We start from the raw sequence: 57,671 nt of genomic DNA, 5'->3' as shown, positions 1-57,671 counted from the left end.
CGGCCGCGCCGTCAAACCCAAAACCGGAAGCGGCGGCCAGCGCAGCGCGTTTCTCGCCTGCTGCGGACATGGCGGCAGCGCCCACGCCTGAAGCACTCAAAACCGTCGCGCAGTTGCGCGAAGTCCTCGAAAAGTCACTTGAGCGGGCACCCGCGCGCATGCGTGCCGAGGTGATTCGCCGGTTCGATGCTCGCATGCAGGCGGGCACGGAGATCGAGGCCCGGATTGCACGCGGCGAACTGGGTCGTGACGCCGGCCCGGCCGAGATCGACAGGCGCGCGGCCGAGCTGCATGCGGCGTGGACGGCACCGAAGGCCGCGCCTGCCCAGGGCCCGTCGAACATCCCGCTGCCTGCGCAAGCGCAGACAGGCGGCATGGCACCGAAGATGATGTAAGTGGCGGCACTCCAAATATTGATAAGGATTGGAAAATGAGTATGGCTATCGTGAACTGCTCAGGCAACGTCGGCAAGACTACCGTGACCCGCGAACTGCTCGCGCCAAGGCTGCCGTCCATGTCGGTACGCCAGATTGAGTCAATCAATACGGATGACTCGGCCGGCCCGAAGGTCGAGGTGATGATTGCCGCGCGCTTTGACGAACTGCATGACGAGCTGATGCGCGGCCGTGATCTGCTGGTCGATATCGGTGCATCGAACGTCGAGGAGTATCTCAACCGCCTCAATGGTGCCAAAGGGGCACAGGAGGATTACGCGTGCTTCGTTGTGCCGGTCGAACCGGAGAGCAAGCAGATGAAGGACTCCATGAAGACGATCAACATGCTCGCGGATCTCGGCGTCGAGCCTGGGCGCATCCGTGTGCTGCTCAACAAGGTCGATCTGGTCAGGAGCGAGGACCGCGAGGTAACGCTGCGCCGGCACTTCGGGAAACTGTTCGAACTGCATGAGAGGGAGCGGACTTTCGAACTGAATCAGGATGCGCTGATCCCAAAGAACGACGTGTTTACGCTTGCGGCGGCCGCCGGTCGTACGATCCACGATATTGCGACAGACGGGGTGGACTACAAGGCGCAACTGATCGACGCTGCGAGCGCCTCTGAGAAGGACCGTCTCGTGAGGCTGGTTGGCCTCAAGCGCAAGGCGCTGTCGATCAAGCCGTTGATGGACCAGGCGTTTACCGCACTGATGGAAGGGGTCGATGCATGAACGAGCCGACGCCGCAGCCGGATCACGCCGGGCGAGCGTCTGAGCGCCTGGGCCGGGTGATCGCCACGATGCCGGCGTCGAACGAGCTGGCCGTGCTCGCGGAGATCCTGATCGAGCAGATGAAGGTCGTGGATGCGCAACACCATGTTGTCGCGCTGATGGAGTCCACTGACCAGAAACTGACCGCGACGGTGCAGGCGCTGCGCGAGGAGAACACGCAACTGACGAAGCTGCTCACGCAATCGCGCCAGGCGTTCATCGGCGAGGTAGCCGCGAAGGCGGCTGACCAGGCGCGACGTGCGGCAACAGCGGATGTCGTGGACGAACTGGCGCGGCTGCGGGCTGCCGTTGAATCGCGTGGTCGCGTCGTGCCCACGAATCCGGCAGTTGCAGCAACCGGATCGCTCGTCGCCTTCATGGGCATTGCGTTCTGCGCGGGCGCCGCGCTCATCTGGGTCGTTGCCCGTCTGGCACACACGCTCACCTAGCCGAAAACCACCGCATCTCATGGAGGGGAACCTTAGATCATGAACGCAATGAAACGACGGTCGATTGCGCCCGCGCTGTGCAGCGCGGCACTGGTCTGTGCGCTCGCCACGCCGTCGTCGCACGCCGATGATAACCAGGATGCGTGTGGCGCGGTGCTCTGTCTTGCCGGTTTGATCATGGGTGGCAATGGCGGCAAGACATGCGCCGAATACGAGGCGGGCTACTTTTCCATCGTCCGCTTTCACCACGGTCACTTCGATGAGGGCGGCACGGCCAACGCGCGAGGCGATTTCCTGAACCAGTGCCAGTCGGCCGGGAGTGACGTGAAGGGGCCAGTCAATTCGCAATACGGGCGAACCCAGTACGGCCCCTGACTCTTGCACGCCGGTGGCGGCAGTTCGCCGCCCGATGTCTCTCTGGTAACGGAAAACATGCGATGAGCGCAGACGATCTCAATGTTGTGGCGCAAGCCAGGCGCCGTGGTCGCAAAAAAGCGCAGAAGGCCCTTGGCAGGCCTGTCAGCACACGGCTCACCGACGACCAGTGGCAGGTCTTCAATGAAAAGGTCGCACGCTCCGGCATGAGTCCGTCTGTTTTTTTGCGCGAATGCATCCTGACGAACCGCACGCAGATCGTCGCGCGCCCACCCGCGACCATTGAGCGACAACGGATCATGTACGTGATCAACAAGACCGGCAACAACCTGAACCAGCTGGTCCACGTGGCGAATACGGCGCGCGTGGCTGGCCAGCTATCCGAATCCACGTTTGTCGCCCTGGTCGACGAGCTGGAGTTGATCACGCAACTGCTGAAGGCCCATCTCCATCGTGTTGATTAGAGTGGACGGCCGTCACGACGGCGTGAAGCAGTACCTCGAGGAAGGCCGCAAGGTTGGCCGCGACCTGGATCGCGATGACCTTGACGAACGTGTGGTGCTCGCCGGTGATCTCGACCTGACCGACGCAGTGATCCAGTCGATCAGTGCCGCACCCGGTGTCGAACGTTACCTGTCCATCACGCTCTCCTTCAAGGAGGATCACGTCACTCGGGAAACGATGTTTCAGATCGTGCGGGAGTTCGAGGCGTTCGCGCTGCACGCCTACCGCCCGGACGAATACAGCTTCTATGCCGAGGCACACCTGCCCCGGATCAAGAGCTATGTGGACCAGCGCACTGGCGAACTGGTTGAGCGCAAGCCACACATCCATATCGTCATTCCGCGCTGGAACCTGCTGGCTGAAAGGCACCTGGGACCGCTCGGCTACGTGCGCTCCAACCTGAGCTTCATCGATGCGTTCCAGGAGCATGTCAACGCGCGGTATGGCCTTGCGAGTCCGAAAGACAACCGGCGCACGCTGCTCACCGACGCATCGGAAATGATCAGCCGCTACCGTGGCGACCTGTTCCGTGCCAACAGTCGCGAGCTGAAGGAACAGATTCTTGACGCGGTGCTGGATCGCCAGATAGAGACCCATGCGGATTTCATGGCGCTGCTGCACGAGTACGGTGCCGTGCGCATGCGCAACACCGGTCTCGACAGCGCCTACCTGAATGTGAAGCCGGCTGGCGCCGACAAGGGCGTGAACCTCAAGGAATACGTATTCACGCCTGAATTCATCGCACTGCCGACCGCTGAGAAGCTGCAGGCGCTGTCGGCAGATGCAGCCGACCGTTATGAGGCTGGCGTTGCGCCCAGACGCACACCAGCGCACATAGCGGCCGTGCTAGATGAGTGGTACACCACCCGCGCGCGCGAAGTGAAGTATCTCAACAGCGGTAGCCGTCAGTACCAGCGTTACCAGGAATCCTCGCCTCACGACCGCGAACTGATGCTTGCGGATCTCGAACGCAGCTTTTATGCACAACATCTGAAGGCACATCATGAACGAGCAGACGACTCCCTACCCGGCTTCGCAGGACACCTTCAACGAAGCGGACGCGCATTTGAATTCGGCGCCCAGCCGCCCGATGTCGTCGACGGGCCAGGCGCGCGCGAATCAGAACTCGACACGTCCGAACCCTTCGACGATGGATACGGCGGGCTCGATGCCGAGTTTGACCTTATCCCAGGTGGGGCGTACCCGGCGCCCGAACCCTTCAACGCTGTGCGAAACGTGCCCGGCGGCCCTCTGGACGGCATCGGACATCGATCTGCAGTGCTATTGCCGCATCATGCGTTTCACCAGCTGGAGCCAGACGGCGCCGTATCCGCGCACGGCCTGCGACGGGCTACAGATCGCGATGGAGAGCCTGCAGCGCAACGAGTAGGGCACGCAGCTCCCCCAGTCGGGCTGGACGCGTACCACCGTGCGCTTGAGAGGCACTATGCGTTCGGCGATCCGTTCGACACCCTGCCAGTGATGCGGTCGCATCCGGCATGGACACCATCCGGCATGTCGCCGCCAGGCTGGTTTTCGGGCGACCGGCGAGACGCGTTTCCAGACCGGTTCGACTCGATCGACGCGTCGTTCGAGTTCGAGGCAGGCCGGCCAATCCTGCGGACGCCGCACGCATTGGCGGTTGATACTCCACCGTACCGGTCGCGCCGCTCTCACACCGACGACGCCACGTATGCCACACCGCGGCACACTGGCCGCGTCTCGGACAGCGTGGTCTCGCAACTCGCGCGCGAGCTGCGGCAGCGTGATGAGTCAGGTAGCCAGCACACCGAGTTTCGTGAGATTCGCCAGGGTCTCGATGCCAGTCGCCTGCTTGCCGAACTGTCGCACACCCACGGCGTGCGGCCCGCGAAATATGCGGTCACGACGGGCCGCGACGGCGCCGATCGTATCCGCGCGGGCTCGCGCAACCTCAACGTGTCGGACTTCCTGACTAAAGAACTGAATCTGTCGTGGCGTGAAGCCGCACCATTGCTACGCGCAGTGTATGAGCGACAGCAGGCCGGTGAGCCGGTTCCGGCTCCACGCGAGCTGCCACGCGCGGCGCTCTGGCGTGAATACTCGGTCGCGCGCGAAGCGCATGTCGTGGCCCGTAGCGACGCGTGGCTCAAGCAGCGCGCAAATGAACAGTGGCGCCGCGCTGAGATCCGCGCAGCGTTCGATACCAGGCGCGCTGAAATCCGGCAGGATGTGCGACTCACACCGGCTGGCCGACGCGCCGCTACGTCACTCGCACGCGCCGGGCAGTTGGGCCGCGACGACGCGCTGCGGGAGTCGATCGCACGCGAGCGGGCGGCACTCAAGGAAAAATTCGGAGCCGCAGGCGGCCCGAGCTTTTCCGGCTGGCTGCGCACGCGGGCGGACCAAGGCGACGAGCGCGCGCTCGAGGAGTTGCGACGCACTGCGGGCCCGGAGCGCGTATCGGGTGCGGTCAAGGTCGATGCCGAGATCGGCGGCGAGGCGTTAAACGTGATCCGGCCGAACACGCCACGGCAGCACGCGCAGGACGAATACAACGCGATCATTTTCCGTTCGCCGGGCCTATCCTGGTCCGTCAACGAACGTGGCGACGTTACCTACCGGCATGATGGCCGCGACATTGTTCGTGATCGTGGCACCAGTGTTCAGGTGCTTCAGGCGGAGCTGTCCGCGATCGAAACCGGGCTGCGGCTTGCGCAGAGCAAGTTCGGTCGCACGCTCGAACTGACTGGCGATGACACGCACCAGTTGGCGGCCGCGAGGGTGGCCGTGGATGCCGGGCTGCGCGTGCAGTTCAGCGACGAGCGACTGAACCGGGCGATGGATCAGTATCGCCACGCGCGCGTCGACCAGCAGGTGCAGGACGTGCTCGGCACGTCTGGTGCCTGTCCGCCCGCCGATCCACTGCCACAGGCGCAATCCGATCGACCGGCACAGGATTGGCCGAAGCCCTCCGAGGACGGTAAGCCGACCCTCTGATGCCCGATCGGCCCGGCAACTCCGCGTCGAGCGCCTCGTGTCCGCTCGTCACCGTGCGGCCGTGCGCCGAAGCCAGTTGCGAGGCTCGCCACACAGATCCGGGTGTATCGCCTCGACGTTCAGTAGCGGCAGCGCCATGGTGCCCCAAAGAATACCTGTATATATATACAGTAATCGTGTCGGGTCTGCTCGCAAAAGTCACGCGGTCAGTCGGTGCGTGACTGCTTTGTATTCAAATCATGCTGAACTGCGATCTTGCGCCAGGACGCACTTTCTGTAACTCCAGAAAGTCCTTGCGTGCTCCTATTTTTCGACACTACAATAAGTTGCATGCGAATCACATTTGACCTTGCGAAGGACGCGTCGAACCAGGAAAAGCACGGCGTATCACTCGCCGAGGCTGCGGGGCTCGACTGGGATGGGATGCTGGTGGTCCAGGACATTCGGCACGAGTACGGAGAGGATCGGTACAGGGGCATCGCCCTGTTAGGGGGCAGGCTGTATAGCGTGGTTTTCACGCCCCGCGACGAAACCATGCGCATCATCAGCCTGCGCAAGGCGAGTAACACGGAGATTGACGCTTATGAGCAAAGCTAAGCTGACACACAACACCGCCGCTGAGGAAGCGGCAATCCAGCGCGGAATCGAGTCCGATCCGGACAACCCGGAATGGACGGCTGCGGATTTCGCCAGGGCACGTCCATTCACTGAAGTCATGCAAAAGCGCATGGGCCGCCCGCCGAAGGAGAATCCGAAAGAGCAGGTCACGATGCGCTATGACGCAGAAGTTCTGGAGGCGTTTCGTGCGACCGGCGCAGGCTGGCAGACGCGCATGAATGACGCGCTAAAAACCTACCTGAAAGAGCACCCGCTCAAGGCAGCATAAGAAAGCTGTGGAGTGGCTTGTGGTTGAAACGGAGTTCGTCGCGCTCCCTCATATCCATCGTCCTGGTCGGCGTGCTGTTCGTCCCATTTCATGGTGGGAAGATTGTCGTACAACCCATCCATGTGCGCTGCGCCTCATATCGAAAGGCATCCTGAATATCTCGCGAGCGGCGTCCTGGCAATGGGGTCGTGGCCAGGCAGTAGACGGCACGCTTGAATGCCGATTACGCAGGCGGGGCGCTCGACCGGCACAGATCGGGATGGATTGCCTCGACGTCCAGTAGTGACAGCGCCATGGTGCCTCCATAAAATACTGTATAAATATACAGCTATCGTAGCTGCTCTATCCTGGAAAGTCACGCCGGAGGCGCCGGTCGGCTGTGCCGGGCTGCGGAGAGCGGATTTGCCGTAAGTCAGCGTTCGCCCGCGATCGGTGCCGCGCAGACTGCACAACAGGCAAGCTCAATCTGTGGCAAAATGCCCGTACTGATTGGGCATTTTGCTTGGAGGGTCCATGGCTACCATTGAATATCGTCCCACTGGAAGGGGCAACCCGCGGCATACCGAGTTTTCCCTGCTGGGAAACCTGCTCCAGGCACACATCCGGTCCGGGAATGACCTTGCTGCGCTCGCGACCGAGCGCGTCGGCGTGGAGGTGCTCGACCGCCTGGGCGAGCACGGCCTCAAGGCTGAAGAGCTGCTCTTCATCATTCCGCGTCGAACGCTCTCACATCGTCGCCAGAATGGTGAGCGGCTCTCGACTGACGAGTCGGACAAGGCTATCCGCCTTGCAAGGATCGTTGCACAGGCGGAGACGGTCTTTGGAAATCCGGAAAAAGCCATGAACTGGCTTCGCGGCAGCAAAGAGCGATTCGCCGGGAAAACGCCGCTCGAGATGGCCTCAACTGAACACGGTGCGCGGCTTGTCGAGGATGCACTGGTGCAGATCGACGAGGGATACTTCGCCTGATGGAATTCTGGAGGATCAGTAATTACGCGGACCTTCGCGGCATCGGCGGGTTGAGGGCGTCTGGCCGGTGGCATTACCGGGGGCAACCCGTCGTCTATCTGGCGGAAAATCCCGCACTTGCGCTGCTTGAGACCATGGTGCACCACGAATTCGGGTCCCCGCAGGCGTTGCCTGATAACTATCAACTGCTTTGCGTGGAAATTGCGGAGGGCGCTGCGATCGCGGAACTCACGGCGAACGTTATCCCGGATGACTGGCGTGAGAACGCGGACTGGACGCAGGCCGCTGGTAGCGAATGGCTGGCAGCCGGGCAGGAACTGCTCCTCAAGGTGCCAAGTGCCATCCTGCCTCATTCGTACAACTATCTGTTCAATCCTGCCCATGCCGGCGCTAGCTCGGCGATTGTCGCGGAAGTGCTGAAAGTGCCATACGATCCGAGAATTCGGGCTATCCTGGGTGATACGTAAGCGTGGCCGACTTACTGGAGCCCAGTCGCACAGTGGGCTCGATGATGTTCATCACCGGGGCAGGCAGCTGGATCACCCGATTTTCACTGCAGACTCATCTTCTTTGGCCTCGTCTCCAGAATTCGACGTTGCACGCAGCTTGTCCAGGACCTCCCGATAGCTGTCATGCAGTTCCGGCCAGTCCACGCTTGGCTCCAGTGCCGCCGGATCAAGTCGACCAGAGACCACTGCCAGGCGCACTGCGGGATGGTGGTGTCCGACTTTCGCTAGCCATCCTGCGCACGCGAACTCCTCTCCTTCCCTGGATTGATGGCACGCAAACATGCTGGCTCCAAAGTCGGGCCCCATGCCGCGGTCATCAGGGCACGTATCGGCCAGCTTCTCTGCCAGAGCGAGATCGAAGTTTGGAATATCTCCTGCACCCGCAGCGCGACGCCAGGGACACGATGTGCAAGGTTTTCCTGATGTTTTCATGATTCAATCGTTGCACTTAACTTGGATGGACTCCGGAATTCCAACTTCTTGAGTCCAGAAATGGGGCGCAGCCTTTCACCCTGTAACAGTATTTGCGCCCCTCATCTGCCAGGAATGAAATCGCGTAAACGTCCGAACCGATGGGGCAACGAGGGTGATTCCTGACGCTGGATTCTAGCTGGTTCCGGTCCAGCTCTCAGGCGCCAACGCCCTCTGTTTTGATTTTCGCCAGTCTGGTGCCGGCAAACGGGTCGTTGCGCCAGTCGGCACCGGCGCGTTTGCCAGGTTCTTGGGTCGATGCCGAATCAATTGCAAAATGCTCAAGAGACTGTCCGGCGCTGGTCGCCTGGACCACCCATTGTGGCGGAGCGCCTTTGCCGTCCCATGAATTGCCAGAGGCGTCGCGGAAACGCACTGCCCGCAACCGCTCCTGATCTGCCGCAATTGACGTGGCGATGTCTTCCGGTTTGATTCCAAATTCAGCCATCCGCCGCCGGAGATAGGCAACGATGCTTTCGCGCTTTCTTTCATCCATTCGGTGTACTCTCCGCGCAACAATCTGTTGTTGAGCAGGTAATTGCAAATCGCGTGCCGCCAGGATACGACGCGACCCAACGCTGCCCATGCTGCAGGCGCGAAGAGGGTGGAGCACTTTCAATCGTTTTGCTGGGAACGGCACACGGCAGGTGTCGCGACTGGCGACAGGTGTGAACCCAGTATAAATCAATCCGCAAGCGACGCCAGGTTTGCTTGCGCACCTTACGTCATCTTTTGTAGCGTGAACGATTCATCCTGTGGAAAGAAGAGGAGCTTCGCTCACAGGATCGATGATTCGTGCGTACATGTCTGGACAATTGAGAATTGAGTGTTTTGCTGCAAGGTAGCATTCGAACGGAAAAGGAGCGTTGTAGTACCCGCCGGCAACACCGGACGCAGCTCAATTTTAATCTCCAGTGACAATTTAAATCGCTGCGCACCGTGCGATAAATTTGCACGAGCGTACTGATGAAGTCATAATCACGACCGCGACGATGGCGTCAATTCTGACGGGCAGACCGAACTTCGAAGTGCCTGGGAAATAAGCCAGGGAAGTTCCAGGATCGCATGGACGGTAAACCCCACAGGGAGGAATAGACATGGTTACCTTGGACGCAATCAACTCGAAAATTGCAAAACTCCAGAAGCAGGCAGTAGCGATTGCCGAAAAGCAGTCGTCGGTGGGCCTGACCAAAATCCGTGAGCTGATGCAAAAGCACGGACTGACTGTTGCTGATATTGAAGGCTTCGTCGCTAAACGACGCGGTCGCAAGCCGGCTACGGGTGCGAAGGCAGCAGCAAAAGCTCCGCGCGCGGCAGTACATCACGTTGCGCCGAAATACGCGGATCCGAAAACGGGCGCGACCTGGTCGGGCCGCGGCCTGGCACCGCTCTGGATTCGCGACGTCAAGGATCGTTCGAAATTCCTGATCGAAGCCGGTGCAACGGCAAAGGTCGCCGGCGCCAAGGTGGCTCCGGCGAAGAAGGCTGCTCCTGCGAAGAAGGTTGCGGCGAAACGTGTCGTGGCTAAAAAGGCAGCGAAGACGGCGGTCGCGACGAAAAAGGCCGGCCGGGCAGCGGTGGTTCCGGCAAAGGGTGTGCGTGGTCGCAAGGCTGCAGCACCCGCGAAAAAGGCTTCGGCACCGCGCAAGGTTGCAGCCAAAAAGGCACCGGCCGCAGTTGAGGCTGCAGCGACGCCTGAAGTCGCAGCAGCGTAAGGGGTAACGGGCGATCCAGTCGTAGCTGGCGGAGCGGATGCTGGACGTAATGCATTGGCGGCCCGCTACGACTGATCAGTCAGGATCCTTTGCGCGTCGCCTTCGTCAGGGCGACGCCGCGTATGCACATGAGGAAACGCGGACACTGATCCGCGCGCCTTGAACCCCATGCCCCACCGTTTCGAGCTTGTTTCTCTGGCGTTGCCGGCTGATTGTCCACCGGAGTCGGTTCCTTCGGCGGTCAGTCGGCTGATTTCGCTCGCCTGGCCCGGTATGAGTCGTGCGCAGCTCGTGGACCGTGCCCGGCGGCTCGACATGCGCGCTTCCCTGCGGGTGCAGCCCGGCATTGGACCGGATGGGCTGATGCAGTTCAGGCTCACGCTCAGCTTCGCGGATGAGCATTTCGTTCTGGTTGCTCACGTACGTCGTCTCACTCGCCGACGCACAGGCGCACGACGCCAGAAACCGTCACTGCCTCCAGCGCGTGATATCAGGCAACAAAGCCTTTTCTGAGTTTTTTCAAAGCCGCGCAACAACGCCGTTCGTCAGGCAGGTGTCACCGCGGGATCACCATCTGCTAGAGAATCCTGAGATTGCGAATCTTTCCGATTGTCGGGGAGCGTTCGACGATCAGGCCGGTGATGAACTCCGGCAACAGCGCGCGCGGCACGTTCGCGGGAATATCGGTCACGAGCTGCGAGGGCACCTGAACGATGTATTCTTCCGGCGCGGACGCCAGGCTATGTTCGTAAGCGACGCGAATTTCCATGTGGTTTTTTCGTTCGGGGACGTGGTTGTCAGCCGCACAATTTATCGCGCGCAGGACTAAGCAGGGATGTGAACGCAGTGTAGCGCGGGATGCACCTGTCTTCGTTGCATTGAGCGTTACTGGATTGTCTGTTGTGAACGCTTGCGCGCTTTCCCGGACAATTGCAGGCTGTACCGCTGGCGATCCACTTTACTTCGCGACACACGCGCAGGGTTTGGTCTCCATCTATGGGGGCTGGTTACCATCGGGCTGGCGGGAGCCAACCGTATGACGTTTGCGCGTGACCTTCTCACGCACATACGTATCGTTCTCCGGCGAGCTTCAACGCACGTTGCGCTAACGGATCCGTGATTCCGGCACGCGATCCGACGTGAAGTTACCGTGCAACCTGGAGTTGACTGTCGTTGGTGCGCGTGTCGCGCGCGGCCAGATCAACAAGTTTCCCAAGATGATCGCTCGCCCGGACAACGATCTCCATCCGGGTCGCGCAAAGCTGGCGGTCGTACTCGTTAATCACTGTGGTGAGTCCCGCGATCAACGATTCGGGCACCTGCCACTCTCCGGTGTGATCGGCCTCGCTGAGTAACTCTCCGAGGTCACGCTCAACGTGTTCGATCTCCGCGATATCGAGCTGCCCATGTCCCGCCCGGGTAATGAAGCTCGTGATGATAACCACCTGTGAGACGAGATTGATGAGGGAGCGGTCTGCCTCACCATTGCGCAGTCGCTCCAGTGCGATCCGTGCACGCAGCGCGAGATCCGAGGCTTCGTGGCGGGGCATGGGGAGAAAGAGCGACTTTGCGTGCGTACCGGCAACTGGCCGACGCGTTGATCGAGAGTTCTTCTTGTTGGGCATGTCCGGTAGGCGGTTGATCTGGATTTGACACGTCATATTGAGATCGTCACCCCGGGATCAAGAGCGCCCACCCGATTTAATTTGCATGACCGGGTCAGCGAGTTCGGTGGCGGGTCCAGACGAAAGCGGCCGCCCAGTGTGATGGTTCCGGCGGTCCTCTATCACTCCGATGAGTTCGCCCGACTCTGCGCAGCGGACGAACTCATCGGAACGGTGCGTCCGCGCAAGACTGTGTGCCGCGCGGCGAAGCTTCCTGGTCAGGTGGGACTCCCGGGCAAACAGCACCAGGAATCATGAGTACCAGATGCAACTAACCGTCAATCGCCACTTCGAACCACGAACGCCTGTCGGCGGCAAAAATCGACGTGCAGCATGGGACTGACCTGTCAGACGTACGTCGAGGCCAGGTAAAGTCACGGCGCAAGTGAAAAAGCGCCCAGTTCGGAAGTAGAAATCAGCAGCGCCTGTTCGGGCGGGATGCCGGTAGCTCCAGGCAGATTCCACCAGCAGCTTACGTGCGTAGCTGTTGCCGGTCTTCGTAATGCTGCCTTGCCGTCGTTTCCCACTTGATGAATGTTCTGAAGGCGTCACGCCAATCCACGCCATCAACTGCCGCGGATGTTCGAAGCGCGCGAGGTCGCCCAGCTCCGAAACCAGTCCGATCGCCGACGTAAAGTTGATTCCGCGCATGGCCTGCAGGGCAAGTACGACTGGATAAAACCGCCAGTTAGTTACCGCTTCGCGCAATGCCAGTTCCAGCCGCTCGCATTGCGCGAGCCGGTCTTCAATCGTGCGCCGATGTTCGTTGAACGCCAGTTGCTGCCAGGCGCTGTCGCATGAGAACGTACTTAACCAGCGTCGGTGTGTCGGTCCCCAGTTGGGACGGCCGAGATAATGGACGCCGTGGGCAAGCAGAAACGATTTGAGCCTGCAGCGTGCTGCCTTCAGGTCTTCTCGAGCCGCCGACCAGGCGCGGGTCAGGTCGCGGAACGCTTCAACTGTTGGTACATGTACCGCCGACAAGTCGCCGGCGCGCAAGGAGCGCACCAACTTGATCGCTTCACGGTGGTCCGTCTTGACACGATCACCCGGCCTGCGTGGGGTGAGCGATGGTGCGCAGACCATGCAGTCGAAGCCTTTATCGACCAGCCTTCGATACAGGCCGTATCCGCATGGGCCCGCTTCATAGACAAAGCAGATGTGCCGTGCCTTCTGCTGCAGTCGCTTGCAGAGCCGGTCGACATCAATCTGCATGGCGCCCACCTTGCCGAACAGTTCGACGGTGCCCATGCCGATCGCATAGGCAACCGTGATCGAGTCCTTGTGGACATCAAGCCCCACATACAACGTGCTATCGTCTTCCATGCTGGCCTCCGCGGCGGAATACACCGTTGAGTGGCGGTTCCGTCGCCACTCAATGCGGCTCTGGCAGCCATGCTAACCCGCGCAAACTTCCCCACGGCGGCCAGCCTCGCCGAATGGGAGTCATACTGACTTGCTGAGGCTGCGCGTGAAGCATCTGGCTTTCCATGAATCTGCATACCGCGGTAGGCGGCACCGGCTTTGCTCCTCTCCATCGTGATTCACGACGCCCGAGCGTCCGCCATTGTGGATGGAGTCGCGAGGCACCTCTATCTGCAAAAAAATCCACCGACACCAGCCTGACGCAATGCCCGGCGACCGTCGTCCCAGTTCGGATCAGCGACGTACGAAAGTCACTATCATGACCCAATGATTTCCATATGCGGGAGACGCTTCGTGGCAACGTACAGCGAACTGAAAGCGCAGATCGCCGAGCTGGAGAATCAGGCAGCAGCAGTCCGTCAGGAAGAGTTCGACGCCGTCCTTGCCGATATCCGTGCGAAGGTGGGCTATTTCGGATATACACCTCAGGACATCTTTGGGCGTCGCCGCGGCAGGCCGAGAGGTTCAGGCGGTGCGCTGCCCGCGAAATACCGTGATCCGGCAAGCGGCGCCACCTGGTCCGGCAGAGGGCGCGCGCCGAACTGGATCAAGGACGTCAAGAACCGCGACCGGTTCCTGATTCACAACTAGATGGCGGATTCAAACCGGAGCCGGTCGCTGCGAGCGCTGTTCACCTGCGCCCGCGGCGAACCTGGTCAAAAGTAATGAACTGGGCCGACGACCACACCTTGCTGTCGTCACGCTGTCGCCCGAAGAAGTACACCGGACGAAAGCCAAACGGCGCGTTCTGCGCGGCAACCTCGACACTGCCCGCCAGATCGACCGGCAACGGCCTGTCGGTCAGTCGCTCGACCGCGACGAACAGTTCCGTGGCGCCGAGCGCATGTGTTGCGCTGCCCCGCGCAAGCAGTTCCGCGCCGCTGACCTCGAAGCGAAACGCCGGCACATGCGCGAACGGATTGCCCGCGAGCGGATCGCCGACCTTCACGAAGCCGTCGATGGTGCCTTCGATCACGATGGTGGCCGCGGCCAGATTGCTCACGTCGATCTCGATGCTGTCCGCGTCGCCGTACGTGTCGCTACTGAATTCGATGTCCGTTGCGCCTGTGCGCCACGCGGATTCCTCGACGTGTTCGAAGCCGTGAGAACCGAAGTTGTGAATCGTGCCGTTGAGAATTCGGATGCGGCCACGCCACGCCGCCCAGCGATACCGATCCCGAATGCGCGCACCACCCCAGCGCACGCGGATCAGACGCTCAGCATAGCCGAGTTCCTCATGCAGGTTCCGCTCCCATATCAGGCCATTGTGGTCATAGGCGGCGACGTATTCCCAGCCGGCGCGTCCGAGCAGGCGGTAATCGAGCGTGGCCGGACCGCGCTGCGTGAACGCGTCGCCTTGCCAGTGATCGCCGCTGCGCACGAGCAGCGCGCTGTGTTCGCCTGTTGTCGCCCACGTGCGGCGTGAGCGTAAGGCCTGGCCGACCGTATGCCGGTCGAGTGCATCGGCGAGCACGCCCGTCAGACCACCATGCACGCCGAATACCTGCACGCCGGGCGCGCCGCCGCCGGGACGTCCGCGATGTTCGTCGCCGCTCGCAGCCACGCCGAGCTGGTAGCCCCGTGCGATGACGTCCTGGTAGAGCCAGCCGAAGTGGCCCCACGTCGAAGCGATTTCGACGAGCCGCTCAAGCTTCGGATGGTGCCAGTCCGGAATGTAGCGCCGCCCGCCAACGTGCGGCATGACGAGGTGGTGTTCGGCGTCGTCGGCGTAGGCATCCCACAGTTCCTCGACGGGCCAGCGACCGAGTTCGACCGCGTTGCCTTTCATGTCCTCGTTCCACACAAGGGTGCGGTTGTGCTCACCGCGCGCGTTGTACGGAAAACCGGGACGTTCGTCGCCGAGAAATACGACGTTGTGGTCGCCACCCGCCGTCGAACTGCCACACCACTCCTGCACGGGATAGACGACGAAGCGGCCGGGTTCGTTAAACTGATCGACGGCCTCGACGCCCAGTTGCCAGTTCGCATCCGTGATCTGGAAGTCGTTCGCTGTATAACCCAGGATGTCGATTCCACCAATATCGCGCGCGTACTGCGCGTTGTATGCGGGACTGTTGGTGCCGACCGTGTCGTGCGCATGGACGTGAAGATCGGCATAGAGTGCGCGCGGGGAGGGCAGAGTGGCGTCGACCGTGAGCCAGGCAACGGCTGCGCGGATTTCCGGTCGCGTGGGCACGTCTGCGACGATGTGCAGCGTGCCCCGGTCCGTTGGGAGGTCGTCGAGCGCGAGCGTCGCGAATCCCTGCGTCGGGAATGCATGCTCCCGCTGATAGACCGTTGTGCCTTCTGCGTCGCGGGCGATCACGTTGGCGGTCAAACTGGCGATCGAATTGACGACTACCGGCCGTGCCTTCGCGTTCGCGCCCAGCTCGCGGCAGGCGTTGCCCCAACGGTCCTGCAACGCAAGGCGAAACGGCGCAGCCTCGCCAGGACGCACGAAGCGCGGCCCGTTGAGTAGTACGTCCGTTGGATCGCCCGGATGGATGTCGATGGCAATGTCGCCAGGCACTGCAACGAAGCGCGACGTGCCCAGCGGATCGACGTAGAGGCGGAAGCGGAAATCGTCTTCAGAAAAGGTCTGGATGCGCGTGCCGGGACCACGGCGGCGATCACCAAGACGGATCACGATGCGGTCGCCTGCGTTCAGATACCCGTCGACGACATCGACGATCACGGCCTTCTGGTACGGCCGCTCGTGGCCTTTCTGGTCGAAGCGCACATTGAGCGCCTGCACCGTGGCGGGACTCTGGCCCGGCACGAGCGGCGCCGCATGATACTCGGCGCTGATGTAGTTCGCCGCGGTGGGGTCGCTTGTCTGGAAGAGCGCCCAGTCCGAGTAAAACTTGAACGTGGCCTTCAGCCACCCGCCATCGGCAATGCCTGACGAGCCGACTTCGTAGTCGAGCACGACTTCGGCCCAGCTGCCCGCTTCTAGTCGCGAAACGCTGCAACGCACGCTGCCGGCGAAGGGACGCTGTTTCAGTTGCTCATAGAGGCCGGCCGGAGCGACATGATCGCCAAGGCGCTCGCGCAGGGCACGCGCGCGGGCGCGCAGACCGGTTTCGTTCGATTCGCTCATCTGGGGTGGGGGTCCATAAGGCGGGTAAGGGATCGCGCGCACGTGGCCATGCGAGTGCGCGCAAGTATCAATGCGCAAACGGCCATGCCGCGGACGCGTCCCAGACGGGCACGCCCATGAACGCATACCACGGAGCGATCACGCACAGCCCGTACAGGATCGCGATCAGCACCGAGACCACGCCGACGCGGGCGTAATCGGCGGTCGTGAACACGCCGCTGCTGTAGGCAATCACACCTGCCGTGATCTGCGTGGGCAGCAGGTAAGCAAAGCTGTCGGTGTCGCTGACCAGCATCGTGAACGCAACCGGATGCAGGCCAAGGCGCGGAGCGAGCGCAAGCGCGATCGGCGCGATCATGGTGACAGCAGCGACGTTGGACAGCATGCCATACGGATGATGTGCGTACCGGCCATGACGATGCCAATGGCGAGCCACCAGCCATGCCCGTGCGCGACGAGATAGATGTGATCGGCGGCCCATTGGGCGAGCCCCGACGAACTGATCGCAGAGGACAGCGATAGCGCACCGGCGAGCAGAAACAGTGTGCCCCAGATCGTGCGCTGTTCGACTTCGGCCCAGCCGAAGCGCAGCACGCCTGGCGCGAACAGGATGGCAAGCGCGATCAGCGCGACGATTTCCGACGACAGGTGATGCAGCGGCTCCGTTGCCCACAGGACCGCCACGCCCGCGAACAGGACCAGCACCAGCCAGTCATTGCGCGAGGCGGGCGGGAGTGCGCGACGCATCGTCGCGATGGCAGCGCGTCCGCCAGGAATCTGCACGGCGCGCGAGCGGAAATAATACTGGACCCAGCACTGCGTGATCGCGAACATGCCCAGGTACGGCCACTGAAGCTTGAACCACGTGAAGTATGAAATGTGGATGCCGAGCTGCTTTTCGAGCAGGCCTGACACGACCATGTTCGGCAGATGCGCCGTGAGAATGCACATGCCACTGATCATCGCTCCGTAGACGAGCGACTGGATCACGATGGCCTTTTTCGCTGCATGCTCGCGCGGCGAATCGCCGAACAGCTGGACCATGCCGTTGGTGACCGGCAGCAGTGCGGCCGAGCGCGCATTCGCGGCCGGCACGACTATCGACATCACGAAGTTGACGGCGAACATTGCCCAGATCACGCCGTTGGCGGTGCGCACCTTCAGGCGCTCGAGCAGCGCCAGCGCAATGCGGCGGTCGAGGCCGCTTGCCTGCATGATTGCCGAAAAGAGGAAGGCTGCGAGGCAGAGGAACACGACGGGCGCCGCAAAACCGCTTGCGGCCTTCGGAAAACCCGGACTCGCATGTGAAAGCACAAGCAGCATCGGTATCAAAATGCCGCTCACGCCGACGGGAATGGCCTCGGTCACCCAGACGATCGCGACCCACGCGACCACGGCGAGGGTTGCCTGGCCGTTCGCGTCGAGCCCGGCGGGCGTCGGCATGAGCCACGCGAGCGCGACGAAGGCGAACCACGCGGCCACGAAGCCAAGGCGGGCACGCAGGAGCGCGGAGCCGCTGCGAGGGCCAGCGCGGCCGGGGGCAATTGCCGGTGCGGCTTCGTTCGCATGGCGGACTTCTCCATCAAGCGGTGGGCGCTCGAGCGGCGGCGCGTCGAGGATCCTGTCGGTCACTGTCATGCTTTCCTGCGTTCGTTATTCGAGCCGATGCTGCTATCGTCGGCGGGTCAGGATGGCATAATACGTATTAATACAAGCTTGGCCATCCAATTGCTTTTCATATCGATATCGCGAATCTCGCTCAAGGCGAGGCGCGAGTGCAGCGAGGGACCTTAACCATGTTGGTGCGGGAAGACGTGACGTCGCTCTATGAGCAGATCGCGACGACGCTTGAGCAGGAAATCGGGCAGGGCATCTATGAGCCGTCGGGCAAGCTTCCGTCGGAAGCCGAACTGGGCGAGCGCTTTGACGTGAGTCGGGTGACGGTCCGGCTGGCGCTCGGCCGTCTGGTAGAGACGCACGTCGTGGAGCGCAAGCAGGGCAAGGGCACGTTCGTGAAGCCCCGGCGTCTGCAGCACCGGCTCGACGTGTTGCGCGGCTTTTACGACTCGCTGGCGGCGCAGGGCGCGCGGGCCAGCATGGAACTGCTGCGCATGCAAGCGTGTGCGGTACCGCCCGGCCTGCGCGAGACCTTCGCCGCCGATGTCACGGATTGTGTGTACCTTGAACGCCTGCACCGCGTCGATGGCGCGCCTGTCGCGCTTGCGCAGACCTGCCTGCTGCCCGAAGCAAGTGTCATTTCGCGCGAGGAGGCGCAAGCTCTCCCGTCGTACGAGATGCTCGAACGGCTGCCGGGCTGGCATATCGTCGATGCCGACATGACCATCACGGCGGTTGCCGCGGCGAGCGATATCGCCGCATATCTGGAAGTGTCTCCGCGTGCGCCGCTGCTCGTGCTGCGCCGGACCTCGCGACTTGCTGACGGGCGCGTGTGCGAGGCGACGGTGTTCCATATTCGCCCTGAGCGTTTCGATCTGGCGGTACGCAGCGGGCTTGAGGCGCGGGTGGTTGGATAACGACGCCAGGCGCGGGTCACCCTGCGGGGGCCTTCGTGCCTGGACCTTTGCCGATGTTATGGATTCCAAAAAATCTCGGCAACTGGCGTCGTGCGAACGCTCGCTACCAGGGAGGGGACGAGACTGGCGCGGTCGCGAACGCGCGGAATCTGGCCTGCGACGTAAGCGCCGTTGCCGTCGATCAGGATAGCTGTTTAATTTCCCGCGCGCCATGACTGTGCGCCGCTGAATCGGACAATGCTGACTGGCGCAGCGACCTTATACCGTTGCAAAAAAATTCGCGCGGCGAAAACGCATAATTTGTATGAAGAAATAAATGATGCCGCCGATAACCGAGTCAGGTACTGCGCTGTTCGCGTGCCCGGGCGTCAGGGCCAGACATCCATCGCACCATGAAACCTGACTTGCACGTGCTCGTTTAATCGATACAGGGTTGCCGGACTTTTCGGGATTGGTACTGCGTCGAACTGGGCGCGAACCCGCTTGTCCGTCTCGGTATCGGCATCTGGATGATGCGCAGCGTCACCCGGCAACTGGGTACCGAGCCTGCGACCGCCGCCGCCGTAGCCAGAAGCGTGTCCACACCCTGCCTGAACGCCAACTGGTTGTCCTGGAGACACTTGAGGGGACCATACGGCCTCGCGTTACGCGGGACGGCGATTCGCTCCTTCGTACCCTCGCTCGGCTGCACTGAAACGTTGATACCGTGGCGCGTGACTGGGCGGTGTGATGCCTGAGCCGTCGCGATCAGCTCCGGCCTGCATCTGCCCGAAGCTGCCTGCGGGCACTGAATGCATTCGACGTGTGAGGCGCGTGCGCTGTCACAACAGCTGCGTCGCCAGACTGACCGACTGCCAAAGAACATTTCTGCGCCGCGGGGATTCTCGAAGTCCAGAGTCACACTGCGTCCTGGGATCCGGCATTTCAACAGTTTCGCGTCGGCGAGCGGGCGAATGACTCGTCGCTAACCTACGCGGACGTTTCGACGGGCGCGCGACAGGCCAAAGTCCGGCACGTGCGCGTGCGTTTAGCGGAACAGGGAAGAAGAACTCACTGCATGTTGTGAAACCGGTGTGGACCGTCCATACTTCCCTGTAGCGGAATCCCGTAGGCCAGGACTCCCAAAGTCGACGCTGATATCCGACGCGCCGTTGCGCGACTTGCGCTGCCCGTCGTGTCCTGCTCCGCGGGTGGAACTGCGGTCGCAGGCGGGCAGGCTGGCGCGCTTCGCTCTAATGGGAACACGCGGTTGAGCCGGCCCGAACCGCAATGCTGATCCAGTATTGGACGATTATCTCCAGCATCGTTGCGCGACGCACCATGGCATCTACACTGCGCCGGACATCTTCGCGCTTCGGAGGGATGCATCCCTCTGTTCCGGACCGTGGACGCGCCGACTGGCGGGCCGCTTTGTCACCCAGGCTGCGGCGCCGCGCTGCGTGTGCCGGTCCTTGACGGAGACGGTCATGCCAGGGCCATCGAATAGCTGGCGCCGGGCAATGCAGCGCGTCACTTGCGCGGCGTCTTTTTTCCGCAGGCCTCGATCGTCAGGGCATTGAAAATTGTAAACAATTGACCGGGATTCCAGCCTGGCCATCTCGTGGACGGCGATTCGCTAGCGCTCACGTCAGTCGCGGGATGAATGGACAGCGCAATACGGAGCGGATGGTGCAGGACACGACTCTTCAGGAACGCGAACCTGCACGAATGGGCCTGTACGGCCAGCTCACGCGGCTGGAGCGCCGCTTCGCAGTAACCGTAAGCCGCAGGAGGGCAACGATGACGACGTTGATACGTAGATACTTCGTGTGCGTCAACGGACACGACGGCGAAGAGGTGGCGTGCGATGACGATGAACCGTACTCTTCTCAGTGGGACTCGATTCGCACGACCGGACTGGTGAACAACGGCAGGGACTCGCACGGATACGCCACTTATACATGCAAGACGTGCGGCGAGCTCATGTCGGAAACCGGGAAAAGGTGATTGATAGAAAGCCAGAATCGTGGCTCGACGTTCTGCATGGACGTGCGCGATCGACTGCCGCAACCGGAATTTGAAAAACGTAAGTTTGCGTCATTCTCTTCATCAATCGGCTAACAGGCTTCGAAGTCCTGCATCTGGTGAGGCCCGATGCCCGCGCGCAGGCATTGGGTGGCCCTCGGCGTGCTAAAGCACGCGGACGGGGCCACAGACGTTGGCCCAACGATGCGCCGGAACATGAATTCGAGACGTCGGCGATTCGTCAGCCGGTGCGTGGTGAGAAGTCCGACAATGAGGTCGCGGACCGGGCATGGCCCGAACAAATCCTGACCGATGCGCCCGGTACCGCAGGGTAACCTTGTACCGTTCGCCTGGGGTATCGGACAGGCGAGGGGTTGGTGGCCTGAGGGATTCCAAGTTGATTGCAGTAATTCCTATAAAATTACTGCGATCACGAACTCGCCTTTTGCAGTAAAATCAAAAAAATTACTGCAATTCTCTGGCATGCACGGACTTCCTCTTTACCAGCGACACGATCAGGCATTTTGCTCCCAGTACGCGAACGTCGAGCAGGCGGCCGCCAGCCAGGGGCGGGTTCTCGTGGGTGCGCCGGGCACGATCACCGAGCACCATCGCGGGAACGCTGTCTACTACTATCGGCAGTTCATGAACGCGGAGGGCAAGCGGCAGCAGGAGAGCCTTGGCGGACCCAAGGGCGATCCGGCGGCCGAGGAGCGCGTCGCTGTGGTGATGGCGCAGATCGAGCAGTCCAAAGACCTCATCAGCCGCATCCGGGAGCTCGCGAAGCTCGGCTTCCAGATTGCCGACAACAAGACCTACGCGACCATGGCGGTCCTCCACAATTACGGACTTTTCGAGGCCGGCGCGGTGCTCGTGGGCTCTCACGCATACGCGGTTCTGCTCAACAGCCTTGGCATCAAGGCGCTTGCCTACGAGACCGAGGACATCGATATCGCGCGCGCCCGCCAGCTCGCGCTACAGGGTGTGCCGTCGGGTGGCCTGCTCGAAATCCTGAAAGAAACCGGAATCGACTTCGTGCCGGTGCCGGGGTTCAACAGGGGCGATCCGTCCACGTCGTTCAAGCAGGCGGGGCGGACGCGTTTTCACGTCGATCTGCTTGTGCCTTCGAAGGGCAACACATTTCCGACCGTCGCTGTTCCAGAGCTCGGCGCGCATGCGAGCGGCATGCCTTATCTCGCCTACCTGCTCGGCCAGTCCCACATGGGCACGCTGCTTTCAAGGCACGGCGCGGTGCCGGTTCGTGTGCCGGACCCCGCACGCTTCGCGATCCACAAGATCCTCGTTTCACGCTTGCGCACCAACATGCTGGTCAAGTCGCAGAAAGATATCCAGCAGGCGTGCGTGATGCTCGCGATGCTCGGCGAGCACAGAAGCGGCGATATCGAGCTCGCCTGCTCGAATCTCCCGAGGTCTGCGCGCCCAATGGTTCGCCGTGCGCTGCCCGATATACGCACCATGCTCGAGGCTCACGAGGGAGCGCTATTCGAATTTGAGGAAAGCATTGTCGCCTGACAGGCCATGTCGTGCTCCGACTGGCCCGGAATGCGTATGATCAACCACCCGTGCTGTATGCCATCCCGTCACCGCGCGTTCCGTGTGTGGATGCCGTCGTTCCGGTTGTTCGCGCATCCCACAGGCACTGTCCTTCACGACAATGGCGTCGCGTCGGATCCTTAGCCAGCTACCGTGCACCGAATATGAGTACGGGCTGGACTACGGACGCGTTCAATAGATTACGCAAAACAGTCTGGGCGGCCGTTGAAATTGCAATCATTCGAGCTGTAATGTCGACTCTGGTGAAACTTCATCTTTGGTCACTGAGCGTCGTCACATCATATCAATTCGTATAGCGAATTAATTGTGCGACAGTCGGCGAGGAATGCCAGATAGTCCAGTCATTCGCTGGATGGCTGACACACGATTGGCGTGCTGCCCGACTCAAGGATGTGAATACGGATTCTTAAGCGGTGACGGGTGGATTGGATGGTGCCGATGGTGCTGCCGGTGCTTCGACTTCGATTTCGCCTTTGGTTGGGACTCTAACGTCGGCTTCGTGTGCGGATGAGGCTCACCCTGGGGCAGCGGCTCTGTAGTCTGGGCTGCGGGCAATGGCGGAGGAGAAGTGGTACGTCCAAGTTGCGGCGAGTCCTGGCCTTCGCCGAAGTGAAACGTCTGCGAGGCTTGCGCGTAAGCGGTGGTGGACAGCGGCACTGCCATCAGTAACAGGTATTTCGAAAGTTTCATGCGTGCTCCCTTTGAGCGGACGCTTCAGGATAACGCAATGCGCAGCCTGCACCGCCTTGTCCTGTTCATTGCTCGCGTGGTCGACCAGGTGTGCGCGGTGTTCACAACTGCACAATGCGCCGCTTCAAGGGTCCGTTGTGTCGGCCGATCCTCGTGAAAAGCGCTGGAACGAACTGGCCACGCGTCAGTCCATCCCTGCAAAAGAGTGTGAACGTTCGTCATGGAACGGCCGCCGAATATTGCCCGTGATTTGCGAATTCGCGGACACAGGCCCAAGGCCAGACTCGTCGCTCGGTCATCCCGATTCGGATCAATGCCGTGACAAAGTCACTATCATGACCGCAAGGAGTCCACATGGGGGAAGTCCGTGGCAACGTACAAGGAACTGAAAGCACAACTTGACGAACTCAAGAGTCAGGCGGCCGCTATGCGGCAGCAGGAGTTCGACACGGTGCTTGCCGATATACGTGCAAAGGTTGTGGAGTTCGGATATACCGAGCGGGATATCTTCGGGAGCCGACGCGGCAGACCAAGGGTCGCGCACGGGCCACTGCCTGGGATATATCGCGATCCTGCTACCGGTGCTACCTGGTCCGGGCGGGGACGCGCGCCAAACTAATGGAATGGACGCCCCCACCCGAAACGGCATCGGTGTGCCAAAGTGGAAGTGTCGAAGCTACCACTTAATCGAGGAGGGCGCCCAACATGAAGATTACGACGATTGGCAGAACCGGAAGGCCTCGCGACTCGTGCAGATCGTCCATCGACGTCGGCCGAAGCAATCTTGAGCCGTTAATCTCCCCGCCTTATTGTTCCTTTTTATCGTTCAAGGAATATTTTGTTATGCGAAATAATGATATTCGTCCCTCTCGCGCCAAGTGGAGACAGTGGTCCTCGGCTTTCGTGGCCGCGCTTGCGCTCACCGTTGGCGCATTGCCTCAGGTGCATGCGGCGGGTGAGGAGTATTTTCCGCTGCAAAGCTACCGGGTCGGCCCCTACGCAGCCGGTGGCAGCGGCTTCTTCGGTGGCTTCATCGACTATCTCCAGCTGATCAACGCGCATGACGGCGGCGTGAACGGCGTCAAGCTCGTATGGAAGGAGTGCGAGACCGAGTGCGTGGTGGAGAAGGGCGTCGAATGCTATGAGCGCCTGAAGAGCGGCGGCCCCGACGGTGCGCCGACCGCGGCCACGAACCCGTTGTCGGTCGGTATCGCTTACGCGACGCTCGACCGTTCGACGGCCGACAAGATCCCGCTCATCACGATCAACCATGGCCGCACCGACTCGACTGACGGCGCAGTGTTTCCCTATGTGTTCCCGCTGCAGCTGAATCCGTACAGCGAGGTCTCCGCGATCGTCAACTACATCGGGCAGCGCTCGGGCGGTCTCGCCGCGCTCAAGGGCAAGAAGATTGTCGTGCTATATCACGGTTCGCCGTACGGCCGCGAAACGATTCCGGTGGTCGATCTGCTCGCGAAGAAATATGGCTTCGACGTGACCCAGATCGAAGTGCCGCATCCTGGCAACGAACAAGGTTCGCAGTAGCTGAAGATTCACCAGATCAATCCCGACTGGGTGATCCTGCGCGGCTGGGGTGTGATGAATCCAGTAGCGATCAAGACCGCGCAGAAGGTCGGCTATCCGGTCGATCACATCATCGGCAACATCTGGAGCAACTCCGAGGAAGACGTGCGTCCCGCAGGTGATGCGGCAAAGGGCTTCATCTCGATCACGACGCACCCCTCGGGCACGGACTACCCGGTGCTGCAGGCGATCAATCAGTACGTGGTGAAGCCCGGCAACGGCAACCTCAAGGACCCGGCGCGCTTTGGCACCGTCTACTACAACCTGGGCGTGGTGAACGGTATTCTCAACGTCGAGGCGGTGCGCGTTGCGCAGCGCAAGTTCGGCAACAAGCCGCTCACGGGCGAGCAGGTGCGCTGGGGCTTCGAGCATCTGGATCTGGACGATGCGCGCCTCAAGCAACTCGGCGCACTCGGCCTCGTGCAGCCGCTCAAATTGACCTGCGCGGACCACGAAGGCGGCGGTGCCGTGCGCTTCCAGCAATGGGACGGCCGGAAATGGAACGTGATCAGCAACTGGGTGCAGGCGGACCGCGAGCTGCTACGTCCGATCATCGAGAAGTCTGCGCTGTCGTACGCGAAGGAAAAGGGCATTACGCCACGCGATTGCAGCAAGGACCTCTAACATGACGAGCACTCCGATCCTGCAGGTCGACGAGATCGCCGTGACCTATAGCCAGATCATCCCCGCCTTGCGCGGGGTGTCGCTGGCGGTGCCCGAGGGCGAGATCGTCGCGCTGCTCGGCGGCAACGGCGCGGGCAAGACGACCACGCTCAGGGCGATCTCGAACCTCGTACGCGCGGAGCGCGGCGAACTGACGGGCGGTCGCATCGTCTATCGCGGCGACGATGTCGCGCGCGTCGAGCCGTGGATACTGGTCGAGCGCGGGCTTGTCCAGGTGCTCGAAGGGCGGCGCTGCTTTGCTCATCTTTCGGTCGAGGAGAATCTGCGGATCGGATCGTTCGCCAGGCGGCCGCGACGGGCTGAGATCGAGGCGCGTCTCGAGCGGATCTACGGGATCTTTCCGCGTCTGAAGGTCAAGCGCCAGTCGCTGGCGGGATTGACGTCGGGTGGCGAGCAGCAGATGGTGGCGATCGGCCGTGCGCTGATGGCGCGTCCTTCGCTCGTGCTGCTCGACGAGACTTCAATGGGGCTCGCGCCGATGGTCGTCGAGGAAATTTTCGAGATTGTCGCGGCGCTCAACCGCGACGAGGGGGTCAGTTTTCTGCTCGCGGAGCGAAGGCGGTCGCGTGGTTGCACACGGCGCGGCGTGCGAACTCACCCAGCTTGAGGTCCTGCACGACGCATACCTTGGCGGCGCAGCCGTCGATTACACTGCGCGCCGCTCCGGGCGCGCGAGACAGGTTTTGACTGGCTGATATGTGATGTGTCGCTGAACGGACAGCTCGCTACAAAAAAACGCTGTCGTGAGCTGGCTCCAGTTTCGACGATGAAACCATCGCAAGTGAGCTAACCAGAGTACCGTCAGTCGCTCTCGGCCAGCGGAGGAGAAACCAAAAATTAGTTATAAATATATGTTGGAGTGCAGATTAACTGGGATGTTTGGCTGGCCGAATTCATTGAACTTACGCCTCTTTGTTGCTTAGGATAAGAAAGCGTAGTGTGTCACGAACGCAGGTGAGAGCCTGCGGTGCTGTACTAAAGATGGGAGTAGGCCTCCCGAAGTCGGCTTTCAGGAGCAGGCTTCAAACCGCCCGGTGCTGCTGCGTCCAAAAGGCGCGGTGGTGAGCGACCGTGGAAAAGTCACCCTGTGAGGGTGGCAGGTACGTGTTGAGTAGATGAGCGAAAGCAGACGGTCTATCGCGGCATCAAGCGCGTCGACCAGCACTTCAAGCTGACGATGGTTGCGAGCAATCTGACCCGCATGGCCCGAATGCCAGGGGTGGTGCCGCAAGGAGCGACGCGATGAGCCGACACGGCGCGAAGATTGCGCGCCACAAGGGCTGCATGCGTGCGCATGCCCCGCGCAGGATCGCGCGGCGAACCGGTAATTCAGCGGGAAATCACACGCGCAAGCCTCCTGAACATGGCTTCGGTCGTCATGACGGGGCGCTTTTCAACAGCCTGCTAAGCGGATTAGGGCTTCGCTCATAAGTTAGCAGGCTTATCGTCGGCAACCTGGGCCAGGCACCATCGTATTGCGGCAGTGCAATCAACCCAGTGGCCAATGCCGATTCGCATAGCACCGACACCCCGAGACCCTTGTTTAGGCAGGATTGAACACCGACTACGTTTCTGATAGGACGAGTTTGACTCGGTCCGCACTGAAGCAGCTTATGTCGATCCATACCGGATGACCGTTCGGATCGACCATTGTCAGCGTTGCCTCCACTATAGGTCGCGTTTTTGGCTGCTGCAGAAGATGCGCTTCATCGTCCGTCGGCAATCTCGAAACGAGTTCCGTTTTTGATCTGCGCTTTTCGTTCTGGCCATATTTGCGAAAGGTCTCATTGATGGAGCCGCACCGCTGATAGGTATCGGCGAAACCCGGGAACCGATCTTCCGATACGAAGTTCTCGGAAATGACAATCGGCCACCCGTCAGCCGAAGCGATGGTCTTGATGCAATCGACCCTTGCTGTTGGCGGAAGGCGCAGCGCCTCTGCGATTTCCGGGGAGGCACGTGCCACACCCACAGAAAGCACCCCCGTCTGGGCGTCAACGGACAGCGAGGTGAGAAAGTGACAAAACCTTGTTGCTCCCGATAGTTCGTATGGGAAAACAGGTCCCTGCACAAATGTTCCCCGCCCCGGCTCGATCCTGATTAGGCCACTGATCTGCAGGCTCGCGAGTGCTTTTCGGGCTGTCGCCCGGGTCACAGCGAATCGCTCCGAGATGTCTCCCTCCGGAGGCAGCTGTGCCCCTGGTTTCAACGCTCCGGACACGATCTCGCCCTTCAACGTGGCCTCGATCTGCCGCCACATGGGGACTCTGCTCGAGCGCTGCCGAACCCGTTCGCCAGGTAATTTCATCATTTACTGACGACTCCAGCGGAGACAATTGCCGCGACGCACGTCATCAGAATGACACAGCAAGATGCCAAAGTTGTATACGTTTGATTCGAAAAGAAAGGACTTGAAAATATGCGCATCGCCATCATCGGAGCCGGCATCGTTGGGTCAAGCCTAGCTTACCACCTCGCTACGCGTGGAGCAAACGTCTACATCTTTGATACCAGGCGTGCGGGTAGCGTGACGTCACTCGCGACCTTTTCATATTTGAACGCTGTCCGATTTGGCGGACAGTATGGCGAGCTTCGCGTAAAAGCGATCAGCTACTGGACGGAGCTGAGCACCCGGTTGAGTGCTGAGCAGCTCGTTCACCGGGACGGAAGCATCTACTACGTTGACAACGACGTGGATGCCGAAAAAATGGAGGCACACGTTGCCGCCTCCTCTGTCGCTGGTCTTGAATTTGAACGCATGAAGGCAGCAGATTTCGTTGCCAGGTTCGAGCCAAACCTTGTCCTTCCGGAAAGCCGTTTCCCCGTATACCGAATGCCGGGTGAAGGATGGCTTGAGTCGGTCCCGATGGTTGGCAGACTGTTGCGTGGCGCCGAGGACGCAGGTGCGACGCTTTACGCGAGCGAGCAGATCACGCGGATCGAACGTCGTGATGGCGGGTATCGTCTGCGCGGCACCCGGACGGATATCACTGTGGACAAGGTCGTTTCGTGCAGTGGCGCCGAGACTGCGAACGTCCTCGATATGTTTGGTGCGAAACTGCCCGTCACAACGCGCGCGGGGGTCACAATCGTGACCAAGCCGCTGCCCACTGGCCTGCGGCACGTCGTATACGCGGGCAAGGTCCATTTCAAGCCAGACGGTAGTGGGCGACTTGTCGCCGGTCGAACCGATTACCGAACCTCAGTGCCCACACACGATGACGCTCATGCGGCCGCTGAGGAAACGGCGGCACTTGTAAGGCCCTGGCTCCGCGGATTTGGAGATGGTGAGATCGAATCCGTGCGCATTGGAATTCGACCTATTCCCCCTGACGGCCTGCCCGTAGTCGGGGAGATCCCAGGTCACCCTGGCCTGTCTGTGGCGGTGATGCACAGCGGAATTTCGCTTTCCGGACTGGTAGGAAAGGAACACGCCAGCGAAATCCTGACTGACAACGAATCCGAGCTGCTTCGTTCATATCGTCCAGCGCGGCTCATCGACCATGTTGACAAGCACCGGGAGTTCGCACCCTGGGCTCCGGGCGATCTGGCAACGACTGAAACCGGCCACCCGGGGATCCTCAGCATCGGCGCCGCGCCCACGGACGGGGAGCCTGCAAAATGACGAGCTCAACGAATGCCATTCCGTCAGTCGTCGGACGGCGTGCGGGGTCCGCATCCATTGAACTTCGTGGTGTTGAGCACAGCTACACAAATGGCAAGAAGATTCTTCATGGTATGGACCTCTCACTCGACGGCAAGGGGCTAATTTCGCTGATCGGGCCGTCCGGCGCAGGGAAATCCACTGTACTCCGGTTGCTCAATGGGTTGTTAAGGCCGACGAGCGGAACCGTAGTCGTGAACGGGTCTGTCGTGTCGGCGGCGCGTGGCGCGGAACTACGGCACATCCGCCGCAATACCGGCATGATCTTCCAGACGTTCAATCTGGTGCGCAGGCTGACCGCGATCGAAAATGTATTGCTCGGTCGACTTGGCTACCAGTCAACGCTACGGACTGTGATTCGCATGTACAGGTCTGAAGACGTTGAACTCGCAATGAGCCTGCTGGAGCGCGTCGGTCTGAGCGACCATGCGCACCAGCGCGTCGATACCATGTCCGGTGGGCAGCAGCAACGCGTTGCAATAGCCAGGGCGCTTGCTCAACGCCCGACCCTGCTGCTTGCAGACGAGCCCATTTCTGCGCTCGATCCAAAGAGCGCAAACCGCGTTATGGAAATCCTCCAGTCGATTGCGGCGACTGACGGAATTTCAGTGATTGCAAGCCTTCACTCCGTGTCGGCGGTGCGCGACTTCGCCTCATTTGTCGTCGGAATGAAGTCCGGTCGTCTCCAGTTCAGTCTACCGGTTGGCAAACTCGGGACGTGTGAGATCTCCGGTCTCTACGAAACCATGGAATCGTAGGCATTTGACTCTTTTGGAGGAAAAGCAGAATGACTCTGTCAAGACGATCGGTTCTTGCGTTGATCGGTACAGGTCTGTTATCGGCAACAGTGCGGGCGGCACAGTCTGATGCCTGGCCCAAACAGCTACGCTACGCAATCGTGCCCAACGAAGGAGATGGTGCCCAGGCCGCGTATAGCCGGCTCCTCAGGCACATTGAAGCAAGGATGGGTATCCCCGTTGTTTCTTACCGCGTAAGCGACGTCACCTCCGTGATCGTTGCGTTGACCAACGGTCAAGTTGACGCGGCCCGCATTGGGGGGGAGTCTTACGTGATAGCGCGACGGCAGGGCGATGTGGACGCCGTCGCCATGGAAAAAACGCATGAGGGGACCGGATATCTCGGTGGCCTGTGGGTCCGTGCCGATTCCGGCATGTCTTCCATCGCCATGGCCAAAGGGAAACGGCTCGCGTTCAGCGAGCCAAATTCGACGAGCGGCTACCTTGCGCCCATGACCTACTTTCTCGATGATCTCAAGGTCGATCCCAAACGCTTCTTCTCTGAAATCACCTTTGCGGGCGGAGCCATTCCTGCCGTACTTGCCCTTAAGAACAGGCAAGTCGACGTTGCTGCCGTCTCCTTCCCCTATGCCGGCCTCGCGGTAACGCAAGGCATGATCAGGAAGGATGAACTGCTCCCCGTCTGGAAATCCCATCCTATTCCCAATCCGGCCTACGTCGTTCGGGGCGGTCTTCCTGCGGACTTCCGGAAAGCGTACCAGGATGCGTTGATCACCTTCCAGGATTCTGAGGGCCTAGCGGGCCTGCCGGGAGGCGTCGAGCGCATCGTCACGGCTTCAGACAGCGATTACGACTACGTCCGGCAACTTGAACATGTCAAGCAGCAGTTCGACCTCAAGGAAAGACAGTGACAAAGCATTCCTTCGATCTAATCGGGCTTTCCACATCTGACAAGCCCTCCCTGTCTGTAATGATCCCGCGTAAGTGGATCTTTACGATGGTGATTATTGCGGCACTTGTCTGGTCCTACCATGATGCCGGTGTGAACCCCGGACACCTGGCCGACGGCCTGGGCAGCGCCTGGCAATATGTTATCGGCTCTTCGGACCTGCCGCAATCAGGGTTCTTTCCGCCGAATACATCAAAACTCGGCATTTATATGGCCGAGATGATTCTCACCATCAAGATGGCGATCTGGGGAACTGTACTCTCCGTACCATTCGCGCTCGCTCTGGCCTTTCTGGGGGCGCGTACTGTCTCTGGATCTGGCGTTATTTACTGGTTATCGAGAAGGGCAATGGACGTTCTTCGATCCCTCAATGAGCTTGTCGTTGCCCTGGTATTCGTCGCGGCAGTAGGACTCGGACCTTTTAGCGGAGTAATGGCTCTTGCCGTGAGCGGAATCGGCTCACTCGGAAAGTTGTTGAGCGAAGCGATCGAAGGCATCGACATGGGGCAGGTAGAGGCAGTCAAATCCACGGGAGCAACGCCATTGGCCGTTATCCTGCGAGGATTCGTTCCACAGATCCTGCCCGGGTTCGTGTCTTTCGTGTTGTACCGTTTCGAGGCGAATGTTCGGGCAGCTACCGTACTGGGCGTGGTGGGCGCGGGTGGTATTGGCTACTCGCTTCAGGAGTCGATGAGAGTGTTTGACAATCGAAGCGTGTCCTCCATTCTTCTGCTCATCGTCTTCACCGTGGTGCTCATCGATAACCTGTCAGCGATCATCCGGCGTCGAATCGCTTAAAGCTTTCATCCCCGTGCTTTATTCAGGCAGTCTCACTGCCCCGCAGCTTCCCACTATCCAGCTCTCAGCGATAACCGTCTCTGCGTGAGTGCCGGCGTGAACTGCTGCTAGCGCTACTGCCCGTGTGCTGCGTTACACGATCAACCAGTTCGGAGCATTAACGCAATACATCTGAATATTTTTTCCCGATTTAATACGTAGTACTAATGCATGAGAATGGATATGGAAAATTCACTTCGCTACGCACTCTCGCTCGCACTGCTCGGTGTCGCCAGCTCCTCGAACGCGCAAAGTTCGGTTACGCTGTACGGGATGATCGACGCCGGCCTCGTCTACACCAATAACTCCGGCGGTCACAGCAATTATCAGCTGGGTAACGGTCTGCTGTCTGGCCCCCGTTGGGGGCTCCTCGGCTCGGAGGATCTTGGCGGCGGACTCAAGGCAATCTTCACCCTCGAAAATGGTTTCAATCCGTCGAACGGGAAGTTGGGCCAGAACGGTCGTGAATTTGGCCGTCAGGCGTTCGTCGGCTTGTCGGACAGCCACTTCGGCAAAGTCACTCTTGGACGTCAATACCAGAGTAACTTCTTTGCTCTTGATTCGCTGGTCCTGGGATCACTGGCGACGCACCCGTACGATAACGACAATCTCGGCGCATCGATCCGCCTTAACAATTCTGTGAAATATCAAAGCGCCAGCTACGCTGGTTTCCAGTTCGGCGGACTTTATGGTTTCTCGAACGCTGCGGGAAGCTTCGCTGACAGCCGCGCGTACGACCTCAGCGCCTCGTATACGAACGGAGGGCTAACCCTTGCGTCCAGCTATCTGCAAATAAATAACGTCGGCTCGACGACTAACCCAAACGGTTCAGTAGTAGCGGGTGATTCCCCGTTTTACGCAGCACGCCAGCGCACATATGGCGCAGGCGCCCGCTACGCGTTCGACGCGTCAACCGTAGGCATCGTCTTTACCCAGACACAGCTCAGCGACGCCACCGCTATCGGATCTGGCTATGCTGGCACTTCACACAACCTGCTTCTTGCAGGAAATGCACGCTTCACAAACTACGAGTTAAATGGCAGCTACAGGTTTACACCGGCATGGACTCTGTCGGGCGCGTACACCTTTACAGACTCGCACCTCAACGGCGAACGCCCGAGGTACCACCAGATTACCCTTCAGGCTGCCTACGCATTATCAAAACGCACCCTTTTGATCATGCAAGCAGGATACGAGCATGTCGGCAACGCAGGGAAGTCAGGCGTCACGGCTGATATCTCCGGCGTAAGCAGCTCTTCGACGAGTTCTCAGCTGGTTACCGAATTCGGTATACACCACTCCTTTTAACTGGTCCCTGTCCAGAACCGGGAGAGGGTTGTCGCGTTGGTACATACAGGTACCTATCAGCGCCGGTGCTGGCAGTGCAGCCAGATTGAACGCTTGGATTGACTTATTGGACGGAACGATCATGACCGACATCACAACCATTACATCGACAATTACCGCGTCCTTCCTCGCCTCGGCGGTCGAGGTGGTGGAAGCCTTCACCATCGTACTGGCCGTTGGCGTTACTCAAAGTTGGCGGTCGGCCTTCATCGGCACAGGCATCGCCTTTACCATGCTTGCCGCGCTCGTGTTTTTTATTGGCCCCCTGCTGACGCTGATCCCGTTGCAACTGCTTCAATATGTCATCGGTATCCTGCTGATGCTGTTTGGCATGCGCTGGCTGAGGAAGGCAGTGCTTCGGGCTTCAGGTCATCTCGCACTTCACGACGAGGAAAAAGCTTTCGCCAAAGAGACCGAAACGCTTGCCAGGCGGAGGAAAGACAAGCGTGCCAGCTATCTTGCCGGGATCGCAGCATTCAAGGCTGTGCTGCTCGAAGGCGTTGAGGTGGTCTTCATCGTGATTGCAGTGGGCGCAGCCCGTGGAGCGACACTCTACGCTGCGGTCGGTGCTGTAGCCGCGTTCGTCGCAGTGATACTGATCGGACTCATGGTTCATAAGCCGCTATCGCGAGTACCGGAAAACACCCTGAAATTTATTGTTGGTCTGATGCTGACCAGTTTCGGTGTTTTCTGGACCGGTGAGGGATTTGGGGCAGAGTGGCCGGGGGCTGATCTGATGTTGATCGGCATCTTCATTGTACTCGCCGTCTTTTCGTTGTCCGCCGTGCGCTGGCTGCGCGGCACCCACTATCTTGCCTAAGGAGCCATCGTAATGAACGCAATTCGCATCGGGCTTGCTGAACTTGTTGGGATGTTCGTCGACGACGGCATGCTGGCCTTTTTCACCATCCTTCTGATCGGCGCCGTTACTATTTTGGTAAAGTTCGTGGGCATTTCGGGGGTAGTTGGTGGTGCGCTGCTTTTTATCGGCACGATCGCCGTCCTTGCCGAGAGCGTGATGCGCGCTTCCAGGCGATGACCAGGGTCTTTGTCTGAAAGTAAGTATGACTTCCTTGGGCTGGCGAAGTGCTGGCCGCCAACGCCGGGGCTAGACGCATGCGAACGCTTTCGAGGCGAGTCCCGAAGATTGTCATGCGGTTTCCAGTCCCGGCATTTAAATAGAGACGCAAAAGGCTAATCCAGTGATCTGACGAAATGTTCGGTGAGTTATTTCGGCTCCGAATATTGCCGCCAATGAGCGTATTGATTGCACTGGAAAAAGGCAGCGTTGGAGTTCGCCTATGAATGAACGGTCGCCAGACACGAATATGCTGTCGGTAGTTGTGCCTCTTTCACTGGGGCAGGCTGCGCTCTGGGGAGCGTTGTACTACGCATTCGCAGTAATCCTGGAGCCGATGTGCAGTGAACTACGATGGAGTACCACGGCCGCAACAGCAGTATTTTCTGCTTCGCTGCTCATTTCGGGCTTATTTGCCGTACCGATCGGCCGCGTGGCCGATCGGTACGGGGCTCGATCATTTCTGATCTTGGGTGCGCTTCTATCGGCGCTAGCGCTAGCGCTATGGAGTCGAACCAGTAACTTCGTCGTTTTTTCAGCACTGTGGGGATGTCTGGGGATTACCTCGGCTGCAGCACTACAAACGTCAAATGTGGTATTTGCCCAGCACTTCCCCACGGAGATGAAAAGCGCAGTCGTCACATCGAGTCTGGTTACAGGCCTCTCCGCCGCGATCTTTGTCCCACTCTGCCAGTTTCTCGTGGGCCGCGAAGGATGGCGGTGTGCCGTTGACGTGCTTGCGTTGATCTGCATCGTATGTGCAGTCAGCTTTGCGGTCGTCGTGCCCAGAGGCAAGGGGACTCCTGAATCGACACTGACTCTGAAAGAGTCTTATCCGAAAGCCCTTCATAACCCGGACTCTCTTCGCAAGATCCTCTTCGGTATGCGGTTTTGGGGCGTTGCCATTAGTCTGGCTTGTAATGGTGCTATATCAACGTCCTTAGCGGTCCACATCGTTGGAATTCTGGACGGCAAGCGATACAGCTCAGCTCAGATTTCGCTCGTTGTGGCGCTGGTCGGGCCAGCCCAGGTCGCAGCACGTGCGTTGTTAGCAATGAAACGAAAAAATTTGACCACCGCCTTTTGGGGGCGAGTGGCTCTCGGCCTTCAGATAGTGGCGTTGACGGCGCTCTGGTTATGTCGCCCTGGGTCGCCAGCTACGGCTCTTGTGTATCTGTTCGCCATCTGCAATGGGGTGGTCGGCGGTCTCACCCTGGTCGTCGCAGCGCTGATCACATCGGAGTTGTTTGGAACGGCCAACTACGGGGCAGTGCAGGGCGTCCTGAAGATGGTTTCCACCGTTGCGCGCTCAGCGGGACCTGTTCTGTTCGCCTTCGCGGCACTCGCAATGAAGGTAGATGGTGCCGCGATATCGCTGCTTGTCGGACTAGCCGTTCTGTCGTTCGTCGCATTCTCGGCGGTGATCAGAGGGTGAGGGAAACAGAACGCGCGTTGAGGACTGCGTGTTGTTTGACGACGGCGCGTGTCGATAGCGGCGGCAATACAGAATTCAGGCGAGATATCAAATCGCAGCAGGTAGTTGATCTGTGGTATATCCTTCGAAGCGGCTCTTCCCCAACTTCCATTTCGGAAAATTGAACATGATCTGAAAAAAAATTAGGAATACTCTCGCCACGAGTCGCGCTTGTCGGCGCCACAGGCGCCGTGGGTGTCGAGTAGATACGCTGTCTTGAGAACTACAAGTTTCCCTTACGCGCGCTCAAGCTGTTCGCCTCACCGAGGTCCGCAGGAAAGCGACTACAGTTTCGCGGTGATATATTGCCCGCGCATGAGCTGACGTCCACCAGTCTTCTTGGAGTTGACCTTGCGTTGTTCTCTGCCGGCTCAGCGATTCCAAGAGAGTTTGCTCCTGCGGCCGTCCGGAATGGTTGCACGGTGATAGACAGTTCGTCGGCATTTCGGCTTAAAAGACAATGCCTCTCGTGGTGCCGGAAGTGAATTCTCGAAGGATCATTGCGAACCCAAATTGCGTCGCGGCGATTGCCACGGTCACGTTGGCTCCAATTCACCGGGTGTCAAAAATCCGCCGGCTGACCATCTCGACATATCAGGCAGCGTCGGGAGCGGGTGCAGCGGCGATGAACGAATTGCGTGAGGCCACGAGCGCGTACCTCCGCGATGAAGCCTATCAGCTGAGAGTTCTGCCACATCCGTACGCATTTAATCTTTTTAGCCATCATGCTGAGGTCGGCATCGGAAGTGGTTATAAGGGCGAAGAAATCAAGGTAATTGCCGAGACCCGCAAACTTCTCGATGCGGCTGAACTGCCCCTTGGCATCATGAGCTTCCCCCGAAATTTCGCCTTCCAGTAGGTCATGTGTAAACTCGACCCAAAGGAAGGAAAGAATCGATGTTCAAAATACCGAAGCAGGCATACACCGCGGAGTTCAGGACACTCGCGGTACAGCGAGTGAAGGGCGGGCAAAGCGCGCGGCACGTTGCTCGTGAACTAGGGATTTCACACCAGTCGCTGCGCAACTGGGTCAAAGCCGATGAGGCAGGCACACTCAATGGTCCGGGGACAAAGGTAGTCACGCCGGAACAGATGGAGCTCTCACGCCTGCGGGCTGAGAACAAGCGTCTGCAGATGGAACTTGAAATCGCAAAAAAAGCGGCGGCGTTCTTCCCGAAGGACCTCCTGTGAAGTACGCCTGGATTGATTCGCATCGCCGGCACTATCCGCTGTCGACGCTGTGCGAGGTCCTGTCGGTCAGCCTGAATGGCTATCGGGCGTGGAAGCGCGGCGGCACGCCCGGGCGCAAGCGCCTCACAGATGCACAGTTGCTCGCCCTGATCCGGTCTATCCATGCCGAGGTCAAAGGCGCCTATGGCACCCCGCGGATGACCGAGGAGATTCGCGCACGCGGCTTTCCGGCCAGCAAGGAGCGGGTTGAGCGGCTCATGCGCGGCAATGGCATCCGGGCCCGTCACAAGCGCCGCTACCGCGTCACGACAGACTCGAAGCATAAGGTGCCGGTCGCTGAGAATCTGCTGGCGCGCAACTTCACGCCGACGGCGCCGAATCAGGGTCTTTACGTCGGACATCACGTACATCTGGACCGATGAAGGCTGGCTGTATCTTGCGATCGTGCTGGACCTGTTCAACCGGGAGGTCGTCGGCTGGTCGATCAAGCCGCGCATGACGGCTGACATCGTGACGGACGCGCTGACGATGGCGTGGTTCCGACGCCGGCCCGAGCCCGGCGCGCTGCATCATTCGGACAGGGGTAGCCAATACGCAAGCGATGACTTCCAGCGCAAGCTTGTGCAATACGGCATGCGTTGCTCGATGAGCCGCAAGGGCAATTGTTGGGACAATGCGCCGACGGAGAGCTTCTTCAACAGTCTGAAGAACGAACGGGTGCATGCTACGCGATACCGTACCCATCAGGAAGCGATGGCGGACTTGTTCGAATACATCGAAGTGTTTTATAACCGCAGACGTCGTCATTCGTCGCTCGACTTCGTATCGCCGGATCAGTTCCTGAAAGACTGGCTCAAAGCTCAGCAAATCAAGGATGCGGCTGCATAACCCCGGGCCTCGGGAAGGCGAAAAACCGAGGGAACCTCATCACCTGTATTCGAGTACCGATACTTCGGGCACATGCGGTCGCCATCACGGTTGAACTTTCCGATCCCGTGAGTCCAGACGATGCACGCGCTATAATTTCACGAGCGGAAGGACTGCGGCTGGTTGACGATCGTCCAAATAATCACTTTCCGATGCCCTCTGGAGCGTCCGGCCAAAATAATAGTGCGACGTTTGCGACAAGACCTTGGCGATCCGTCGGGTCGCTCTTTGGCCCTCTTTGTTGGCAGAGATCAACTATTGAAAGGAGCGGCATTGAATGCCGTACAAATCGCCGAGCAGCTTACCCAAGATGCACGCGGCCGGGGCGTTGAGGATTTGCGGCATAGCGCCGGTACTTGATCTCGCAAGTCACGTGGTTGAGGCCAATGATGGCCAAATTCTTCGAGAGCGGTTGAGGGAGAGACGGTGAAAACGAAAAAGGCCGCGCCATAACTTCCTGCGCGGTAACGCCGAAATAATTTTCCGCGGCAACTTCACGATCACTCGTTAAAAAAGGACCGCACCGAAGCTAAATACGGTGCGGCGCTCAAAGAAGTCACGCTCGACCGTCACCACGCGCAATTCGCTCTTCATGGCAACGAACTCTACCCGCAGCGCCTGCAGTTCGTCGACGGAGGGTGGTGGCGGCATCTCCGAATTAGACCAGCGATGCTGGTTCGCGTTTCGGGTCACGCGCTGATAGTAGCAGGTCGGATGCACCTTCGTCGCTTCGATGTCAATACCGTCGAGCAACCAGTGAAGTTGCTCCGTTCGTAACTTGAGTACCGCTTAGAGGTGTTAACAGAATGACTTTTGCAGGTGTCGCCAGCATATGATGCAGCAGCGGAAAGCCTCGTGGATGGAAGCGAGCTGTTCGAAGCGGATGCGCAGCCGGCGGAAGTTGTGAAGCCACGAGATGGTCCACTCCACAACCCAGCGTGTTTTGCCTAGGCAATATGACTTCACGTGAGGTAGAAGGGCTGGCCTGCCGTGAGGAATCAAACGCGGGTCAGCATTGCTGCCAGTGCCGCACGGTGTGGGCGGTGCCACACTCGGCGATTTCCCGCGCGGAGGCCAGCATGGAACACGATATCACGCTATACGTCGGTCTGGACGTTCACAAAGACTCGATCACGATCGCGTACGCGTTCGGTTCGGGCGAGGTCGAACTGCTTGGCGGGATCGGCACGACGCAGACCGACATCGATCGCCTGTGCAAACGCCTGCAGTCCAAAGCACACCGCATACGCATCGTCTATGAAGCTGGTCCGTGCGGCTATGGGCTCTACCGCCAACTCGTGCAGAAGGGCTTTGAATGCATGGTGTGCGCACCGTCACTGATTCCCAGAAAGCCCGGCGAGCGCGTCAAGACCGACCGGCGCGACGCCGTCAAGCTCGTGCGGTTGCTCCGCACCGGCGACCTGTCGGCCGTGTACGTGCGCACCGTACACGATGAAGCGTTCCGTGATCTGGCACGTGCGTGGGTCAGCGCCAAAGACGATATGAAGCGTGCACGACAACGCCTTAAGTCCTTCCTGCTCTCACATGGCGTGCGCTATGTGGGCCGTGCCGACTAGAGGGCCGCGCACCGTCGCTGGATAAGCGCGCGTTTTCATTCGACAACCTTTGGCAGCAACTCGCGCTCGACGAGCTTCGGCGTACGATTGAGGACCGCCTCGCGCAATGCGAGCGTCTCGAAGCCGCCCTGCGCGAGGCGGTCCTCAACTGGCGTTTCTATCCTGCCGTGCTGGCCCTGCAGACGATGCGCGGTGTGCAGTTCACTACGGCCGTGGGCATACTCGCCGAACTAGGCGATCTCTCGCGCTTCGCGCACCCGCGCCAGCTGATGGCCTGGCTCGGCGTTACCCCGTCAGAACATTCCTCCGGCAACAAACGGCGCCAGGGCAGTATCACCAAGACGGGTAACAGCTATGCAAGAAAGTTGCTAGTCGAGGCCGCCTGGAGCTACCGGCACCCGGCACGTGTCAGCCCCGAGATCCAGCGGCGACATGAAGGCATCCCCAAGCCCATCGTCGATCGCGCCTGGGACGCACAGGTGCGACTGTGCCGGCGTTATCGCAAACTCGTCGCCCGTGGCAAGGAGAAGAACATTGCGGTGATCGCCGTCGCCCGCGAACTCAGCGGGTTCATCTGGGACATCAGCCGACTGGCGATGTCGCTCGCTGTACCGCGCGAGGTGCAAGAGGCGTAATGCAACACCTGAACCCACTTGACCTCACCCTAACCACTGGAGGAAGAGTTTCCTGAAGGCGGCGTAGCCCGGCACGCGAATAACCCGCGAGTGGACTACGCAACGGACAACATCCGATTTGCGAGCCTAGATAGCGGCAGGCTCGTCGGGCAGGATGGAATGAACGCCCCCCACCACGGCCGGTGAGGAAATGCAGGAAGGTGGATCCTCGCGGGCCGACGGCATCAAAGTGCCCAAGGTGGGAGATCATGACGATTTCCCAAGGCAAACCGGAGGATCCACAATGAACTATACGATAGTTGGTGCCGATATCGCCAAGAACGTGATGCAGTTGCACTGGGTGGATCCGGACACCGGGGAGATCATCAACAAACCGGTCAAGCGAGCCGCATTTCTGGAGCACTTCGCCAATCGTGCTCCCTGCCTGATAGGCATGGAAGCATGCGGCGGCGCCCAGCATTGGGCCAGACGACTCATGGAAATGGGACATCAGGTGAAGCTGATACCGGCGAAATTTGCCAAGGCGTTCAACATTCGCAATAAAAACGATGCTGCAGACGCTCGCGCCATCTGGATGGCCACGCAGATGCCGGGAAAATCTGTGGCAGTCAAGACGGAAGCCCAGCAAGCCGTACTTGCTCTTCACCGGATACGGCAACTGAAGATCAAGTTCCGCACCATGCAGGTGAACTGTCTGCGCGGTCTGCTGACCGAATATGGCGAAGTGATGGGCAAGAGCCGGGCGGCCCTCGATAAGGCAATTCCAGAAGTACTGGAGCGGCTCACCGGTCGTCTGCCGGCCATGCTCATCGAGTCACTGCGCGAACAGTGGAATGACCTTCAGAATCTCGACCGGCAGATCGCCGAAATGGAGCGGCGTCTGCGGGCATGGCTTAAGGATGATGAAGCATGCAGGAAAATTGCCGCGATCCCAGGCGTCGGGCTTCTGACTGCCACCACCGCCGTCGCGACAATGGGTGACCCGAAAGCGTTCAGAAGCGGCCGCGAATTCGCAGCCTGGCTCGGCCTGGTACCCAAGCAGGTAGGCACCGGCGGCAAGACCGTGCTACTGGGTATAAGTCAGCGAGGTGATACATATTTGAGAACATTGCTCGTTCACGGCGCACGAAGTGTGCTGTCGCACTCTCGGGAGCCGGGCGCATGGATCGAGCAACTCACCCAACGGCGACATCGTAACGTCGCCATAGTAGCTATCGCGAACAAGATGGCCCGCACCATCTGGGCCGTGCTTGCCCACGGTAAGCCGTACGAAAAAGGCTACGTCAGCAAAACAGCGTGATCGCGGGACGATTTATGGAGCAATGAACCCTCTGCAGGACGGATGGTACGTCCAAAGGTTGCGGCGGCAATCAAGTGTGATGACATGACAGGTCGGACCGGAACTCGCATAGCCTGGATTACAGAGAGAGCCTTGAGCTCGAGGACGGAATGAGGCGCGAGTTAGCGGATTTCATCGGGGCCCGCAGCGAAGCAGGCTGCAAGAAGGCCGAATGTAGAGCTGCAACCTATCCTGTCACTCAACACATGCGAAAACCCTCGCAAACGGGGGGCGTTCATGTAGACCTCTGTAATGCGGTAGCCAACCCGCGAATATCAGTGTGACCCACCGTCGAGATTTACTGCTACGTCGCGCTCAGGAAAATCACATGACATGTACTCGAGAAGCTGAAAACCGATCTCCATTGACACGTGAAGTGATATCAGCCCACTACCACGAGGCTGACCACGCCGAGCGATTTCGGTTGCAATGCCGGCGGCATGCAGTGGACGTCGATACTTGTCGTGGTCTTAGCCCCTGTCGCCCTGAACGACCCGAGGCTTCGACAGCGGTCTGCCATGCTTGCCGCCGATTGGCGGAATTGCCTCGACCAGCGCTTGAAGTTGAGTGACGTCGTTGCGGTTGGCGCCGGTCAGAATCACCGCGAGCGGGATGCCCTGCGCCTCGGTGATGAGATGATGCTTTGAACCAGGTCGGGCGCGGTCTGTGGGATTCGGTCCTGTTTTTGACCTGAGCCCACACCGCGGATTGAAGAGGAATCGACGATGACGCGAGACCAGTCGATTTGGTCAGCTGCGCGCAATCGTGCAAGCAGCACCTCGTGCAACTGCTCCCAAACGCCAGCCGCTTGCCAGTCACGGAGGCGACGCCAGCAACTCATGCCGCTGCCGCAACCCATTTCGCGAGGTAGCACGTCCCAACGCAGCCCTGTCTATAAGACGAAGAGAATGCCGGTGAGCACTGCACGATTGTCGAGCGGCTTGCGCCCCGGATAACGGGTTCGCCGTGGTTTGGGAGGGGCAGCAACGGTTCGATGAGTGCCACTGTTCGTCGTCGCGTATCGGCTTGGCCATGTCCTTTTCGTCGTCAATACAATGAAACGGTTAACAGCATTCACCGAGGGTTAGCAGCCCCTTCCTTCTTTTTGTTAAGGGTTCTTACTTGCGCGGCCAGACGAAACGGTCCTGCTCGAGCCGCTTGTAACATACCTCGAAATGCAGGCTCTGGGGCGGCCACAGAGCATCTTGTCCGCATCACTCACCCGTTTCACCCGTTCAGCGGACAGCAACTTCTTGTGTCGGAGAACGCTATAACCGGTCTGGCCGACGTCTCCTGTTGCGCATCGACGACAAGAGTTATTGCTCCGTTCCTCCGAAGTGGACACGCCCGGAGAACCACTTCGGGCGCGCGAATTGGCGAAAGCTGGTTCGCAAAGAATTTGGGCTGGATGTACACCCGAGAACGATTGAGCGAGCGTTCGGTGTAAAAAAAACGATGGAATAGCAGGATGCTGTGCCTGGCCGTCGGCCGTATCGGCGCCGATCACCGCGCAATACGAGGTGATGCGTTCCGCCGCTCTTGGCCACGCCTTGCCTGTAGAAGCCCGACGCGGACTCAGCGTCTTCCTTGCGCGAGGGATGTGGGCATGGGCACGCATGATGGTTCCGGGGCGCGCACCGCCCGAAGCATCGGCTTTTGGAAATCTGCGCGCTTGCTGATACGCTGATTCTCGACGAAGACGGGATATACGATCCAGCAAGCTTCAATGACCGGCTCCTGCTTGGGCTCAAAGGAACAATGAGTGAAGCGGAGCTTCATGTTCTCAAAGCGCGCCTACGAGGCGGCAGGTGCCTGCTACCGACCGGTTTCGTATATGACGACCTCGGCAACATAGCGCTAGACTCGGATACCTAGGTCAAAGAGACCATCGCGTACTTCTTTGAGACGTTCTTGCGAGTCGGCTCTGCCAGCCAGACAGTCAAGGTCTTCAAGAAGGAAGGCCTCCTGTTTCCATCCCGTATGCGCAACGCGAAGTTCCTGGTCTTCCAGCACCTCACCGCGTCGACGGCACTTCGCATGTTGAACAATCCGCGCTACGCAGGCGCTTACGTTACGGCCGGAGGCACTATCGCAAACTTGTAGACGGGCGGGAAGTGCCGAGAAAGCGTGATCGCAATGACTGGCTTGCTTGCATTCCGGACTCCCATCCTGGATACATTACTTGCGAGGAGTATCGGCAAAACCTTGCTGTGCTGGAGACGAATGGTCGCGGGTATAAAGTCGCGCGATCATCGCCACCTCGCGAAGGAGCTGCTCTTCTGCAGGGGCGCGCCATCTGCGGTCGTTGTGGTCGGTATGTCCGGCTCCGGTTGTCTGCTTGCCGAACGCGATGTCGAGATTGAGCAGCTCAAGGCGCGGATCGACAAGCTTAGGCGCATGCAGTTCGGTCGCAAGTCCGAGCAGCTGCAGCGACAAATCGAGACGCCCGATACTCAACTTGAGGATCTGGCCGCCGGGCGCGGCGTTGTGGATGTGCTGCGTGCGCAGGCCCTCGGTGCAAAACGACGGACGAAGCGGGTTCCAGGCAAACGCTTCCCGCACATCTGCCGCGTGAGGATCATGTGCTTGAGCCTGAATCAAGCTGCCCGGATTGTGGTCAACCAATGCGGGTGCTCGGCGAGGACTCATCCGAACAACTCGCCCGGGTTGCAGCGGCGTTCAACGTCATTCGCACGATCCGGCGCAAACCGGTTTGCCCGTACTGCAGCACGATCACGCAGCCGCCGATGCCTGGGCTGCCGATCGAGCGGAGCATTGCCCATCCGAGCTTGCTGGCAGACATCCTCGTCTCGAAGTTTGCAGACCACCAGCCGTTGTACCGGCAATCGACGATCGCGGCGCGCGACGGCTTGACGCTTGATCGGGCCAGTATGGGGCGCTGGGTTGGCCAGTGTGAGGCGCTGTCCGCTCCGCTAGCAGAGGCGCTGCGCCGCTATACCGTGGCCGCTACCACGCTGCACGCGGATGACACGCCGATCCCGGTGCTCGCCGGGCAACAGGAAGACCCGCACCGGCCGGCTGTGGGCCTACGTGCGCGACGATCATCGCTCGGGTTCGACGCAACCGGCTTCGGTCTGGTTCGCGTACTCGCCGAACCGGGAAGGCATCCATGCTCAATCCCATCTCGCCAGCTTCAAAGGAATTCTGCAAGCGGACGCCTACGCGGGCTTCGACGAATTGTTCCGCGACGGCTCGATACGCGAGGCGGCATGCCATGCCCACGCGAGGAGAAAGTTCTACGACATCCACGTGCGCACGCCATCTGACATCAGGGCAAAGCTCGAAACGCTGTCGTCGAAGTCCGATACGGCCAAGGCGATCAACTACACGCTGAACCAGTGGAGCGCACTGACGTTCTACCGCGTAGACGGTACGCTAGAGATTGACAACAACATCGCGGAGAACACGCTGCGTTGTGTAAGCCTGGGCCGGAAGAATTTTTTTATTCGCCGGCTCAGGCAGCGGCGGCAAAGGGGCAGCCGCGATGTCCGCATTGATTGGCACTTGCACACTGAATGGCATCGATCCGCGTGCCTACCTCGACTATGTGCTAACCCATATCGCCGGTCACAAAGTCAATCGCATCGACGAGCTCCTGCCTTGGTGTGTTGCCGACAAGCTGCACACCCCATCCAGTGCGCCGAATCCCGCTACCTGACCGGCAGTTCCAGTTCACCATCATGCCTCACGCGCATGCGAATGGACCAACGGCCCAGTTGAGCCCGCTTACGAACATCGCACCGTCCACGCGTTTCGATCATCGCCGATAGGAGTGCCGCGTCGTTGCCGGCGCATTCGAGCTTGAGCGTGATGCCGTTGGGCATCTGTAGCATCAATATCGACGAGGCAGGTCGATTCGCTGGCGAACTAGCCGTCGCCTCCGGCAAAGAAGACATCGCGGATTTGAGTTCGACGACTGCGTTCTCATCTCTAACCCGCACAACCGGCACGAATGCCGACTCCACCGTCGGTGCAGGCGACGGGGCACGAGCCGACCGTTGCTGGTGGAGTTTGATCCATTTATACAGCAGGTTCGCATTGACGCCGTGCCTGAGTGCGAGCCCCGCTATTGACGCCACCGGCTCAAGGCAAGCCTCGACCAGTCGCCGCTTGGTCTGCCGATCAAAGCGGCGCTTGCCGTCTATGTCAACGCTGACGACCTTCAGGCACGACGTCTCTGAGCGTTGTTCTGTCATAAGGTGTCCACTGAAAATCAGCGGACATAGCCTGCACGCTCAGATCGCTCGATGCCATACGTCGATTCCTGAGCGCTCACTTTCTGTTGCAGTTTCTTGTAGTTGGAGTCTTTCGGTTCGCACTTGAGGAGCGTCACGGTTTCGAGTATCACTTCGAGCTGCTGCGCGGCGCACGTCGGGCCGCCGCACACCAGCAGCACCGAAACGCGAGGTCGCTCCGCTGCGACCACACTCCCGATCCGAGATTCTCGCGAAAAACTCAGGGCGATTCAAACGCACAGGTGTTGCCCGCCGTCAATGCGAATGGACTGACCAGTCATATAACCCATCGTCGGGCTTGCCAATAGCGTCACCAGATATGCACACTGATTGACATTTCCTATTGTTCTCGCTGGGATCGTAACCAATCGACTGGCCTTGTAGTCGTCGAAGGAAATTCCCTGCTCGTCCGCGCGAGCCTTCCACAGGTTTCTCAGACCAGGGGTGTCGAAGATGCCCAGTATTATGTTGTTGAACGTTACGTTGTATACCGAGAATTCTCGTGCTGCGCCGCTCCCAAGAACTGCTATAGCTGATCGCCCAACATTCGCCAAGGAGTGATCCCATAGTGGTGCGATTGTTGATGAACCAAGCAAAGACACAACGCGCCCAAATTTTCGTTCGATCATTCCCGGCAAGTTCGATTGGACTAACTCGAGAAATGGAAAAAAGTTGCGCATGAGTGTCATGTGATATTCGTCCGCCCCGATTCCGATGATCGAATCCTGTCTCTCGCGGACGGGAACGAAAATAACGATGTCAACATTACCGATTTCTCTTATCATATTGCGTGTCTGAGACGGGTCAGTCATATCGCAGGCCAGATGCGTCACCGTTCCCCCTTCGACTTCACTCTTATATTGAGACCGCGCGGTCGGTACATTTCGGCTCAAAGCGATAACTGTTGCCCCCTCAGCCGCAAGTTGAGTGGCACACGCCGCTCCCAGCCCGGATCCTGCGCACGTCACCAGCGCACGCTTGCCTTTCAGCTCAAGTTCCATTGTATCTCCATATCGATCTGTTTACATGCTTCTGCCTATGTCAAACCTTGGTGTCAATCTGGCGTGAATGTGACGGCAGGGACGCCAAATACCATATACAATGACAGGATTCTCAATCGATTCTCTTTTTGCTTTTTCATCAAGCGAGGAAAGGCGAATTAATTAGCGTGACTACCGGAAGCGCTCGATTGCCGCTTTGCCCTCCTTTCAGAATAAAAGGGATCAAGAACCCTCAACTGAAGCAGCCAAGACAGATTGCCATACAAACCGCAGCCAACTTAGCTGCGGATGCTGTATTCGATTCGCAGTGGACGCATGCTGATGGAGCAAATTCCCAGCAACATACTGGTTCGCTGGCTCGTCGGACTGGCGATGGACGAATCGGTGTGGGACCACACTACCGTCAGCAAAAACCAGGACCGCCTGTTGGCTCACGACGTGATTGTTAGCCTGTTCAACGGGACGGTTGAGACGGCGCGCGTGCGTGGCTACCCGTCGGACAATCATTTCGGCGGGGATGGCACGCTCATTCAGGCGTGGGCAGCACACTAGAGCTTTGTGCGCAAGGCGAGGCCGGGTGACGATATGCCCCCTGGTAGAGGTGCAGACCCCCGCGAGAACTGGCACGGCGAGAAGCGTAGTAATGACGCGCGTGAATCCAGCCCGGAGGGCCAGGCGCGACTCTTCCACAAGAGTCGCGGCACGGGCGCCATGCTTTGCCACGTCGGCCACGTGCTGACCGATAGCCGGCATGGTCTCGTGGTGAACGCACAGGTGACGCAGGCCAATGGCGCGGTAGAGTGTGACACAGCGGCTGACATGCTTGCTAACAAGAACTACAACACGGCCGTCTTCGTGGCGACGTGCCGCGCATATGGCGTCACCCCGCATGTGGCGCAAAACGATGGCCGTGCGGCTGGCTCGGCCATTGACGGGCGTTTGGCGGGCTGGCCCGGCTACACTATGAGCCAGCGCAAGCGCAAATGCATTGAGCCGGTCTTCGGCTGGAGCAAGACCGTCGGCAGGATTCGGCAGGCAATATATCGAGGGCGTACGCGAGCCGACCATCTTTTCCTGCTGACTCACGCGGCCTGCAACCTGACGCATACGTGAACGCTTGTCATCAGGATAGCATGATAGTGCAAGCAGGAGAGAGCGCGACATTGGCTGCACCTGAATCACGGACGTTTGGCGTCAAACCGATAGAAACAGTTCGTCGCGACAGCTACAGTAAACAGGATGGCGCAGGTCGAGTGAGAATGAAATCGAATCCTCATTTTCTGCTCATAAAAAGATCAGAATCATGCTGATAACAGCGGCATATAAGAAGACAAATAGGAGTCCTACTCCTCGTAGTGGAGGCGGCCCATAGGGACTCACATGAAGTGCGGCCATCACTATCAATTCCCATGGCAGAACTTCAGCGACCGAGAAGCTTTTCCAAAATTTTGCAATGACAAAAAACAGACCAGTGATAGGAACCGTATATGTCATGGGTACACCGTAGAATCGACCTGTTTCTGTCAGCCCGAAATTATTGAAATATGCGAGCCTTAGGCAAGCTGCCAATGCTATTAAAACTGAAGAGACCAGCGAGAGAGTGGATCCATGAGCCAACTGCAGGGCAATCAGGCCCGGAACAATCCCAGCGCTAACCATATCAGTCGCTGAGTCCATGTCGCCACCGACGAGTGCATATTCTCGAGGTCGATTCTTCATCCTCCTTGCTACCCACCCATCAAGGTGGTCCAACATCACTGCCCAAATAACGACTCCGATCGCGACGTCGAAATGACTGTTCACAGTGAGATGCATCGCGCCGATGGCTAGAAACAGGCCTATGGCAGTGATGGCATTGGGAACGTCGACAAGGTACTTGAGCATCTTATCTTCCTGGCGACTGACAACCGAATATATGACGGGCTGCAGTAAGGTCTTCGAAATCATCGACCTCGAACCATCGGCAGTCTCCACAGTCTCGTGTTGTCACTTTTTTTCCACCGTCAATGAACGCTTTCAACATGTCCTCGAAATACGCCACGGGATTGTCTAAGCGTGCTCTCTCCCACAGGTCGCACAATTTCCGCACAGTACAAGCGCTGAATTTGTAGATGTTGATCGTTTTCCAGTAACCGTCCCGCTCGCCAGTGGGCGTGTCACGATAGACGTGTTTAATCCATTGGCCCTGATTATCCAGCGTCACTGTGGTCCCACTGAGCGGTGAACGGAAGGGTGCAACTGCAGCGATATCCGATTGGTCAATTTGGCTCAAAAGCCGCCGCGGGATGTCTGAGTCGAACAACACATCCCCTTCAATTAATAGCACTCCCTCGGCGAGGTCTCGCGCGGCCAGATAGAAGGAATCTGCCGTTCCCTTGGATTTATAGTCGGGAGCGTGAACATATGAGATGTCGGCACCGAACAAACTATCACCTGTTTCCTTTCGGACAGTATCAGCCTTGTACCCAACCACCACAGTTACCTGATTTACACCGACCTCAACGAGAGATCGTATGCAGCGATGCAAGATCGGGCCGTCACCGAGCATGTTGACCATCGCTTTCGGACGAGTTTGAGTGAGCGGACGCAGCCGCGAACCAACACCAGCTGCCAATACAATAGCGCGCATAGTATACCCATGTTGATAGTTGTTAAAGCGGCGAAATGTGCTAACGGAAATATTCAACCATTGCGTTGAGCCCTTCGTCCAACTGCTGTTCATCGCCTGCGTAGGAAATTCGAAACCCGTACGAGGTTCCAAATGCGCTTCCCGGAACAACCAGCACGCCCGTTTCGTTCAGCATTTCTCTGCAGAGTTCGTCGTCCGATTGACCCGTTGATTTCGAGCGGTTTGTGCATCGACTATCGGCGAACGCAAAAAAACCCCCTGCTGGTCGAGGAAACGACATGCCGGAAATGGTGCTTAGCACGGTTGCGACGCGATCACGTCTCTTCGCCAGCATAGCGACGCGATCGATCTCGTACCTGCCTAATCCGGATCCTTCTAGAGTCCATAGCAATGCAAACTGGGTGATGCTGTTCGGATTCGAGTTTGTATGGGTTTGTATCGATTTCAACAGACTTATGAGGGATCGATGTGCGAACACGTAACCTATCCGCCATCCGGTTAACGCCCAACATTTCGAGAACGAGTCGACAATAACTGCCCTGTCATAATTACAAATTAGATCCCCTAAAGGTGAGGTTCTATCGGTTTCAAACATCAATGAATGGTATGATTGATCAAATATTACAAATGCTCCGTGTCTTGATGCGATACGGACGACTTCCTTGATTGAGGAGTCGGAGTAGACCACGCCAGTTGGGTTGTTTGGCGAATTGATCACGATCGCTTTCGTGGATGCGGTAGTGCTTTCCTCGAGTGCCAGAAGATCTATGGTGCCACTAGCCTCTATGCAACGGACAACTTTAGGAGTGCCACGTGTCAGTACGATCTGCTCTGGAAAAGTACTCCAGTATGGAGACAGCACAACGACTTCATCGCCTGGATTGACTATAGACAGCATCACTCCGTAGAGTGCTGGCTTGGCACCTGCTGTTACCGCAATTTCTTCGGCAGATGCTTCAATTCGATACTTCTCGTTCACATATGCAGCAAGCTGTTCACGAAGTGCTCGAACACCGATCGCTTCAGTATAACCGTGTAGTCCAGATCGTATAGCTCTTCCGGCATTCTCTAGAAATTCTGACGGTGGAGAAATAGATAGTTCGCCTTTCGAAAAGTCAGTTACGCGTTTTCCATCGCAAACCCGCTTCCTCGCAATCTCATCGAACGCAGCATTCTTGGATCCGCGTATCGACTCAGCCATAGTTGAAAAAATCATCTAACTCTCCAGTTTGCGACCTGATAGGGAAAATTTTTCACAATCGGTGATGAGTATTGCGTACAGGTTCCAATCGCGATCACGACTCGTTACGGAAGTCTGCAGAACTCGTTTCTTGACCGCTAGACCTTTGCGCATTTCGCTGGTTATTGATCGGGCGGTGCGGAAGGGCACTCCGTTTGTTCTGCAAACCGGCGTTCGATGGGGGGCTTGCCGCAGAAACTTTGGTTCGGCGGCGGCATGAATTGCTGACGTGGACTGCGAGACTGGAAGAGCAATGGGGTTTGGGCGCCGAGAGTAGCGAGAGACACGGTCGCCATCGCCGGGTTGTCGAGCGAACCCATGCCTCGCTCGCCGGATTCGGCAAGCTGCGCATCCAGCTTTGAGCGAGTTCCAGATACTTATGTCGCGTTGCTCCCTCTTGCTCGGGCAGTTATCTGTTCGCGGTTCGTAGATCATTTTCTTTAGCGAGCAAAAATACCATGTTCGAATGGAGCAGTGCTGACGTACGTTTGCGACGAGCAGGTACGGCCTTCTCAATCGCGGACAGCGTCAGCGTTACGACGCTGGCCAGTGTTCGTCCCAATGGAACAGGAAGGCCGGTCCGCGCCGTGAACTTTTGCTCCAGCGCTTCGCCCATGAGAAATACCAGCCCTCGTTGCATGATGTATGTCAGCCGCTCTTTCGAATGAGTATGCCGGGAAAAGGATGCGCCAGATTCCCGCGTCAACAAGCGAACGCGAAGTCTTCTCTGTTGACGACCTGCTACGGAAGGCGTTCGCCGAGGGCCTTGATGAGCAGGTCCGAAAGGCTGTGATGCATAGTAGCTTTTTGTTAGCATGGTCCATGGCTCCGCAATGGGTGTTTACCCAGCGCTCTCGACAGGGACGGCAAACGTCGGGGAGTCTACTGCCCTTCGTCGCCGCAACTACCTGACGGCAACGCCGTTACCGTTCGTCTGCAACGATCATGTCCTCGTGTCCCGCTACTAGCTTTCGATGTACAAGCAACTCTGCCGATTCACGCATCGGTCAAAGTATGCCGGCGCGGGACCATTCTCAAGCAGCTTCCGCGCCATCCGAACGCAACGCTCGGAAATTCCGTAGATAGGGGCTTCAGGGTTTAATTGCGGAAATTGCGCTGGCTGACTGAGGTCGTATTCCCGACATCCAGGCGCGTTTTGTCTCAAACGTAAGCAATTGGTTTACGATGTGCACGCGCTGCTGGAAGTTGCTGCTGCACCATCATTGTCAACGCGCGGAAGTCGGTCGCAGAGTCATAGCCGGTCAGTTTTGAGCTCGCGATGGGGTGGCGTTGATTCAAGCGAGTCACATACGCTCACCATGTGCCCCAATTTGAGCAGGTATCCGTAGGGTACTAACCCGTTGGGGTTGAACTTGCCGCGTTTAGAGGTTTTCTGGACGATCACGACCGGCTAGCCGGGGCTTATCGACCGCGATCAGTATCTTCAGATGAAAGTTCATTGAACGAGAACTCGAATAGCATGACGCCAACCACCGAACCGTACACTCAGGCATCCTTTTCTCGATGCTGCGTAGATTTTCCTGTAGGACGCCTGCGTGACAGGAGAGTTTGGATCGCACGTATACGAACTGCTCGGTGCGCTGAATATCTCGACGACTCTCTTGAAATCGTCCGTTTAAGGGCCGACCCTCGTTGCGTGCGGGTCCCCCGCCCGATATCGTCGACGAGATTTATCGCAATCGCCATAGTCATACCGTGCCTGGAATCAGGCTCAATATCTCCTCGATCGAGAAGATCTGACCCTCTACCTCGTATGAGCGGCCACTCTTCAGAATGTCCATCGCAACCTTGACCATCGCTGGATAAGCGGCTCGCAACAAGTGATTGGCGTAAATTACTACGTTGAAGCCGGCCTGCTCCAGCTCGCAAAATTTAATTCGGTTGTACGTTGTCGGGATACAAACAAGGGGGGTATTTGCGTCTCGCGCTCTAAATAGGGACGCAAATTCGAGGACTTCGTCCGGCGCCGCGCTTTTGCTGTGAATCATGATCCCGTCGGCACCCGCATCGACATATTTCTGAGCCCGAGAAATCGCATTCGACATTCCTCTTTCCAAAACGAGGCTTTCGATCCTCGCGACTATCATGAATTCATCGCTATGTTTCGCCTTGCATGCGCATTCTATCTTTTCACTGAATTTCTCCGGATCTTCCTGAACTTGAGGAACACGATTTCCGATCAGCGAGTTCTTCTTTAGACCGGTTTTGTCTTCAATGATCGCCGCAGATACACCCGCGTTTTCGAGCATCACTACGTCAAGCGCGAAGTGCTCTGATTTCCCGCCCGTATCGGCGTCGATAATCAGGGGTTTGCAGGTGCTTTCGAATATCTCATTGATATTGTTGATCCGGCTTCGCATGTCGAGAATTTCGATATCCGGTTTTCCCCGCATGGTCGAGTCGGTCAGGGAGCTTGACCAGAAGCCGTCGTACTCGATTTCCACTCCAACCTCATTGATGGCCCGGCTTGTCTCGACGAGCAGCGCGGTAAGTGGACTTGTCACTTCCATAACACGCAGGCACCGCTTCCGCTCCAGCGCATTTCTCAGCGCCCCGGCGCGGGTATTCCTGAATTTTGTGTCAAATGAAACAGAATAGACCACGATTTACTCGCCCTGAATATTTCCGCAATGACGATTTTTCAGACGCGGAAAAATTACCTGCCAATGAGGAGCTGACATCTTTCATCATGCGAAGAGTGTCGTCGCCTCGCCTATACCTAACAAAAGCCCATGCCTAACAAAAATCACTACCGTTCAAAAATATTCAGAATACCCTATTCAGTTGACGGCCATCGTTATCGACACGAACACAGTATCATTAGGATTATTGTGACCTAACGTATCCGCTCATGATATACTCGTCAATCCTCTCCTTAAGAGTAGATGCGGTGCAGGATTGGGGCGCGCATAAGGGCGAGCCACGCATCGAGTTGGCGAGAGGGGCGTTTGAAAAAGCTGCATGGTGATTGCGTAGCCGTCCCCTCTGCTCCCGTTCGGCCGAATGGCGTCTCGCCGCCAATTTTCCGCGTAGGTACGGAAACCAGCGCGTCTCTTCATTGGCTTACTTCAGCGTCGCGCGTGCCCGAAATGTCGCGCGCCTCGAGCCGCGTATCGATCTGTCGGTTGACGCGCCTAGATTTTTGCTGAATGGATTCAAATTGGCTCAATGGAGGGCGGCTGGCTTTAACAGAGGGAGGAATCGAGAGCGAGTTCATGCACCTAAATTCGCAACAACTGTACCAGTAACGCGGCAGCTAAGCGGGTGGCTGAATAGGATGCAGAAGACTGACATGAGCCGGTGCAGTTCCAGGATTGTTTCGGCCAAATATGTGCGGTTTGTCGGGAAGCTGACGTTGCGCACGTCTTAGCTGCCCATCACGCTCGTATTTGCGGGCGGTGCGCTCGCTCATCCCCGTACGCGCCGTAGCCAGCTTCTGGCTCCCCGCCTTTCTGCCGTTCTTCTCGCAACGATTTGATTTCTCCCTCTCTTTTCGTGTCGGCGCGAAAAGGAGTCGCATGATAACGGCGGACCAAACCGCAGCAGTTCCGGCACAGGAAACCGGCAAATCTAGTTGTCGCTACCGCCGGCAGAAGCAATTGTCGCCAGACAGCTGTTGACCTTCGGCTGCTGGGACGAAGTCGATCATAATGCGTCCGGTGAGCCGCCACGCTCGACGGTCTTCGTCATGGTGCTTATCGCGTTGTCATAAAAGTCGAGAGCTTCCGCAAGCCCGAGCCGACGCGTGAAACCAGCAAAAATGCCGTTGCTAAGAGCAGGTGGACGACAAAACTACCACTCTTTTGCAGTTGGAGAACTGATATGGCCGAGAGTCGCGCTATGCCTGCCGCAGAGAGAGAGCAGTCATTTGGTAATCCGAAGGTGTCTAAGCGAGTCTCGCTCCGCTGTGAAGAGCGCCGCAAGCAGCATGGCCGTTCAGCGACAAATATTTTGGCCACCGCGCGCGCTTGTTGTCGTCCGCGCTGCGACGCCGGTAGCTTTCGACGTTCGGCTCGAAAATCGTTGAGTGATGGACCGGGCGCGGTCACCGACATCGACGGGTGGGGGAACACGCTGCACCGTCCGGTGATCAGCGCATAGCATGCGGCCAGCGAAGTTGAGGAGCTACTTCTCGTCGGCGACTAGATGGGGGAATTTGCCCGCCCATCGGGGTATAAGCGTGTAGCGGTCCAATGGTCCTTGACACCTCTAAAGGGGATAATTGCCCCAACTGGGGTGAGAGATGAGCAGACGGAACCTGACTGCCGAATTCAAGGCAGAGGCGGTGCAACTGGTGGTTGCGCAGGGCTATTCATTTGCCAAAGCCTGCGAGGCACTGGGCGTTGCGATACCGCGCTGCGACGCTGGGTGGCGCAATGGTGCGGCCAGCAGGTTGAACCGCCCCGCAGCGAGGCGCAAATCCAGAGCGACCAGCGGCGCATCCGTGAGCTGGAAGCCCGTGTCGTGGAGTTCGAACGGGAGCGCGAGATACCAAAAAAGTCTACGGCCTTCTTCGTCAAGCAAATGGATCGCTCCTCGAAGTGATCCACTCGCTGAAGAAGGCCTCGCCCGTCAGCGTCATGTGCCGGCTGCTGAACGTGCCGCGAAGCAGCTATTACGCCTTTGCTGGCCCTCGCCGCAAGCGCGCCGCATCGCCCTTGCTGCTCAAGGCCACGCGCCAGATTCACATTGAAAGCCGGTGTAGTTACGGCAGTCGAAGGCATTCGGCTGCAAACAATCTGCCATGAAAAGCCCCTTTGTGGGTGTCCAAAGAGGCTTGACCACTACAGCGTGCGACCTTTACCTCTGAGCCAGCGTGAAAAACCGCTTGCATTCCCCGGAGGCGTCCATAAAAGCACCGCGTTAAGCTTACGCCTGTCCCATCGATATTGATAATTCAAGAGAAGCGCACTTACATGGCTAATTGCGCAATCGACCTTGCAACGTGTCGCAAATTCGGGTGTGGTAGATTTTGCCGGCGACCGCAACGGCTCGAACCTGGCAACAGCTAACTCACTGGCGATCCACGGCAAATTACTGCGGCGATCGAAGATGAAAGCTGCTCACCGCCATGCGTCGCACATGCGACTCGTCTATCTCCACGCCCAATCTAGCCCTGTCCGGAAGATGCACTACCCCATTGTGCACGAAGGAACAAAAATCGGTCGGGTCCTCGGCAAGCCGTAGCGTCGACATAAAGGCGTGGCCGACGTCGACGAGATTCCCTATAGTTACGGCGTGTTGCAGTGACGCAGCTTGCGTGACGCCAAACTCAATCATCGAATTCATGTAGCAGCGTATTCCAAACGCCTGAGCCAGCGCCGCAATGCGTTGAGCTCGCAAGGGGCCTCCATTTTTGCTGCTCTTAACACTAAAGACACTAGCGGCACCTGTGCTTGCGATCTGCGCCGCATGCGAAAGTCCGGCCACCGCCTCGTCCGCCGAGATCGGAAGCCTGCTTTCCCTGGCCAACGCCGCTGCGCCCTCCATATCTGATTTCTCCAGTGGCTGTTCAACAAACGCTAGGCGGGAGCCACTAACTCCCCTCAGGAACTCACGAGCTTCCTCGGGGTTCCAGCCTTCGTTTGCGTCGGCGATCAGCGTTATAGCGCTCCCGTAGCGCGCCTCTAGCTCAACCACCCGTTGTATCTCGCTACGTATTGGCGACGTACCCATCTTCAGCATAAAGCTTGAGAATCCTTGCTCGATGCGCTCGTCGATCACGCGGATGTCTTCGTCGGGCGCACCGTTACTGAGCGGCCAAAGCACCGGTAGTGACTTCCGCAGCGCTCCGCCCAGCTGCGTTGCAACTGGAACACGGAGCCGCTTGCCAAGAATATCGAGCAGAGCCATCGTCACGGCCCCCTTTGCGCTGAGATGTCCAGCGAGCCGTGTGTCGATTTCCTCATCGATGCCACCGGGGGTAAGAACTGAAGATGTCATGACCGCGGGCAGCAGTGTTTCCTTCAATACACGTGCGGCATCGTTGGCCGTGCCGCCGGTAAAAGCATCGTAAGGATTAGCTTCGCCCCAACCCTCAACGCCATCGGCATCCGTTAGCTTGCATAGCACGGCGCTTGTTGAAACTAACGTTCCTTCGCTTAGCTTATACGGGGTGACAAGCGTCGCCTCAATTACAAATACGTCAGTTGCGACCACTCGCGCCATCGCATTAACGTCAGATCCACTTCGCATCATGCTTTCCGAGAAAGGTCAAAGAAGGAGGATTCTTCCAGCATGATCCTGTTCGCTATGCAGCTTGATTTCAACATTTTATTTCCGGATCAATAACTACGCCCTCTTCCCCAGCAAGGTCGAAGACTGGCGCATGGACTGTCGGCTCAGGGGGATTTTCACCGCGTTCCCCTCGGACCCTTGTCCGGCTATCTCCTGCGACCGCGCCGATGCTCGTGACAACTACGCAGCAGGATCCAACGACTTGCAAAGCGTCCAACGGCTGGCCGAGTACAACGAAACCAATTGCCGCAGCTATTGCAGGTTCGGCGCTCATTAGAATGCCAAACGCTGATGCACTCATCCGACGTAGTGCGTTCAACTCCAAGACGTACGGGACGAGTGGCATCAAAATCGCAAGGTATGCGGCGGCGACGAGTTGGGTGTCGGGCAAGTGGCCGCCGCTTTGTGCGAGCCCAAACGGGGTTAGGATCAGCGAGGCCACGGCCAGCGTTACTGCGACGCCTTGGGGCCCATCGAACAACGAGCCAATACGCTTCATCAAGATAATGTAGGCCGCCCACCCGATCGCCGATCCTATGGGAAAAATAAGTGCGGCTGGCGCTGCCACCCACGCGCCATTCCGTCGTGCGAGTAGCAAGACGCCCGTCATCGCTAGTGCAGACCATACCAACATTGCTCGTCTACGCACGTAGAACGTCGAGATTCCGAGTGGGCGGAGAAAATTGATGGCGATCGCAAATCCGAGCGGCATGCGGCGTACCGCTTCGGAGAGGCACAGGCTCTTCAGCTTGCTCATCGCCAGTTCTCAATTTGTTCAGCCCAACACCTTAACCGATTCGCCTCCTCGCGCTATTTGCACCATGTATGGACGACTCCCTGTTGTCAAGCAGTCTCAGTTTTCTGGCATCCGGTCGAGGTTGCAGCCATGTATCCGGGCTCAGTTGGCAGCACTCGCTGCGGGCCCACGATGAATATCCGCGAATGGGTACCCCATCAGAGCCTCGGGCTTGGTTGCCCTTGGTGCAAAGCGGGTTTGGCCCACCACGGTCCGACCGTTCTGCCATCGAATTGAAGTCTGCTCAAGCAACCTCTGGAAGTGAATGCTGTTTCACTGCTAATAGCGGGACTTGTCAATCCGTCAAGCTGGATCGCGTAGGCACATGGTTCGCCTGAAAGGGCTGATTTCGTATCAGCATGGCCCACGCCGTCCGTGCATTCTTTGCCGCGAG

46 protein-coding genes and 12 pseudogenes (1 of these 58 running past the window's edge) are annotated in these 57,671 nt (G+C 58.7%); 36 read left to right on the top strand and 22 right to left on the bottom strand.

Translation table 11 applies throughout. The features are described from left to right. From AB3X98_RS37945 to AB3X98_RS37900, 10 genes are all read left to right on the top strand, one after another. Positions 1–395, top strand: the 3' portion of a protein-coding gene (locus AB3X98_RS37945) for a DUF5710 domain-containing protein (RefSeq protein WP_368605622.1). It extends 2,221 nt beyond the left edge of the window; the window shows 395 of its 2,616 coding nt (coding positions 2,222–2,616); its start codon lies beyond the left edge, outside the window; the stop codon is at positions 393–395. A 41-nt stretch (positions 396–436) separates the two neighbouring features. Beyond that, positions 437–1,165, top strand: a complete 729-nt coding sequence (gene stbB, locus AB3X98_RS37940; protein WP_368610408.1) for a StbB family protein — start codon at positions 437–439, stop codon at positions 1,163–1,165. Further along, positions 1,162–1,653: a hypothetical protein gene (locus AB3X98_RS37935; RefSeq protein ID WP_069268367.1), complete on the top strand. Its 492-nt coding sequence runs from the start codon at positions 1,162–1,164 to the stop codon at positions 1,651–1,653. The genes stbB and AB3X98_RS37935 overlap by 4 nt, the downstream gene beginning before the upstream one ends. A 39-nt stretch (positions 1,654–1,692) precedes the next feature. Continuing rightward, positions 1,693–2,028, top strand: coding sequence for a killer protein (locus AB3X98_RS37930; protein WP_368605620.1), 336 nt, complete (start codon positions 1,693–1,695; stop codon positions 2,026–2,028). Between the two features lie 62 nt (positions 2,029–2,090). After that, a complete protein-coding gene (gene mobC, locus AB3X98_RS37925; protein ID WP_368605619.1) occupies positions 2,091–2,492 on the top strand; it encodes a plasmid mobilization relaxosome protein MobC in 402 nt (133 codons plus the stop codon). Position 2,493: 1 nt separating this feature from the next. Next, the gene (locus tag AB3X98_RS37920) at positions 2,494–5,511 is read left to right on the top strand and encodes an LPD7 domain-containing protein (RefSeq protein ID WP_368605618.1); all 3,018 of its coding nucleotides are present in this window, start codon (positions 2,494–2,496) and stop codon (positions 5,509–5,511) included. A 330-nt stretch (positions 5,512–5,841) separates the two neighbouring features. Further along, the gene (locus AB3X98_RS37915) at positions 5,842–6,108 is read left to right on the top strand and encodes a BrnT family toxin (protein WP_254320430.1); all 267 of its coding nucleotides are present in this window, start codon (positions 5,842–5,844) and stop codon (positions 6,106–6,108) included. Further along, on the top strand, positions 6,095–6,397 hold the full coding sequence (locus AB3X98_RS37910) for a BrnA antitoxin family protein (RefSeq protein WP_368605617.1): 303 nt from the start codon (positions 6,095–6,097) through the stop codon (positions 6,395–6,397). Before AB3X98_RS37915 ends, AB3X98_RS37910 begins: the two co-directional genes overlap by 14 nt. 513 nt (positions 6,398–6,910) lie before the next feature. Continuing rightward, positions 6,911–7,366 carry an antitoxin Xre/MbcA/ParS toxin-binding domain-containing protein gene (locus AB3X98_RS37905; RefSeq protein ID WP_368605616.1) on the top strand — a complete coding sequence of 152 codons (456 nt, stop codon included), beginning with the start codon at positions 6,911–6,913 and terminating at the stop codon, positions 7,364–7,366. Next, positions 7,363–7,833, top strand: coding sequence for an RES family NAD+ phosphorylase (locus AB3X98_RS37900; protein WP_254320457.1), 471 nt, complete (start codon positions 7,363–7,365; stop codon positions 7,831–7,833). Before AB3X98_RS37905 ends, AB3X98_RS37900 begins: the two co-directional genes overlap by 4 nt. 72 nt (positions 7,834–7,905) lie before the next feature. Here the strand turns inward: AB3X98_RS37900 and AB3X98_RS37895 are convergent, their stop codons facing one another. Both AB3X98_RS37895 and AB3X98_RS37890 read right to left on the bottom strand, forming a co-directional pair. Then, positions 7,906–8,307 carry a DUF6283 family protein gene (locus AB3X98_RS37895; RefSeq protein WP_368605615.1) on the bottom strand — a complete coding sequence of 134 codons (402 nt, stop codon included), beginning with the start codon at positions 8,305–8,307 and terminating at the stop codon, positions 7,906–7,908. Positions 8,308–8,503: 196 nt separating this feature from the next. After that, complete coding sequence (locus tag AB3X98_RS37890; RefSeq protein WP_368605660.1) at positions 8,504–8,932, bottom strand: H-NS family nucleoid-associated regulatory protein; 429 nt, start codon at positions 8,930–8,932, stop codon at positions 8,504–8,506. Between the two features lie 511 nt (positions 8,933–9,443). Between AB3X98_RS37890 and AB3X98_RS37885 the strand changes: the two genes are divergently transcribed. Further along, positions 9,444–10,061 (top strand): H-NS histone family protein, encoded by a 618-nt coding sequence (locus tag AB3X98_RS37885; RefSeq protein WP_368605614.1) that lies wholly within the window; start codon positions 9,444–9,446, stop codon positions 10,059–10,061. A 577-nt stretch (positions 10,062–10,638) separates the two neighbouring features. On the opposite strand, the gene AB3X98_RS37880 is transcribed toward AB3X98_RS37885, so the two are convergent. The 3 genes and pseudogenes from AB3X98_RS37880 to AB3X98_RS37870 form a co-directional block, all read right to left on the bottom strand. Further along, the gene (locus tag AB3X98_RS37880; protein WP_368605613.1) at positions 10,639–10,830 is read right to left on the bottom strand and encodes a hypothetical protein; all 192 of its coding nucleotides are present in this window, start codon (positions 10,828–10,830) and stop codon (positions 10,639–10,641) included. Between the two features lie 376 nt (positions 10,831–11,206). Next, positions 11,207–11,722 carry a hypothetical protein gene (locus tag AB3X98_RS37875; RefSeq protein WP_368605612.1) on the bottom strand — a complete coding sequence of 172 codons (516 nt, stop codon included), beginning with the start codon at positions 11,720–11,722 and terminating at the stop codon, positions 11,207–11,209. A 417-nt stretch (positions 11,723–12,139) separates the two neighbouring features. Further along, positions 12,140–13,051, bottom strand: a pseudogene (locus tag AB3X98_RS37870) (IS110 family transposase); the annotation flags it as partial. A 393-nt stretch (positions 13,052–13,444) separates the two neighbouring features. Between AB3X98_RS37870 and AB3X98_RS37865 the strand changes: the two are divergent. After that, positions 13,445–13,741, top strand: a complete 297-nt coding sequence (locus AB3X98_RS37865) for an H-NS histone family protein (RefSeq protein ID WP_368605611.1) — start codon at positions 13,445–13,447, stop codon at positions 13,739–13,741. Positions 13,742–13,781: 40 nt separating this feature from the next. Here the strand turns inward: AB3X98_RS37865 and AB3X98_RS37860 are convergent, their stop codons facing one another. Then, positions 13,782–16,250: a hypothetical protein gene (locus AB3X98_RS37860; protein WP_368605610.1), complete on the bottom strand. Its 2,469-nt coding sequence runs from the start codon at positions 16,248–16,250 to the stop codon at positions 13,782–13,784. A 67-nt stretch (positions 16,251–16,317) separates the two neighbouring features. Then, a pseudogene (locus AB3X98_RS37855) lies at positions 16,318–17,693 on the bottom strand (DASS family sodium-coupled anion symporter). 332 nt (positions 17,694–18,025) lie between these two features. On the opposite strand from AB3X98_RS37855, the gene AB3X98_RS37850 reads away from it, so the two are divergent. The 6 genes and pseudogenes from AB3X98_RS37850 to AB3X98_RS37825 form a co-directional block, all read left to right on the top strand. Then, positions 18,026–18,784: a GntR family transcriptional regulator gene (locus AB3X98_RS37850; protein ID WP_368605609.1), complete on the top strand. Its 759-nt coding sequence runs from the start codon at positions 18,026–18,028 to the stop codon at positions 18,782–18,784. A 2,316-nt stretch (positions 18,785–21,100) separates the two neighbouring features. Next, entirely contained in the window at positions 21,101–22,321 is a 1,221-nt protein-coding gene (locus tag AB3X98_RS37845; RefSeq protein ID WP_368605608.1) for a GSU2403 family nucleotidyltransferase fold protein, read from the top strand. 1,099 nt (positions 22,322–23,420) lie between these two features. Further along, positions 23,421–23,672, top strand: coding sequence for an H-NS histone family protein (locus tag AB3X98_RS37840; RefSeq protein WP_368605607.1), 252 nt, complete (start codon positions 23,421–23,423; stop codon positions 23,670–23,672). Between the two features lie 224 nt (positions 23,673–23,896). Continuing rightward, positions 23,897–25,261 (top strand): annotated as a pseudogene (locus AB3X98_RS37835) (ABC transporter substrate-binding protein). 1 nt (position 25,262) lies between these two features. Beyond that, positions 25,263–26,016, top strand: a pseudogene (locus tag AB3X98_RS37830) (ABC transporter ATP-binding protein). A gap of 428 nt (positions 26,017–26,444) precedes the next feature. Further along, positions 26,445–26,567 (top strand): annotated as a pseudogene (locus AB3X98_RS37825) (IS5/IS1182 family transposase); the annotation flags it as partial. Positions 26,568–26,885: 318 nt separating this feature from the next. Here the strand turns inward: AB3X98_RS37825 and phnF are convergent. Next, positions 26,886–27,629 carry a phosphonate metabolism transcriptional regulator PhnF gene (gene phnF / locus AB3X98_RS37820; RefSeq protein ID WP_368610410.1) on the bottom strand — a complete coding sequence of 248 codons (744 nt, stop codon included), beginning with the start codon at positions 27,627–27,629 and terminating at the stop codon, positions 26,886–26,888. A 111-nt stretch (positions 27,630–27,740) separates the two neighbouring features. On the opposite strand from phnF, the gene AB3X98_RS37815 reads away from it, so the two are divergent. From AB3X98_RS37815 to AB3X98_RS37760, 12 genes and pseudogenes are all read left to right on the top strand, one after another. Then, the gene (locus tag AB3X98_RS37815; protein ID WP_368605605.1) at positions 27,741–28,946 is read left to right on the top strand and encodes an NAD(P)/FAD-dependent oxidoreductase; all 1,206 of its coding nucleotides are present in this window, start codon (positions 27,741–27,743) and stop codon (positions 28,944–28,946) included. Beyond that, positions 28,943–29,743 (top strand): phosphonate ABC transporter ATP-binding protein, encoded by an 801-nt coding sequence (gene phnC / locus AB3X98_RS37810; protein ID WP_368605604.1) that lies wholly within the window; start codon positions 28,943–28,945, stop codon positions 29,741–29,743. The genes AB3X98_RS37815 and phnC overlap by 4 nt, the downstream gene beginning before the upstream one ends. A gap of 29 nt (positions 29,744–29,772) precedes the next feature. Next, entirely contained in the window at positions 29,773–30,654 is an 882-nt protein-coding gene (locus AB3X98_RS37805) for a phosphate/phosphite/phosphonate ABC transporter substrate-binding protein (protein ID WP_368605603.1), read from the top strand. Continuing rightward, positions 30,651–31,490, top strand: coding sequence for a phosphonate ABC transporter, permease protein PhnE (phnE, locus tag AB3X98_RS37800; protein WP_368605602.1), 840 nt, complete (start codon positions 30,651–30,653; stop codon positions 31,488–31,490). Before AB3X98_RS37805 ends, phnE begins: the two co-directional genes overlap by 4 nt. A 222-nt stretch (positions 31,491–31,712) precedes the next feature. Beyond that, a complete protein-coding gene (locus AB3X98_RS37795) occupies positions 31,713–32,837 on the top strand; it encodes a porin (protein WP_368605601.1) in 1,125 nt (374 codons plus the stop codon). A gap of 121 nt (positions 32,838–32,958) precedes the next feature. Further along, complete coding sequence (locus AB3X98_RS37790) at positions 32,959–33,696, top strand: COG4280 domain-containing protein (protein ID WP_368605600.1); 738 nt, start codon at positions 32,959–32,961, stop codon at positions 33,694–33,696. A gap of 12 nt (positions 33,697–33,708) precedes the next feature. Further along, entirely contained in the window at positions 33,709–33,915 is a 207-nt protein-coding gene (locus tag AB3X98_RS37785) for a hypothetical protein (RefSeq protein WP_368605599.1), read from the top strand. Between the two features lie 262 nt (positions 33,916–34,177). Further along, complete coding sequence (locus tag AB3X98_RS37780; protein WP_368605598.1) at positions 34,178–35,389, top strand: MFS transporter; 1,212 nt, start codon at positions 34,178–34,180, stop codon at positions 35,387–35,389. A gap of 245 nt (positions 35,390–35,634) precedes the next feature. Continuing rightward, positions 35,635–35,913: a hypothetical protein gene (locus AB3X98_RS37775; protein ID WP_368605659.1), complete on the top strand. Its 279-nt coding sequence runs from the start codon at positions 35,635–35,637 to the stop codon at positions 35,911–35,913. Further along, positions 35,889–36,287, top strand: a complete 399-nt coding sequence (locus AB3X98_RS37770; RefSeq protein WP_368605597.1) for an Asd/ArgC dimerization domain-containing protein — start codon at positions 35,889–35,891, stop codon at positions 36,285–36,287. Before AB3X98_RS37775 ends, AB3X98_RS37770 begins: the two co-directional genes overlap by 25 nt. A gap of 38 nt (positions 36,288–36,325) precedes the next feature. After that, a pseudogene (locus AB3X98_RS37765) lies at positions 36,326–37,507 on the top strand (IS3 family transposase). Then, positions 37,444–37,878, top strand: coding sequence for an Asd/ArgC dimerization domain-containing protein (locus AB3X98_RS37760; protein ID WP_368605658.1), 435 nt, complete (start codon positions 37,444–37,446; stop codon positions 37,876–37,878). Before AB3X98_RS37765 ends, AB3X98_RS37760 begins: the two are co-directional and overlap by 64 nt. A gap of 175 nt (positions 37,879–38,053) precedes the next feature. Here the strand turns inward: AB3X98_RS37760 and AB3X98_RS37755 are convergent, their stop codons facing one another. Further along, complete coding sequence (locus AB3X98_RS37755; RefSeq protein ID WP_368605596.1) at positions 38,054–38,299, bottom strand: hypothetical protein; 246 nt, start codon at positions 38,297–38,299, stop codon at positions 38,054–38,056. Positions 38,300–38,344: 45 nt separating this feature from the next. Beyond that, positions 38,345–38,497: pseudogene (locus tag AB3X98_RS37750) on the bottom strand (IS5/IS1182 family transposase); the annotation flags it as partial. Positions 38,498–38,625: 128 nt separating this feature from the next. Between AB3X98_RS37750 and AB3X98_RS37745 the strand changes: the two are divergent. Together AB3X98_RS37745 and AB3X98_RS37740 are read left to right on the top strand one after the other, a co-directional pair. Further along, positions 38,626–39,758: pseudogene (locus AB3X98_RS37745) on the top strand (IS110 family transposase). A 283-nt stretch (positions 39,759–40,041) separates the two neighbouring features. After that, the gene (locus AB3X98_RS37740; RefSeq protein ID WP_368605595.1) at positions 40,042–41,058 is read left to right on the top strand and encodes an IS110 family transposase; all 1,017 of its coding nucleotides are present in this window, start codon (positions 40,042–40,044) and stop codon (positions 41,056–41,058) included. Positions 41,059–41,480: 422 nt separating this feature from the next. Here AB3X98_RS37740 and AB3X98_RS37735 read toward each other — a convergent pair. Beyond that, positions 41,481–42,131: pseudogene (locus AB3X98_RS37735) on the bottom strand (IS5 family transposase); the annotation flags it as partial. Positions 42,132–43,008: 877 nt separating this feature from the next. Here AB3X98_RS37735 and AB3X98_RS37730 point away from each other — a divergent pair. Further along, positions 43,009–43,200, top strand: a complete 192-nt coding sequence (locus tag AB3X98_RS37730; protein ID WP_368605594.1) for a hypothetical protein — start codon at positions 43,009–43,011, stop codon at positions 43,198–43,200. Between the two features lie 213 nt (positions 43,201–43,413). Next, a pseudogene (locus AB3X98_RS37725) lies at positions 43,414–44,776 on the top strand (IS66 family transposase). Here AB3X98_RS37725 and AB3X98_RS37720 read toward each other — a convergent pair. Genes AB3X98_RS37720 through AB3X98_RS37710 form a run of 3 tightly spaced genes read right to left on the bottom strand, consistent with a single transcriptional unit; the run spans position 44,769 to position 46,354 of the window. Then, the gene (locus tag AB3X98_RS37720; protein WP_368605593.1) at positions 44,769–45,314 is read right to left on the bottom strand and encodes a transposase; all 546 of its coding nucleotides are present in this window, start codon (positions 45,312–45,314) and stop codon (positions 44,769–44,771) included. The pseudogene AB3X98_RS37725 and the gene AB3X98_RS37720 overlap by 8 nt on opposite strands. 17 nt (positions 45,315–45,331) lie before the next feature. Next, positions 45,332–45,544 (bottom strand): hypothetical protein, encoded by a 213-nt coding sequence (locus tag AB3X98_RS37715; protein ID WP_368605592.1) that lies wholly within the window; start codon positions 45,542–45,544, stop codon positions 45,332–45,334. Positions 45,545–45,583: 39 nt separating this feature from the next. Beyond that, entirely contained in the window at positions 45,584–46,354 is a 771-nt protein-coding gene (locus AB3X98_RS37710; RefSeq protein ID WP_368605591.1) for an SDR family oxidoreductase, read from the bottom strand. Between the two features lie 183 nt (positions 46,355–46,537). On the opposite strand from AB3X98_RS37710, the pseudogene AB3X98_RS37705 reads away from it, so the two are divergent. After that, positions 46,538–47,467 (top strand): annotated as a pseudogene (locus tag AB3X98_RS37705) (IS5 family transposase); the annotation flags it as partial. 171 nt (positions 47,468–47,638) lie between these two features. Here the strand turns inward: AB3X98_RS37705 and AB3X98_RS37700 are convergent. Genes AB3X98_RS37700 through AB3X98_RS37690 form a run of 3 tightly spaced genes read right to left on the bottom strand, consistent with a single transcriptional unit; the run spans position 47,639 to position 50,199 of the window. Beyond that, positions 47,639–48,238, bottom strand: a complete 600-nt coding sequence (locus AB3X98_RS37700; RefSeq protein ID WP_368605590.1) for a CDP-alcohol phosphatidyltransferase family protein — start codon at positions 48,236–48,238, stop codon at positions 47,639–47,641. 1 nt (position 48,239) lies between these two features. Beyond that, a complete protein-coding gene (locus tag AB3X98_RS37695; protein WP_368605589.1) occupies positions 48,240–48,983 on the bottom strand; it encodes an NTP transferase domain-containing protein in 744 nt (247 codons plus the stop codon). A gap of 40 nt (positions 48,984–49,023) precedes the next feature. Further along, on the bottom strand, positions 49,024–50,199 hold the full coding sequence (locus AB3X98_RS37690; protein ID WP_368605588.1) for a pyridoxal phosphate-dependent aminotransferase: 1,176 nt from the start codon (positions 50,197–50,199) through the stop codon (positions 49,024–49,026). A 287-nt stretch (positions 50,200–50,486) separates the two neighbouring features. Here AB3X98_RS37690 and AB3X98_RS37685 point away from each other — a divergent pair. Further along, a pseudogene (locus AB3X98_RS37685) lies at positions 50,487–50,667 on the top strand (IS5/IS1182 family transposase); the annotation flags it as partial. On the opposite strand, the gene AB3X98_RS37680 reads toward AB3X98_RS37685, so the two are convergent. From AB3X98_RS37680 to AB3X98_RS37660, 5 genes are all read right to left on the bottom strand, one after another. Continuing rightward, the gene (locus tag AB3X98_RS37680) at positions 50,633–50,839 is read right to left on the bottom strand and encodes a hypothetical protein (protein ID WP_368605661.1); all 207 of its coding nucleotides are present in this window, start codon (positions 50,837–50,839) and stop codon (positions 50,633–50,635) included. The pseudogene AB3X98_RS37685 and the gene AB3X98_RS37680 overlap by 35 nt on opposite strands. A 1,093-nt stretch (positions 50,840–51,932) precedes the next feature. After that, positions 51,933–52,847: a phosphoenolpyruvate mutase gene (gene aepX / locus AB3X98_RS37675; protein ID WP_368605587.1), complete on the bottom strand. Its 915-nt coding sequence runs from the start codon at positions 52,845–52,847 to the stop codon at positions 51,933–51,935. A 1,705-nt stretch (positions 52,848–54,552) separates the two neighbouring features. Further along, the gene (locus tag AB3X98_RS37670; protein WP_368605586.1) at positions 54,553–54,768 is read right to left on the bottom strand and encodes a hypothetical protein; all 216 of its coding nucleotides are present in this window, start codon (positions 54,766–54,768) and stop codon (positions 54,553–54,555) included. Between the two features lie 510 nt (positions 54,769–55,278). Next, complete coding sequence (locus AB3X98_RS37665; protein WP_368605585.1) at positions 55,279–56,412, bottom strand: enolase C-terminal domain-like protein; 1,134 nt, start codon at positions 56,410–56,412, stop codon at positions 55,279–55,281. 97 nt (positions 56,413–56,509) lie between these two features. Then, the gene (locus tag AB3X98_RS37660; RefSeq protein WP_368605584.1) at positions 56,510–57,238 is read right to left on the bottom strand and encodes a DMT family transporter; all 729 of its coding nucleotides are present in this window, start codon (positions 57,236–57,238) and stop codon (positions 56,510–56,512) included. Positions 57,239–57,671: the final 433 nt, after the last annotated feature.

Source organism: Paraburkholderia sp. BR14312, assembly GCF_040948675.1.
GTDB lineage: Bacteria > Pseudomonadota > Gammaproteobacteria > Burkholderiales > Burkholderiaceae > Paraburkholderia > Paraburkholderia nodosa_A.
Note: the sequence above shows the minus strand (reverse complement) of the source record. Positions and strands in the feature narration are given on the sequence as shown.

Coding starts and splice junctions, on each gene's coding strand:
- phnF (WP_368610410.1), bottom strand. CDS start 27,629: ATGAAATTACCTGGCGAACGGGTTCGGCAGCGCTCGAGCAGAGTCCCC.
- AB3X98_RS37700 (WP_368605590.1), bottom strand. CDS start 48,238: ATGCTCAAGTACCTTGTCGACGTTCCCAATGCCATCACTGCCATAGGC.
- AB3X98_RS37690 (WP_368605588.1), bottom strand. CDS start 50,199: ATGATTTTTTCAACTATGGCTGAGTCGATACGCGGATCCAAGAATGCT.
- AB3X98_RS37795 (WP_368605601.1), top strand. CDS start 31,713: ATGGAAAATTCACTTCGCTACGCACTCTCGCTCGCACTGCTCGGTGTC.
- AB3X98_RS37740 (WP_368605595.1), top strand. CDS start 40,042: ATGAACTATACGATAGTTGGTGCCGATATCGCCAAGAACGTGATGCAG.
- AB3X98_RS37935 (WP_069268367.1), top strand. CDS start 1,162: ATGAACGAGCCGACGCCGCAGCCGGATCACGCCGGGCGAGCGTCTGAG.
- AB3X98_RS37680 (WP_368605661.1), bottom strand. CDS start 50,839: ATGGGCGAAGCGCTGGAGCAAAAGTTCACGGCGCGGACCGGCCTTCCT.
- AB3X98_RS37930 (WP_368605620.1), top strand. CDS start 1,693: ATGAACGCAATGAAACGACGGTCGATTGCGCCCGCGCTGTGCAGCGCG.
- AB3X98_RS37805 (WP_368605603.1), top strand. CDS start 29,773: ATGACTCTGTCAAGACGATCGGTTCTTGCGTTGATCGGTACAGGTCTG.
- AB3X98_RS37790 (WP_368605600.1), top strand. CDS start 32,959: ATGACCGACATCACAACCATTACATCGACAATTACCGCGTCCTTCCTC.
- AB3X98_RS37710 (WP_368605591.1), bottom strand. CDS start 46,354: ATGGAACTTGAGCTGAAAGGCAAGCGTGCGCTGGTGACGTGCGCAGGA.
- AB3X98_RS37845 (WP_368605608.1), top strand. CDS start 21,101: ATGCGCCCGGTACCGCAGGGTAACCTTGTACCGTTCGCCTGGGGTATC.
- AB3X98_RS37815 (WP_368605605.1), top strand. CDS start 27,741: ATGCGCATCGCCATCATCGGAGCCGGCATCGTTGGGTCAAGCCTAGCT.
- AB3X98_RS37905 (WP_368605616.1), top strand. CDS start 6,911: ATGGCTACCATTGAATATCGTCCCACTGGAAGGGGCAACCCGCGGCAT.
- AB3X98_RS37880 (WP_368605613.1), bottom strand. CDS start 10,830: ATGGAAATTCGCGTCGCTTACGAACATAGCCTGGCGTCCGCGCCGGAA.
- mobC (WP_368605619.1), top strand. CDS start 2,091: ATGAGCGCAGACGATCTCAATGTTGTGGCGCAAGCCAGGCGCCGTGGT.
- stbB (WP_368610408.1), top strand. CDS start 437: ATGGCTATCGTGAACTGCTCAGGCAACGTCGGCAAGACTACCGTGACC.
- AB3X98_RS37910 (WP_368605617.1), top strand. CDS start 6,095: ATGAGCAAAGCTAAGCTGACACACAACACCGCCGCTGAGGAAGCGGCA.
- AB3X98_RS37895 (WP_368605615.1), bottom strand. CDS start 8,307: ATGAAAACATCAGGAAAACCTTGCACATCGTGTCCCTGGCGTCGCGCT.
- AB3X98_RS37875 (WP_368605612.1), bottom strand. CDS start 11,722: ATGACGTGTCAAATCCAGATCAACCGCCTACCGGACATGCCCAACAAG.
- AB3X98_RS37785 (WP_368605599.1), top strand. CDS start 33,709: ATGAACGCAATTCGCATCGGGCTTGCTGAACTTGTTGGGATGTTCGTC.
- AB3X98_RS37885 (WP_368605614.1), top strand. CDS start 9,444: ATGGTTACCTTGGACGCAATCAACTCGAAAATTGCAAAACTCCAGAAG.
- AB3X98_RS37780 (WP_368605598.1), top strand. CDS start 34,178: ATGAATGAACGGTCGCCAGACACGAATATGCTGTCGGTAGTTGTGCCT.
- AB3X98_RS37890 (WP_368605660.1), bottom strand. CDS start 8,932: ATGGGCAGCGTTGGGTCGCGTCGTATCCTGGCGGCACGCGATTTGCAA.
- AB3X98_RS37660 (WP_368605584.1), bottom strand. CDS start 57,238: ATGAGCAAGCTGAAGAGCCTGTGCCTCTCCGAAGCGGTACGCCGCATG.
- AB3X98_RS37915 (WP_254320430.1), top strand. CDS start 5,842: ATGCGAATCACATTTGACCTTGCGAAGGACGCGTCGAACCAGGAAAAG.
- AB3X98_RS37860 (WP_368605610.1), bottom strand. CDS start 16,250: ATGAGCGAATCGAACGAAACCGGTCTGCGCGCCCGCGCGCGTGCCCTG.
- AB3X98_RS37695 (WP_368605589.1), bottom strand. CDS start 48,983: ATGCGCGCTATTGTATTGGCAGCTGGTGTTGGTTCGCGGCTGCGTCCG.
- AB3X98_RS37665 (WP_368605585.1), bottom strand. CDS start 56,412: ATGGCGCGAGTGGTCGCAACTGACGTATTTGTAATTGAGGCGACGCTT.
- phnC (WP_368605604.1), top strand. CDS start 28,943: ATGACGAGCTCAACGAATGCCATTCCGTCAGTCGTCGGACGGCGTGCG.
- AB3X98_RS37720 (WP_368605593.1), bottom strand. CDS start 45,314: ATGACAGAACAACGCTCAGAGACGTCGTGCCTGAAGGTCGTCAGCGTT.
- AB3X98_RS37770 (WP_368605597.1), top strand. CDS start 35,889: ATGCCTCTCGTGGTGCCGGAAGTGAATTCTCGAAGGATCATTGCGAAC.